The sequence below is a fragment of the Acinetobacter sp. ABJ_C5_2 genome (assembly GCF_044538485.1).
Taxonomy (GTDB): Bacteria; Pseudomonadota; Gammaproteobacteria; order Pseudomonadales; family Moraxellaceae; genus Acinetobacter; species Acinetobacter nosocomialis_A.
The window spans coordinates 1-57,671 of sequence record NZ_JBIUCS010000017.1 but is presented as its reverse complement, the minus strand read 5'-3'; the positions used below and the strand labels follow the sequence as shown (position 1 = coordinate 57,671).

The 57,671-nt window shown below is 39.9% G+C and carries 55 protein-coding genes and 2 tRNA genes (1 of these 57 running past the window's edge); 18 read left to right on the top strand and 39 right to left on the bottom strand.

Annotated features, from left to right (window positions below; all coding sequences use genetic code 11):
- On the bottom strand, positions 1 to 388 hold the 5' portion of the coding sequence (def, locus tag ACH8JV_RS13635) for a peptide deformylase (protein WP_004705924.1). The gene continues 143 nt to the left of window position 1, outside the view; the window shows 388 of its 531 coding nt (coding positions 1–388); it begins with the start codon at positions 386 to 388; its stop codon lies off the left edge, out of view.
- A gap of 122 nt (positions 389 to 510) precedes the next feature.
- On the opposite strand from def, the gene ACH8JV_RS13630 reads away from it, so the two are divergent.
- The 3 genes from ACH8JV_RS13630 to ACH8JV_RS13620 are packed head-to-tail and all read left to right on the top strand — an operon-like array spanning position 511 to position 3,437.
- Positions 511 to 1,665, top strand: coding sequence for a LysM peptidoglycan-binding domain-containing protein (locus tag ACH8JV_RS13630; RefSeq protein ID WP_311087049.1), 1,155 nt, complete (start codon positions 511 to 513; stop codon positions 1,663 to 1,665).
- Positions 1,666 to 1,686: 21 nt separating this feature from the next.
- Positions 1,687 to 2,817, top strand: a complete 1,131-nt coding sequence (dprA, locus tag ACH8JV_RS13625; RefSeq protein WP_311087048.1) for a DNA-processing protein DprA — start codon at positions 1,687 to 1,689, stop codon at positions 2,815 to 2,817.
- 50 nt (positions 2,818 to 2,867) lie between these two features.
- Positions 2,868 to 3,437, top strand: coding sequence for an L-threonylcarbamoyladenylate synthase (locus ACH8JV_RS13620; protein ID WP_019458003.1), 570 nt, complete (start codon positions 2,868 to 2,870; stop codon positions 3,435 to 3,437).
- A gap of 390 nt (positions 3,438 to 3,827) precedes the next feature.
- Here ACH8JV_RS13620 and ACH8JV_RS13615 read toward each other — a convergent pair whose 3' ends face one another.
- Entirely contained in the window at positions 3,828 to 4,748 is a 921-nt protein-coding gene (locus ACH8JV_RS13615) for a DMT family transporter (RefSeq protein WP_396521799.1), read from the bottom strand.
- 105 nt (positions 4,749 to 4,853) lie between these two features.
- Positions 4,854 to 5,507, bottom strand: a complete 654-nt coding sequence (locus tag ACH8JV_RS13610; protein ID WP_079744781.1) for a TetR/AcrR family transcriptional regulator — start codon at positions 5,505 to 5,507, stop codon at positions 4,854 to 4,856.
- Positions 5,508 to 5,642: 135 nt separating this feature from the next.
- On the opposite strand from ACH8JV_RS13610, the gene ACH8JV_RS13605 reads away from it, so the two are divergent.
- From ACH8JV_RS13605 to ACH8JV_RS13590, 4 genes are all read left to right on the top strand, one after another.
- The gene (locus tag ACH8JV_RS13605) at positions 5,643 to 6,857 is read left to right on the top strand and encodes an MFS transporter (protein ID WP_396521797.1); all 1,215 of its coding nucleotides are present in this window, start codon (positions 5,643 to 5,645) and stop codon (positions 6,855 to 6,857) included.
- A 21-nt stretch (positions 6,858 to 6,878) separates the two neighbouring features.
- Positions 6,879 to 7,643: an AraC family transcriptional regulator gene (locus ACH8JV_RS13600; protein ID WP_311070393.1), complete on the top strand. Its 765-nt coding sequence runs from the start codon at positions 6,879 to 6,881 to the stop codon at positions 7,641 to 7,643.
- 121 nt (positions 7,644 to 7,764) lie between these two features.
- The gene (locus tag ACH8JV_RS13595) at positions 7,765 to 8,310 is read left to right on the top strand and encodes a glutathione peroxidase (RefSeq protein WP_263612703.1); all 546 of its coding nucleotides are present in this window, start codon (positions 7,765 to 7,767) and stop codon (positions 8,308 to 8,310) included.
- Between the two features lie 145 nt (positions 8,311 to 8,455).
- On the top strand, positions 8,456 to 9,055 hold the full coding sequence (locus tag ACH8JV_RS13590; RefSeq protein WP_396521795.1) for a hypothetical protein: 600 nt from the start codon (positions 8,456 to 8,458) through the stop codon (positions 9,053 to 9,055).
- Between the two features lie 62 nt (positions 9,056 to 9,117).
- On the opposite strand, the gene ACH8JV_RS13585 is transcribed toward ACH8JV_RS13590, so the two are convergent.
- The 10 genes from ACH8JV_RS13585 to ACH8JV_RS13540 form a co-directional block, all read right to left on the bottom strand.
- Positions 9,118 to 9,537, bottom strand: a complete 420-nt coding sequence (locus tag ACH8JV_RS13585) for a F0F1 ATP synthase subunit epsilon (RefSeq protein WP_002054176.1) — start codon at positions 9,535 to 9,537, stop codon at positions 9,118 to 9,120.
- Between the two features lie 17 nt (positions 9,538 to 9,554).
- Positions 9,555 to 10,949 (bottom strand): F0F1 ATP synthase subunit beta, encoded by a 1,395-nt coding sequence (atpD, locus tag ACH8JV_RS13580; RefSeq protein WP_004705936.1) that lies wholly within the window; start codon positions 10,947 to 10,949, stop codon positions 9,555 to 9,557.
- Between the two features lie 30 nt (positions 10,950 to 10,979).
- Complete coding sequence (gene atpG, locus ACH8JV_RS13575; protein ID WP_002114131.1) at positions 10,980 to 11,849, bottom strand: F0F1 ATP synthase subunit gamma; 870 nt, start codon at positions 11,847 to 11,849, stop codon at positions 10,980 to 10,982.
- A gap of 77 nt (positions 11,850 to 11,926) precedes the next feature.
- Positions 11,927 to 13,471 carry a F0F1 ATP synthase subunit alpha gene (atpA, locus tag ACH8JV_RS13570; RefSeq protein WP_004705937.1) on the bottom strand — a complete coding sequence of 515 codons (1,545 nt, stop codon included), beginning with the start codon at positions 13,469 to 13,471 and terminating at the stop codon, positions 11,927 to 11,929.
- A 46-nt stretch (positions 13,472 to 13,517) separates the two neighbouring features.
- Positions 13,518 to 14,054, bottom strand: coding sequence for a F0F1 ATP synthase subunit delta (locus tag ACH8JV_RS13565; RefSeq protein WP_311070385.1), 537 nt, complete (start codon positions 14,052 to 14,054; stop codon positions 13,518 to 13,520).
- A gap of 12 nt (positions 14,055 to 14,066) precedes the next feature.
- Positions 14,067 to 14,537: a F0F1 ATP synthase subunit B gene (locus ACH8JV_RS13560; protein WP_002054137.1), complete on the bottom strand. Its 471-nt coding sequence runs from the start codon at positions 14,535 to 14,537 to the stop codon at positions 14,067 to 14,069.
- 38 nt (positions 14,538 to 14,575) lie between these two features.
- Positions 14,576 to 14,821: a F0F1 ATP synthase subunit C gene (gene atpE, locus ACH8JV_RS13555; protein ID WP_000424060.1), complete on the bottom strand. Its 246-nt coding sequence runs from the start codon at positions 14,819 to 14,821 to the stop codon at positions 14,576 to 14,578.
- 84 nt (positions 14,822 to 14,905) lie between these two features.
- On the bottom strand, positions 14,906 to 15,781 hold the full coding sequence (gene atpB / locus ACH8JV_RS13550; RefSeq protein WP_031982558.1) for a F0F1 ATP synthase subunit A: 876 nt from the start codon (positions 15,779 to 15,781) through the stop codon (positions 14,906 to 14,908).
- A gap of 104 nt (positions 15,782 to 15,885) precedes the next feature.
- Positions 15,886 to 16,284, bottom strand: a complete 399-nt coding sequence (locus ACH8JV_RS13545) for an ATP synthase subunit I (RefSeq protein ID WP_004705940.1) — start codon at positions 16,282 to 16,284, stop codon at positions 15,886 to 15,888.
- A gap of 170 nt (positions 16,285 to 16,454) precedes the next feature.
- Positions 16,455 to 17,294: a metal ABC transporter solute-binding protein, Zn/Mn family gene (locus ACH8JV_RS13540; RefSeq protein ID WP_396521793.1), complete on the bottom strand. Its 840-nt coding sequence runs from the start codon at positions 17,292 to 17,294 to the stop codon at positions 16,455 to 16,457.
- A gap of 127 nt (positions 17,295 to 17,421) precedes the next feature.
- On the opposite strand from ACH8JV_RS13540, the gene ACH8JV_RS13535 reads away from it, so the two are divergent.
- The 3 genes from ACH8JV_RS13535 to znuB are packed head-to-tail and all read left to right on the top strand — an operon-like array spanning position 17,422 to position 19,493.
- Positions 17,422 to 17,919 (top strand): transcriptional repressor, encoded by a 498-nt coding sequence (locus ACH8JV_RS13535; RefSeq protein ID WP_002054239.1) that lies wholly within the window; start codon positions 17,422 to 17,424, stop codon positions 17,917 to 17,919.
- A complete protein-coding gene (gene znuC, locus ACH8JV_RS13530; protein WP_396521791.1) occupies positions 17,892 to 18,680 on the top strand; it encodes a zinc ABC transporter ATP-binding protein ZnuC in 789 nt (262 codons plus the stop codon). The genes ACH8JV_RS13535 and znuC overlap by 28 nt, the downstream gene beginning before the upstream one ends.
- Positions 18,681 to 18,683: 3 nt before the next feature.
- Entirely contained in the window at positions 18,684 to 19,493 is an 810-nt protein-coding gene (gene znuB, locus ACH8JV_RS13525; protein ID WP_000970834.1) for a zinc ABC transporter permease subunit ZnuB, read from the top strand.
- A 1-nt stretch (position 19,494) separates the two neighbouring features.
- On the opposite strand, the gene ACH8JV_RS13520 is transcribed toward znuB, so the two are convergent.
- Positions 19,495 to 20,121, bottom strand: a complete 627-nt coding sequence (locus tag ACH8JV_RS13520; RefSeq protein WP_000058354.1) for a LysE family transporter — start codon at positions 20,119 to 20,121, stop codon at positions 19,495 to 19,497.
- Positions 20,122 to 20,279: 158 nt separating this feature from the next.
- On the opposite strand from ACH8JV_RS13520, the gene ACH8JV_RS13515 reads away from it, so the two are divergent.
- The gene (locus tag ACH8JV_RS13515; protein WP_032039262.1) at positions 20,280 to 21,200 is read left to right on the top strand and encodes a Dyp-type peroxidase; all 921 of its coding nucleotides are present in this window, start codon (positions 20,280 to 20,282) and stop codon (positions 21,198 to 21,200) included.
- A 45-nt stretch (positions 21,201 to 21,245) separates the two neighbouring features.
- On the opposite strand, the gene ACH8JV_RS13510 is transcribed toward ACH8JV_RS13515, so the two are convergent.
- The gene (locus tag ACH8JV_RS13510) at positions 21,246 to 22,943 is read right to left on the bottom strand and encodes an NAD-dependent malic enzyme (RefSeq protein WP_396521787.1); all 1,698 of its coding nucleotides are present in this window, start codon (positions 22,941 to 22,943) and stop codon (positions 21,246 to 21,248) included.
- Between the two features lie 496 nt (positions 22,944 to 23,439).
- Here ACH8JV_RS13510 and argS point away from each other — a divergent pair, with 496 nt between their 5' ends.
- On the top strand, positions 23,440 to 25,230 hold the full coding sequence (gene argS / locus ACH8JV_RS13505; protein ID WP_017394268.1) for an arginine--tRNA ligase: 1,791 nt from the start codon (positions 23,440 to 23,442) through the stop codon (positions 25,228 to 25,230).
- Positions 25,231 to 25,382: 152 nt separating this feature from the next.
- Positions 25,383 to 26,006 (top strand): SPOR domain-containing protein, encoded by a 624-nt coding sequence (locus tag ACH8JV_RS13500; protein WP_006582308.1) that lies wholly within the window; start codon positions 25,383 to 25,385, stop codon positions 26,004 to 26,006.
- A 44-nt stretch (positions 26,007 to 26,050) separates the two neighbouring features.
- Here ACH8JV_RS13500 and ACH8JV_RS13495 read toward each other — a convergent pair whose 3' ends face one another.
- The 7 genes from ACH8JV_RS13495 to ACH8JV_RS13465 form a co-directional block, all read right to left on the bottom strand.
- Positions 26,051 to 26,719: a glutathione S-transferase gene (locus ACH8JV_RS13495; RefSeq protein WP_022574377.1), complete on the bottom strand. Its 669-nt coding sequence runs from the start codon at positions 26,717 to 26,719 to the stop codon at positions 26,051 to 26,053.
- A 113-nt stretch (positions 26,720 to 26,832) separates the two neighbouring features.
- Positions 26,833 to 27,240, bottom strand: coding sequence for an OsmC family protein (locus tag ACH8JV_RS13490; protein ID WP_022574376.1), 408 nt, complete (start codon positions 27,238 to 27,240; stop codon positions 26,833 to 26,835).
- Entirely contained in the window at positions 27,237 to 28,184 is a 948-nt protein-coding gene (locus ACH8JV_RS13485) for a pirin family protein (protein WP_022574375.1), read from the bottom strand. Before ACH8JV_RS13485 ends, ACH8JV_RS13490 begins: the two co-directional genes overlap by 4 nt.
- Before the next feature lie 163 nt (positions 28,185 to 28,347).
- Positions 28,348 to 28,653 carry a DUF3861 domain-containing protein gene (locus ACH8JV_RS13480; protein ID WP_215902374.1) on the bottom strand — a complete coding sequence of 102 codons (306 nt, stop codon included), beginning with the start codon at positions 28,651 to 28,653 and terminating at the stop codon, positions 28,348 to 28,350.
- 39 nt (positions 28,654 to 28,692) lie between these two features.
- Positions 28,693 to 29,064, bottom strand: a complete 372-nt coding sequence (locus ACH8JV_RS13475; RefSeq protein WP_396521784.1) for a Fur family transcriptional regulator — start codon at positions 29,062 to 29,064, stop codon at positions 28,693 to 28,695.
- Between the two features lie 13 nt (positions 29,065 to 29,077).
- Positions 29,078 to 29,593 carry a PadR family transcriptional regulator gene (locus ACH8JV_RS13470; RefSeq protein ID WP_396521782.1) on the bottom strand — a complete coding sequence of 172 codons (516 nt, stop codon included), beginning with the start codon at positions 29,591 to 29,593 and terminating at the stop codon, positions 29,078 to 29,080.
- A 205-nt stretch (positions 29,594 to 29,798) separates the two neighbouring features.
- A complete protein-coding gene (locus ACH8JV_RS13465) occupies positions 29,799 to 30,143 on the bottom strand; it encodes an SMI1/KNR4 family protein (RefSeq protein WP_343569998.1) in 345 nt (114 codons plus the stop codon).
- Positions 30,144 to 30,618: 475 nt separating this feature from the next.
- On the opposite strand from ACH8JV_RS13465, the gene ACH8JV_RS13460 reads away from it, so the two are divergent.
- A complete protein-coding gene (locus tag ACH8JV_RS13460) occupies positions 30,619 to 31,299 on the top strand; it encodes a DUF4431 domain-containing protein (RefSeq protein ID WP_396521780.1) in 681 nt (226 codons plus the stop codon).
- A 159-nt stretch (positions 31,300 to 31,458) separates the two neighbouring features.
- On the opposite strand, the gene hemG is transcribed toward ACH8JV_RS13460, so the two are convergent.
- Together hemG and guaA are read right to left on the bottom strand one after the other, a co-directional pair.
- Positions 31,459 to 31,992 carry a menaquinone-dependent protoporphyrinogen IX dehydrogenase gene (hemG, locus tag ACH8JV_RS13455; protein WP_343569996.1) on the bottom strand — a complete coding sequence of 178 codons (534 nt, stop codon included), beginning with the start codon at positions 31,990 to 31,992 and terminating at the stop codon, positions 31,459 to 31,461.
- A gap of 330 nt (positions 31,993 to 32,322) precedes the next feature.
- A complete protein-coding gene (gene guaA / locus ACH8JV_RS13450; RefSeq protein WP_002054280.1) occupies positions 32,323 to 33,891 on the bottom strand; it encodes a glutamine-hydrolyzing GMP synthase in 1,569 nt (522 codons plus the stop codon).
- A gap of 385 nt (positions 33,892 to 34,276) precedes the next feature.
- Here guaA and ACH8JV_RS13445 point away from each other — a divergent pair, with 385 nt between their 5' ends.
- Positions 34,277 to 35,494 (top strand): DUF445 domain-containing protein, encoded by a 1,218-nt coding sequence (locus tag ACH8JV_RS13445; protein WP_171057494.1) that lies wholly within the window; start codon positions 34,277 to 34,279, stop codon positions 35,492 to 35,494.
- A gap of 59 nt (positions 35,495 to 35,553) precedes the next feature.
- On the opposite strand, the gene ACH8JV_RS13440 is transcribed toward ACH8JV_RS13445, so the two are convergent.
- Positions 35,554 to 35,991: a DoxX family protein gene (locus tag ACH8JV_RS13440; RefSeq protein ID WP_263612690.1), complete on the bottom strand. Its 438-nt coding sequence runs from the start codon at positions 35,989 to 35,991 to the stop codon at positions 35,554 to 35,556.
- A gap of 194 nt (positions 35,992 to 36,185) precedes the next feature.
- Here ACH8JV_RS13440 and ACH8JV_RS13435 point away from each other — a divergent pair, with 194 nt between their 5' ends.
- On the top strand, positions 36,186 to 36,827 hold the full coding sequence (locus tag ACH8JV_RS13435) for a DedA family protein (protein WP_396521777.1): 642 nt from the start codon (positions 36,186 to 36,188) through the stop codon (positions 36,825 to 36,827).
- Between the two features lie 8 nt (positions 36,828 to 36,835).
- On the opposite strand, the gene ACH8JV_RS13430 is transcribed toward ACH8JV_RS13435, so the two are convergent.
- The 5 genes from ACH8JV_RS13430 to ACH8JV_RS13410 all read right to left on the bottom strand — a co-directional run bounded on the left by ACH8JV_RS13430 (position 36,836) and on the right by ACH8JV_RS13410 (position 39,668).
- Positions 36,836 to 37,426, bottom strand: coding sequence for a LysE family translocator (locus tag ACH8JV_RS13430; protein WP_004883927.1), 591 nt, complete (start codon positions 37,424 to 37,426; stop codon positions 36,836 to 36,838).
- Positions 37,427 to 37,640: 214 nt separating this feature from the next.
- Positions 37,641 to 38,027 (bottom strand): hypothetical protein, encoded by a 387-nt coding sequence (locus tag ACH8JV_RS13425; RefSeq protein WP_193329928.1) that lies wholly within the window; start codon positions 38,025 to 38,027, stop codon positions 37,641 to 37,643.
- 10 nt (positions 38,028 to 38,037) lie between these two features.
- On the bottom strand, positions 38,038 to 38,880 hold the full coding sequence (locus ACH8JV_RS13420; protein WP_308965596.1) for a ParA family protein: 843 nt from the start codon (positions 38,878 to 38,880) through the stop codon (positions 38,038 to 38,040).
- A 76-nt stretch (positions 38,881 to 38,956) separates the two neighbouring features.
- On the bottom strand, positions 38,957 to 39,349 hold the full coding sequence (locus ACH8JV_RS13415; RefSeq protein WP_396521775.1) for a SirB2 family protein: 393 nt from the start codon (positions 39,347 to 39,349) through the stop codon (positions 38,957 to 38,959).
- Between the two features lie 10 nt (positions 39,350 to 39,359).
- The gene (locus ACH8JV_RS13410; protein ID WP_004640501.1) at positions 39,360 to 39,668 is read right to left on the bottom strand and encodes a BolA family transcriptional regulator; all 309 of its coding nucleotides are present in this window, start codon (positions 39,666 to 39,668) and stop codon (positions 39,360 to 39,362) included.
- 230 nt (positions 39,669 to 39,898) lie between these two features.
- Between ACH8JV_RS13410 and ACH8JV_RS13405 the strand changes: the two genes are divergently transcribed.
- Together ACH8JV_RS13405 and ACH8JV_RS13400 are read left to right on the top strand one after the other, a co-directional pair.
- Positions 39,899 to 39,974 (top strand) — tRNA-Gly (locus ACH8JV_RS13405).
- Between the two features lie 45 nt (positions 39,975 to 40,019).
- A tRNA-Gly gene (locus tag ACH8JV_RS13400) sits at positions 40,020 to 40,095 on the top strand.
- A 72-nt stretch (positions 40,096 to 40,167) separates the two neighbouring features.
- On the opposite strand, the gene ACH8JV_RS13395 is transcribed toward ACH8JV_RS13400, so the two are convergent.
- The 9 genes from ACH8JV_RS13395 to abaR all read right to left on the bottom strand — a co-directional run bounded on the left by ACH8JV_RS13395 (position 40,168) and on the right by abaR (position 57,282).
- Positions 40,168 to 40,953, bottom strand: a complete 786-nt coding sequence (locus ACH8JV_RS13395) for a 4'-phosphopantetheinyl transferase family protein (RefSeq protein WP_396521773.1) — start codon at positions 40,951 to 40,953, stop codon at positions 40,168 to 40,170.
- The gene (locus ACH8JV_RS13390) at positions 40,946 to 42,811 is read right to left on the bottom strand and encodes an alpha/beta fold hydrolase (protein ID WP_396521771.1); all 1,866 of its coding nucleotides are present in this window, start codon (positions 42,809 to 42,811) and stop codon (positions 40,946 to 40,948) included. Before ACH8JV_RS13390 ends, ACH8JV_RS13395 begins: the two co-directional genes overlap by 8 nt.
- A gap of 53 nt (positions 42,812 to 42,864) precedes the next feature.
- On the bottom strand, positions 42,865 to 44,136 hold the full coding sequence (locus tag ACH8JV_RS13385; protein WP_396521769.1) for a porin: 1,272 nt from the start codon (positions 44,134 to 44,136) through the stop codon (positions 42,865 to 42,867).
- Positions 44,133 to 47,783 (bottom strand): outer membrane lipoprotein-sorting protein, encoded by a 3,651-nt coding sequence (locus tag ACH8JV_RS13380; protein ID WP_396521767.1) that lies wholly within the window; start codon positions 47,781 to 47,783, stop codon positions 44,133 to 44,135. The genes ACH8JV_RS13385 and ACH8JV_RS13380 overlap by 4 nt, the downstream gene beginning before the upstream one ends.
- A gap of 24 nt (positions 47,784 to 47,807) precedes the next feature.
- Positions 47,808 to 51,767, bottom strand: a complete 3,960-nt coding sequence (locus ACH8JV_RS13375; RefSeq protein ID WP_396521765.1) for an amino acid adenylation domain-containing protein — start codon at positions 51,765 to 51,767, stop codon at positions 47,808 to 47,810.
- Positions 51,764 to 52,024, bottom strand: coding sequence for an acyl carrier protein (locus ACH8JV_RS13370; RefSeq protein ID WP_001030690.1), 261 nt, complete (start codon positions 52,022 to 52,024; stop codon positions 51,764 to 51,766). Before ACH8JV_RS13370 ends, ACH8JV_RS13375 begins: the two co-directional genes overlap by 4 nt.
- Positions 52,021 to 53,796 (bottom strand): acyl-CoA dehydrogenase, encoded by a 1,776-nt coding sequence (locus ACH8JV_RS13365; RefSeq protein WP_396521804.1) that lies wholly within the window; start codon positions 53,794 to 53,796, stop codon positions 52,021 to 52,023. Before ACH8JV_RS13365 ends, ACH8JV_RS13370 begins: the two co-directional genes overlap by 4 nt.
- A 51-nt stretch (positions 53,797 to 53,847) precedes the next feature.
- Positions 53,848 to 55,737 (bottom strand): fatty acyl-AMP ligase, encoded by a 1,890-nt coding sequence (locus tag ACH8JV_RS13360; RefSeq protein WP_396521763.1) that lies wholly within the window; start codon positions 55,735 to 55,737, stop codon positions 53,848 to 53,850.
- Between the two features lie 828 nt (positions 55,738 to 56,565).
- The gene (gene abaR, locus ACH8JV_RS13355; RefSeq protein WP_396480878.1) at positions 56,566 to 57,282 is read right to left on the bottom strand and encodes a LuxR family transcriptional regulator AbaR; all 717 of its coding nucleotides are present in this window, start codon (positions 57,280 to 57,282) and stop codon (positions 56,566 to 56,568) included.
- Positions 57,283 to 57,671: the final 389 nt, after the last annotated feature.

The following is a 57,671-nucleotide window of genomic DNA, read 5'->3' as shown; positions in this document are numbered from 1 at the left end:
CAGCGAGAAGTCCGTCAGCTTCTATCTCAAATGCTTGACCTTCAAGGTTAATTGCCTCGATTTTCACACGTGACGGGCGGTCAACTTTGTCGTATATTTGTGGCACTGATAGACAGCCTTCTTCGTACGGCTGCGTCTCTTCAGTCAGTGGAGTTATTTTGGGGTTAATGAAAACCAAAGGTTCATCTTTAGATTCAGACAAATCTATGACGATAAGCTGAATATGACGATCGACCTGAGAAGCTGCTAAACCAATACCTGGTGCCGCATACATGGTTTCAAGCATATCTGCTGCAAGTTGACGAATTTCATCAGTAACTTCTTCAACAGGCTTAGCAATGGTACGAAGACGGGGATCAGGAAAACTTAAAATAGGTAATAAGGCCATACTGACGTCCTCACTTATGCCATTGATTGAAAAACCAAATGAAGGAAATACTTCATCGAAAAATTGTGTGTTAGCCGCCTATTATAACGCATCTGCACGCATAATTTTTAGGAATTATCATAATGAAAAAGGTTTTTGACGGCATGGTTCAATTTCATGCTTTGGGGATAAAAAAGCATTTACTTGCTTTAGCACTCTGTACAGGAGTTGCACTTGGTACGGTAGCGGAGGTTCATGCTGCCAGCCCAAACCATAATCCACCTTCTCTTAAAAGCAATGCACCCAATGTGTACATTGTAAAACGCGGGGATACACTATGGGATATTTCGGGACATTTTCTAAATAAACCATGGCGCTGGCCTGAAATCTGGGCAAGTAATCAACATGTAAAAAATCCGCACTGGATCTATCCGGGTGACCGATTACTATTATGTAGCCTAGATGGACGCCCCCTAGTCGGGAAAGACGAAGGCGACGGCTGTGTCGGTATTATCCGCCGCTACACAGGTCAAACCACAAACCTGCAGCCACAAGTTCGCGTCGAAGCATTAAATAATAGTGTTCCTGTTATTCCACTTGAACATATTAAGCAGTGGTTAGAGAACAGTACTATTCTACCAGCTGACTCAATTAGCAACACACCTTATGTTGTTGGTACAGCTGATCAACGTGTACTTGCAGGAAAAGGTCAAACTATTTATGCACGAGGACAAGGCTTAGTTCATGGTCAACGCTATGCAGTTTATCGCGAAGGTGAACCTTACTATTTCACGGACAGTAAAGGTAAAAAGCATAGTTTAGGCATAGAGCTGTCACAGGTTGCTTCGGGTGTTGCAATGTCTACTGAAAAAGACATCACTACATTAGAACTTACAGATAGCTATGATGGTGAAGTACGTCGTGGCGATCGTGTTATGCCTGAAGAACAAGCTAATTTACCAACATTGTTTTACCCCGTAGATGCAAAACAAGTGACTGACGGCGGCAAAATCATTCGTGTCATGGGTTCAATTGGTAGAGCTGCAAAAAATAGTGTCGTGACGTTGGACCGTGGTACAGCGCAAGGTGTTCAGGTAGGTCAAGTTTTTGACATTGACCAACAAGGCGAGACGATTCGCGATCCTAAAACCAAAGAGGCGATTCAACTTCCTGGTCAACAGATTGGTAGTCTGATGGTTTTTAGAACTTTTGATCAGCTTAGCTATGCTTATGTCCTAGAAAGCGATTTGCCTATTAAAGTCGGTTCAAGCATTCAGCCACCTCGCTTTAACGATTAATGCTGGATGTAACCTTTTACAATGCTCACCCAACTTACTTCACACCATTACCACACGCTTAAAGTGTGGTATTTGGTGCAGCACTCATTAGTCAGTTTTAAAAAAATTATTGATTATTTTGGAAACTGTGAAAAAGCAACTCAACCTCATGGATTAGCAGAATGGCCCTCTCTTGGGCTACATGCTAATCATTTAAAACGCGTAGCTGAGTTTCAAACCGCTCAAGGTCAAGCTCAGTTCGAACAGCTTGTACAACAAGTTCATCAGCATACTGATTTTATTTTGACGCCAGATGATTCTGGCTACCCTACTCAATTACTTCCTTATACAGATCATCCACCTATTATTTTCGGGAAAGGCCAAGCTCAAGCTTTATTGCAACCGCAAATCGCGATTGTCGGTAGCAGAAAACCAAGCCCACATGGTCGTCAGGTAGCTTATGATTTTGCCTATTACTTAAGTGAAAAGGGCTTTTTTATTAGTAGTGGTCTGGCTTATGGCATTGATGAAGCAGCCCACCAAGGTGCATCCGCCCATCAACGTACAATCGCAGTCACTGGTACGGGCTTAGATAGTACTTATCCAGCTCAAAATAAAAAACTGGCAGAACATATTTTGGCTCAGAACGGCGCCATTATTACTGAGTTTTTACCGGGGACACCGCCCTTACAGCAACATTTCCCACGTAGAAACCGAATTGTTAGCGGTCTGAGTTTAGGCGTATTAGTTGTGGAAGCGACTTTAAAAAGTGGCTCACTCATCACGGCCAATAAAGCTGCTGAACAAGGCAAAACCGTATTTGCCATTCCGGGCCATATTTATAGTGAGTTTCATCAAGGATGCCATCAACTTATTCGTGAAGGTGCAATTTTAGTCGACCATCCTGAACAAATTATTGAAGATCTTGCATTGCCAACTCAATGGCAAAGTCAGCAACAAAGTCAAACTGAAGAAGTTAATGTAAATACCCCAGAAATTCCTGAGCATTTAATTGACCTTTATCAGTCTTTAGACTGGGTAGGCCAGAATATTGACCAACTTGTTATTCATCATAATGTTGCAGTTTCTGAACTGACCTCTTCACTGATGGAACTAGAACTACTCGGTTTATGTATGCAACAATCAGGGCTGTATTTACGTTGTCGTTCTTAGTATTAGGGCGCACAATAACGATTCTGTTTGATTGAAAGGAAAGTATTACCATGATTACGACCTCAGTGACCGAAGCAGCCGAATGTTTACAACAAGGTCAAGTTTTGGCATATCCAACTGAGGCAGTCTGGGGATTAGGCTGTGATCCATTTAATGAACAAGCTTTTCAAAAAATTCTTGAATTGAAGCAGCGCCCTATTGAAAAGGGCGTCATTTTATTAGCTGGACACATTAGTCAAGTCGAGCATTTACTGACTTCATTACCGCAAACGACTCAACAAGAAATTATTGATTGCTGGTCTAACCATCAACCATCAGAAAGAGCCACGACCTGGCTATTGCCAGCCGATCAACATATTCCTTCATGGATTAAGGGCGAACACCCGCTTGTTGCTGTACGAGTAACAACACATCCGTTATGTGTGGCATTGTGCAACGCTTTTCATGGTTTTATTGTGTCGACGAGTGCCAATCCTAGTGGACAAGAGCCTGCTCATTCATTACAAGATGCCTGCCAATACTTTGGTTCACAATTAAACTATCTTAATGGTGACTTAGGGCAAAGTCAGCAACCAAGTCGAATCATTAATGCCTTAACGGGTGAAGTCATTCGTCCGTAATTTTAGACAAAAAAAAGCTCAGTTATATAGGGATAACTGAGCATAAAAAAGGATGGGTATATACCACATCCAGAGGGTTTGGATATCTCTGGAACGAAAGAAAAGTTGCTTAAAATAGCGTCTTTCGTAGTGGTCGCTATTATGTGGTAAGAGGCTAGATGAGAGAAATATATTATTTCTCTAAAAAAAGCATGAAAAGTGTAGGGAATTTAGCTTTTTTCGCTTATAAGTTAAAATTATATTAATATTTTTACTCGTCTTTTTTAATATTTATATTTCAACTTGTTTTTATAATCTATTTATAAATCATATAGAAAAACTTTAACTAAGAAAAATATGGCATATTTTCATCAGTTTTTTTCAAAATATGCCATAGTTTTTTCAACGACTTTAGTTTTGCTCTGACAATAGATCCGATTTTTTAGAATTAACCTTCTTTTGAGCCATAATAATACCTACCAGAATCATAATTCCGCCGAAGGTATGATAGATCGTCCATTGCTCAGATAACCAAACGCTTGCTATAACTGCTGTAAAGACAGGGACCAAGTTCATAAATATACTTGTTCTATTTGGCCCAAGTTGTTGTACTGCTAACATCCAAACTAACGGCGCAATTAAAGACGCAAATACACCTGCATAAATTGCACTTGGCGCATTTTGTGCATTTAAGCCATCAAGACCAAACCAGAAAATCAAAGGAAGATGGAACAATACAGAAAGACCAATCTGAACGTATAAGCTTGTCATGATTGGAAGTGGAAGCTGCCATTTTTTAAGGAAAACCCCATAAAATGCATAGAAGAACACAGCAATAATCATGAGTGCATCACCAAGATGACCGCCAGCACTTAACAACTGGTTAATGTCGCCCTGACACATGACATAGAGCAAACCTGCAAAAGACAAAATACTGCCAAAGACTGCAAATCGATTAGGCACATCTTTTAAAATGGCAAGCGAAACAAAAATAGTGAAGATCGGAATAAAGGCATTAACAATACCCATATTGGTCGCACTGGTATAATGAGCCGCTGTATAAGCAAGACCTTGATAAAGTACCATCCCAAATGCACTCAATACTGCAAGCTTAGGCAAATACATTTTTACCAGCTGTCGTTGTCTCCAAACTGGTAAAAGCATAAATGGAGTCAAAATAATAAAGGCGATTAACCACCGATAAAAACTAATGCTGACTGGAGAAATATAATCCGAGACATAGCGGGTGACTACAATATTTAAAGACCAAATCAGTACTGCCAGAATGGGAAAAATAAATGCCCATTTGTGATATTTCATGACCTGACTCATAGTAATACACCATCTACAAAAGAGATTTTATTCTGAAGAATGTCTTAATAAATTGAAATATCGTATTTCCGACATTGATATTGAACTTAGGACATCATTAATTTTTTAAAATAATGCCCAAGCTTTCATGGCATGTTCTACCACTTTATGTAGTTGCTCAGTACTCGCGCCATCTCTCGCCTGAATAGTCAACCCTTGAATAACGGTGGCATAAAAATCAGTCATTTCTTGTAGAGGCGCATTAGCAGATAAGTCGCCCTGCTCTACGCCCTGTTCTAGACGTTTTAATAATTTTTCTTTGGTCTTTATACGTTTATCTAATAAATTTTGCTGTACATCTTGAGTTGCATCAGAGCAATTCATAGCAGCAACGACCAACATGCAACCAGCTGGTTTATTGGGTTGAACCAGTCGTTTCACATTGTCATAAAGATATAACTCAAAAGCAATTTTTGCAGTTTTTGCTTCTAAAAAGATTGTTTCAATAGGACATGCTTCATGAGCTAAGTAGTAATCAATACTTTTATAAAACAAGCCTGCCTTATCACCAAAAGTACTGTATAAACTTGGTGCTGTAATTTCTAAAGCCTGCGTCAAGTCACTAATAGACGTTGCTTCATAGCCATGTTCCCAAAAAAGTAACATTGCTTTTTCTAACACTTGTTGCTCATCAAAGCATTTAGGGCGTCCACGCTTCTTTTTTAGCGTGTCTTCGTTAACAGCAAGATCTGTTTCATGCCTATTTGTCATAAAGATCACATCTATTTTTATAACAATCGTTATTAAATTAATTGACGTTCGATTTTTTATCAACTATTTTATTTTCATAATGATCGTTAGTTAATTAAAAAATTGCCTTTCTTCACTCCAAATTTAGCCAAGTAAGGATTTATTATGGACCAATCTACTACCTCTAAACCGCGACCCACGACCTCCACTCAAGGGAGCTGGTTTGCCATTTTGGCCGTTGCCATTGCAGCATTTGCATTAGTAACAAGTGAATTTTTACCTGTTGGTGTTTTAAATAGCGTTGCAGCTGATTTACATATTTCTGTGGGTACAGCTGGTCTTATTATTACCGTACCCGGCATTATGGCAGCGATTGCGGCCCCACTATTACCTGTTTCAGTAAAACAACTTGACCGTCGTTATGTTCTTATTTTACTGACCGCAATTATGGTGATTGCCAATACCATTACTGCTTTTGCAGAAAATTTCCATGTTTTATTACTGAGCCGCTTAATTTTAGGCATCTCAATTGGCGGTTTCTGGGCTACAGCTATTGCTTTAAGTGGCAAGCTCGCACCTGCACATTTACCTATTGCTAAAGCAACTGCCGTAGTCATGGCTGGTGTAACTTTTGCGACTGTATTAGGTGTCCCAATTGGAACTTGGCTAAGTGAGTTTTATGGGTGGCGTAGTGCATTTGGAATTACAGCTACGATCGGTCTTGTTGTACTCGTACTTCAGCTGATTTTCTTACCTAAACTTATACCAGACTCAGCAATTCACATAAGAGATTTGCCAGCACTATTACGCACTCCTAAGGCACGCAGTGGCATGCTGATTGTCTTATTAATTGGTCTTGCTCACTTCTGTGCTTATAGTTATTTAGCACCTTTCTTTAAGAATATTGCAGGATTCAACGGTACCACTATTAGTTCATTATTATTGCTTTACGGAATTGCTGGTATTTTTGGAAACGCATTTGCAGGATATAGCGGCAACTTAAATGTCCGTTACACTCTAGCCTTCGTTGGAACATGTTTTGCAATCGTGTTTTTCGGCTTTCCTATCTTTGCTATTCATGAATTTGGTGCCATCGTTTTGACTGCACTATGGGGCTTTGCATTCGGTGCCTTTCCTACCTCTGCCAATATATGGATGTTTGTACACGCACCTCATGCAGTGGAAAAAGGCATGCCGCTCTTTGTTGGTATGTTCCAAGTCATGATTGCTACAGGCTCATTATTAGGTGGTTATGTAGTTGATCATTTCAATGAAAATACTTTAATTTATGGTGTATTAAGCTTCGTTGCTTTAGCATTAATTAGTACATTTACCTTTGCCAAAGGTTTAAATAACCCTAAAGCGACTTGTGAAAATTAAAATATTATTCAGAGTAAATAGATGAAAAATGAGGACCAACAATTTTCCTTATTGAACAATATAGAAGTTCATGAATTTCTATATGAAAAAGAAGATATTGTTCGTCCTCATGCTTCACTTTGGGGAGATTTTAATTTCAGTTTGAATGGCATTTTGGAAATGCAAGTAGAAGAACAAATCTACTTATCTCCTCCAAGCTATGGACTTTGGATTCCACCTCAAACAGTCCATCAATCTACTCATATCGATCATGAAATTCATTATATCTGTATTCGACTACACCCTAGCCTCTGTTCTATTTTAGGTGATGCCTGTAAATGCTTTAGTATTCAGCCTTTCTTTCGAACTCTGGTTTTACAAATTTTGGAGCAGCAAAAACAAAATGGAAAACCTGAATATTTAGAACATCTTTTGCAAGTTCTATTTGATCAGTTACAACAAGCCACAGCATATTCTCATTACTTACCCCAAACACGTCATCCAGTTTTACTACCAATTTTAGAAAAACTTTCAGACCCATTATTTTTTAATCACTCTTTACAGCAATTACTTCAGAATTTTTCAGTCAGTGATCGTCATTTATTGCGTTTAAGCCAACAAGAGTTACAACTTTCTTTATCCGAATGGCGTAATAGAGCCAAAATTGTTTATGCCATTCATCAAATTCGACAAGGCATGCCTATTAAACGTTTAGCATATGATTTAGGTTATCAACACAGTTCCAGTTTTATTGAATTTTTTAAGAGATATACAGGCCAGACCCCTGTTCAAATCAGAAACAATTAGCTCATAGATTGCTTTTTCTTCTCTTTTTATTTTTTGAACACGAATATTATTGCACTCCTCAAGAATAGCAGTTAAAACAAATGCGTTACTTGATATCAATTACAATCTTCAGGAAAGACTCATGACTCAATCTGTATATCACATTCCAGTAAAAGCCATTTCAGGTGAAGCGGTTGACCTTGACCAATATAAAGGTAAGGTTTTATTAATCGTAAACACAGCATCTAAATGTGGTTTAACTCCACAATACGAAGGCTTAGAGAAACTTTATCAAGCAAAGAAAGATCAAGGTCTTGAAATTTTAGGATTCCCTGCAAACAACTTTAAAGAACAAGAACCTGGTTCGGATGAAGAAATTCAACAATTCTGTTCATTAAACTACGATGTTCATTTCCCACTTTTCTCAAAAATCTCTGTAGTAGGCGAAGATAAGCACCCACTTTATCAAGCACTGACAGCAGCTCAACCAGAACGCATTGGTGAAGGTCCTTTCCGCGAGCGTTTAGAAGGCTTAGGTATTCCAACGAACCCTGCTCCAGAAGTGTTATGGAACTTTGAGAAATTCTTAGTAAATAAAAATGGTGAAGTTGTTGCTCGTTTTGCCCCAAACTTAACAGCAGATGATGAACAAATTGTAAAAGCAGTTGAAGCAGAGTTAGCTAAATAATTTTTATAGCAATTTCATAAAAAAAGAGTGCTACAGCGCTCTTTTTTATTGTCTGGTCAAAATGTTGTTCATTTGCAACAATACCTTATTTCTACATATTTTATGCATATAGTACGCACTTGCTTTACTTGGTATGTGTATAGTTATGAAAAAAGTTTTACAAGGCGCATTTTTTCCATTTGTGATTTTTGCTTCAGGTATGTTGTTACTTGGATGCGATCAGGCACAAGACCATGCTAAGGAACAAGAGTCTGCTCAAACCAATGACCAAGTATCAGAACAAGCAGATGATTCTTCACAAGAAATCACACCTACAAAAAATAAAACTGAGTTAAAAAGCGGTAATGTTTTTTATATCGTTCGTGATGCGGCTAACTTACAGTTAAAAGCTGGCGACTATATTGAAAAGCTTAAAGACACTCAACTTGATGTTGAACAAGCCATTCAAGATGAAGATAAGCAAGAGCTCAAAACAACTGTAACGACATTAAAACAGCAGCTAAAAGGCTTAAATCAAGCATTATTGACTTTAGATATAAAAAGTCAGGAAGTTGAAAATATCCGTCAAAACCTACTACAAGCAAACCAACAAGCTTTAAGTATGCCATTATTAAATGGAAAATTAGAACAAATTGATTTCGACCAAATTGAGAAGCAGCTCAATACTATCCAAATGGATATGGTCAAACTCGCTGCACTGATTATGGCAGGAGATGAAAAATCAGATTCAAAAACTGATTCTTAATTTTCTTTTCAAGAATAAAAAAAGCCACCTTTACGGTGGCTTTTTCAATCTCGAACCGCGTCTTATTGAGCGCGGTTTTTGATTTTACGGATTGTTTCAAGCTGGCCTGAGATCTCTGAAAGAGATGCCAAAGCAGCAGCTGAGTCCAAATCACTCTTTTGGTTTGCAAGCAATTGTTCAGCATTTTTACGTGCTTCTAAAATTGCAGCTTCATCCAAATTGTCAGCACGGATTGCAGTATCTGCAAGAACCGTTACAACATGAGGTTGAACTTCTAAAACACCGCCAGATACATAGACGATTTCTTCTGTACCATTTTCCAACAGAACACGAATCGGGCCCGGTTGAAGCAAAGTTACAAGTGGAGCGTGTCCTGGCAAAATACCAAGTTCACCACCTGCACCTTTCGCGATTAACATCGTCACTGCGCCAGAGTAAATAGACTCTTTAACACTTACGACATCACATTGCATAGTCGCCATGAGATGATCTCCTTAAATTAGAGTTTCTCAGCTTTAGCAATCACTTCGTCAATACCACCAACCATATAGAACGCTTGTTCTGGGATGTGATCGTATTCACCAGCTAATAGACCTTTAAAGCCACGAATCGTTTCTTTAAGTGGTACTAATTTACCAGGAGCACCAGTAAATACTTCAGCTACGTGGAATGGTTGAGAGAAGAAACGTTGGATTTTACGCGCACGGTAAACAACCAATTTATCTTCTTCTGCCAATTCATCCATACCCAAGATTGCGATGATGTCTTTAAGCTCTTTATAGCGTTGCAATACGTTTTGTACTGCGCGCGCAATTTCATAGTGCTCTTGACCAACAACTAATGGGTCTAACTGACGTGAAGTTGAGTCAAGTGGATCGATCGCTGGATAAATACCAGAAGATGCGATGTCACGGCTCAATACTACTGTTGCATCTAAGTGAGCAAATGTAGTTGCAGGCGATGGGTCTGTTAAGTCATCGGCAGGTACGTATACTGCTTGGATCGATGTGATCGAACCAGATTTAGTAGACGTAATACGCTCTTGAAGAACACCCATTTCTTCTGCAAGTGTAGGTTGGTAACCTACCGCAGATGGCATACGACCTAACAATGCTGATACTTCAGTACCCGCAAGTGTATAACGGTAGATGTTGTCGACGAATAATAATACGTCACGACCTTTACCATTTTCGTCTTTTTGATCACGGAAGTATTCAGCCATAGTCAAACCAGTTAACGCAACGCGTAAACGGTTACCTGGTGGCTCGTTCATCTGACCGTAGACCATTGCTACTTTGTCAAGAACGTTAGAATCTTTCATTTCGTGATAGAAGTCGTTACCTTCACGAGTACGCTCACCAACACCAGCAAACACAGATAAACCTGAGTGTGCTTTTGCGATGTTGTTGATCAATTCCATCATGTTAACGGTTTTACCAACACCCGCACCACCGAATAAACCAACTTTACCACCTTTTGCGAACGGGCAAAGTAAGTCAATTACTTTAATACCAGTTTCTAAAAGGTCAGTAGAAGCTGCTTGTTCAGCATAAGAAGGCGCTTGACGGTGAATCGGCAAACGTTCTTCAGTCGCAACAGGACCTGCTTCATCGATAGGACGACCTAAAACGTCCATGATACGGCCAAGCGTAGCTGGGCCCACTGGAACAGAGATCGGTGCGTTTGTGCTAGTTACATTAAGGCCACGTTTAAGACCTTCTGTAGAACCCATTGCGATGGTACGAACAACACCATCACCAAGTTGTTGCTGAACTTCTAAAGTAGTTTCAGTACCGTCAACTTGGAGAGCGTCATAGATCTTAGGAACGCTTGTGCGCTCAAACTCGACGTCGATAACCGCGCCGATGATCTGAATGATACGACCGCTACTCATTGCTGTCTCCTCAATTCAAACTTAATAATGTTAAACGGCAGCGGCACCGCCAACGATCTCGGAAATTTCCTGAGTAATCGCGGCTTGACGCAGCTTGTTGTAAATGAGTTGTAGGTCTTTAATCAATTGTCCTGCGTTGTCTGTCGCTGCTTTCATCGCGACCATACGAGCTGACTGCTCACATGCAACGTTCTCAATCACACCTTGATAAACCATAGACTCGATATAGCGAACCAACAAACCATTTAACAATTCTTCTGCTTCTGGTTCGTAGATATAGTCCCAACCATAAGTACGGTTGAGATCATCGCCTTCTTCTGCCGGTGCTAAAGGAACAAGTTGTTCTACTTTAGGCTGCTGAGTCATTGCATTAACGAAACCATTTGATACGAGGTAGATACGATCTAATTCGCCTTTATCAAATGCATCAAGCATAACTTGCACTGAGCCAGTTAACTGTTCCAAACTCGGCGCATCGCCAAGTTGGGTAGTTGCACCAAGCACTTTACCGCCGTAATTCTTAAAAAACGAAACCGCTTTTTGACCAATTAAAGCAAATTCAACTTCAATTGACTGCTGTTGTTGTGCTTTGACATGCTGCACAACTTTCTTGAACAAGTTAATGTTCAAGCCACCTGCCAAACCACGATCTGAAGACACTACGATATAGCCAACACGCTTAACTGGGCGATCAACCATATAACGGTGTTTATATTCAGGGTTTGCTTGTACCAAGTGAGCAATTACACGGCGCATATTATCGGCATACGGACGGCCTTGAGCCATGCGCTCTTGCGCACGACGCATTTTAGAAGCAGCTACCATTTGCATCGCGCGAGTAATCTTTTGCGTGCTCTTGATACTAGCTACTTTGGCGCGAATTTCTTTTAAATTTGCCATACGCTTAACCTAGTATTCGAAAGCCCTTTCGAGCTTCCGAAGGTTGATCCGTGAACCAAACTTAACTAAAACTGAACTTAGTAAGTTTGAGTCGCTTTAAAGCTTTCAATACCTGCTTTGATTGCTGCTTCGATGTCTTTGTTGTAATCACCAGTTTCATCGATTTGTTTCATCAACGGAGCATATTCAGAACGGAAGTAAGCAATTAACGCAGCATCAAAGTCTACGATTTTCTTAACTTCTACGTCAGCCATATAGCCTTCGTTAGATGCATAAACAGAAACAGCTTGGTCAGCAATTGAGTAAGGAGCATATTGTTTTTGCTTCATTAACTCAGTTACACGTTGACCATGTTCAAGTTGCTTACGAGTTGCTTCGTCAAGGTCAGAAGCGAACTGAGCAAACGCAGCCAATTCACGGTATTGTGCTAAAGCGGTACGGATACCACCAGACAATTTTTTGATGATCTTAGTTTGAGCAGAACCACCAACACGAGATACAGAGATACCCGCGTTCACAGCAGGACGGATACCTGCGTTGAATAATGATGTTTCTAAGAAGATCTGACCGTCAGTAATCGAAATTACGTTCGTTGGTACGAATGCAGATACGTCACCTGCTTGAGTTTCAATAATTGGCAATGCAGTTAAAGAACCAGTTTGACCAGTTACTGCGCCATTAGTGAATTTCTCAACGTAGTCAGCAGATACACGAGAAGCACGTTCAAGAAGACGTGAGTGAAGATAGAATACGTCACCCGGATACGCTTCACGACCTGGTGGACGACGTAAAAGCAATGAAATTTGACGGTAAGCAACAGCTTGCTTAGACAAATCATCATAAATGATAAGAGCGTCTTCACCGCGGTCACGGAAGTATTCACCCATTGTACAGCCAGAGTACGGAGCTAAATACTGCATTGCAGCAGGATCAGCAGCCGCAGCAGCGACAACAGTTGTATACGCCATAGCGCCAGTTTCTTCTAGCTTACGTACAACGTTTGCAATTGTTGATTGTTTTTGACCAATCGCAACGTATACACATTTAATGCCAGAGTTTTTCTGAGCGATGATCGCATCGATCGCCATTGCTGTTTTACCAGTTTGACGGTCACCAATAATCAACTCACGCTGACCACGACCCACAGGAATCATGGTATCAACTGATTTATAACCAGTTTGAACAGGCTCGTCTACTGATTGACGCCAAATTACGCCTGGTGCTACTTTTTCAACAGCATCAGTTAATTTTGCATCAATTGGGCCTTTACCATCAATTGGGTTACCCAAAGCATCTACTACACGGCCAAGAAGTTCAGGACCAACTGGAACTTCTAAAACACGACCTGTACAACGAGCTTTTTGACCTTCTTGAAGGCTTAGGTAGTTACCTAAAACAACGGCACCCACTGAATCCTGTTCTAGGTTCAGTGCCATACCAAATAAGCCGCCGTCGAATTCGATCATTTCACCGTACATTGCATCAGCAAGACCGTGAATACGCACGATACCGTCGGATACCATAACAATGGTACCTTCGTTTTTAGCGGTCGCGCTGGTGTCCAGATCTCCGATACGCTGTTTAATGAGCGCACTGATCTCGGATGGATTCAGTTGTTGCATTGCGCTATTCCTCAATCTTTTATTAGTTCAGTCTTCATCATTTGCATTATGCAAGAAGACGAGTACGCATTTTTTCAAGCTTGTTAAGCGCAGAATCATCTATCACTTGATCGCCTGCACGAATAACCACACCTGCAATCAAAGCAGGATTAACTTCTACAGAAACATTAACTGCTGCCTTGAAGCGTTTTTCTAACGCATGTGCAAGCAATTGTTCCTGAACAGAAGTTAACGGAAACGCCGATTCAATCACGACATCAACCGTATTGTTATTCTGTGATTTAAGCTGTTCATATTCTGCTGCAATTTCAGGTAACAACATTAAACGATCGTTATCTGCAAGAAGTGTCAAAAAGTTAGACACTGCTTGAGATTGATCTTCACCTAAAACTTTAGCAAAAAGCTTCACTTGCTCCGCAGGAGTAAGTTCAGGGCGATTTAAATAAGCGGAAAATGCTTCGTCTTGCACCGCAGCACTGAGCACTTGTAACGCATTCGACCAATTGTCTGTTGCACCTTGCTCAGAAGCATAAGCAAATGCTGCTTTGGCATACGGACGTGCCAACGTCAAGAGTTCAGCCATAATTCGCCTCGCTTAAAGTTTAGCAGCCAGCTGAGACAGCATGGCGTTATGAGCTTCTGCATCAACTTGTTGGTTCAGGATCTTTTCTGCACCAGTCACTGCCAAGGCAGCTACTTGTTGACGTAATTCTTCGCGAGCAGAATTGATCTCTTGATCAACAACTTCTTTAGCTTGTTGACGAATACGCTCACCTTCAGCCGCAGCTTGAGTACGAGCTTCTTCGATCAATTGCGCTGCACGACGGTTCGCTTGTTCGATCAATTGAGCCGCTTGTGCTTTAGCTGCATCAAGTTCTTGCTTCACTTGCGCTTGTGCATCGGCAAGGTCAGCTTTCGCTTTTTCTGCTGCATTTAAGCCATCAGCGATTTTACGCTGACGCTCACTAATCGCATTGATTAGTGGTGGCCAAACAAACTTCATGCAGAATGCGACAAAAAACGCAAACGCAATCGCTTGACCAATCAATGTGAGGTTGATATTCATTGCAATTCCTCAAATAGTGGATTTAGGAATTAAGCTGATTAACCTACAAATGGATTAGCGAAGATGAAGAACAAGCCAATACCAACACCGATCATAGGCACAGCATCAAGAAGACCCGCGATTAAGAACATACGAGTTTGAAGTTGTGGAGCTAATTCTGGTTGACGAGCTACAGCTTCTAAAAAGCGACCACCCAAAAGACCAAAACCAATCGCAGTACCCAAAGCACCGAAAGCGATCAAGATAGCAGATGCAATTGCAACTAGACCTAAAGTGAGTTCCATGAAAAATTCCTCAGAGGTTAGGTTATTACCAAATTAAATTAAAAAAATTCAGCCCAACCATCATTTGATAGTTAGGCAATACCATTAATGTTTTTCGCTTGCCATGCTCAAGTAAACGATGGTAAGCATCATAAAGATGAATGCCTGCAACGTGATTACAAGAATGTGGAAGATCGCCCAAGGCACAGATAACGCCCATTGAATCCAGAACGGCAATAATGCGATCAGGATAAAGATTAACTCACCGGCATACATGTTACCGAATAGTCGGAGAGCCAATGAAATAGGACGAGCAAGGAATGTTACCAATTCCAAAATCAAGTTCACTGGAATAAGCAACGCTTTTGCAACTGGATTACTTGGGTTAAATGGGTTAAGTGCCAACTCGCCTACGAAACCGCCAACACCCTTCTCGCGGATGCTGTAGAACAAGATAAGAACAAATACAGATAAAGACATACCAAGGGTAATGTTTGGATCTGTAGATGGAACGATCTTGAAGTAAACGTGGTGAGGGTCCATACCAAATACGTTAGCACCAACAAATGCAGCAACTTGAGGAATCCAGTCAACTGGAATCAAGTCCATTAGGTTCATGAGGAAAATCCACACGAAAATAGTGAGTGCAAGTGGAGCGATTAAACGTGATTTGCCATGAAAAGTATCACGGACACTTGAGTCAACAAACTCAATGATCATTTCAATTGCAGATTGGAATTTTGTTGGAACACCAGCTTTCGCAGTTTTCGCAACCATCCAAAATAACAAACAGAAAATCACACCAAGGCCAATTGACCAACCCATTGAATCCAAGTGAATTGCAGTGAACCCCATCGAATGAGCTTCTTCAGCAGTCTCAGCCAATTTCCATGTACCATCTGGCATTTTGCCATAGGTCATATTGGTCAAGTGATGCTTGATATACTCTGTCGAAGTGAGGGCATGTTCTTCAGCAGCCATAAATCACACCTGGTCAATGTCAATTACTAAAAAGAAGGGAAACGAACATCGGCGTACTGTCGATATCTCGCCACCCTCCAAAAAATCTTCAATTCTTCTTGTTTCTATACTCGTTTTTGTAGACGTGAAACCCAAAAAGGAGCAACCCACGACATCATTTGAACGAGGATAAAACCAAACAGCAATGCTAACGGTGATAAAGGTTTAACATTGCTCAAAATCAAAATAAATCCAACGATCATGATTGCAAATTTGCCTAACATGCCCCTATACATGTTAGACAGCACTTGTTTTGATGCTCTCGCACCTGCTGTTCTGAAGGATTGCCACGCAAAATAACTGGTAGCAAGCCAGCAGACCAATGCACCAAGTGCCGCACTTAATGCTGCTGTCATGTCTTTTATGCTCCACGCCACAAGTGCGGAAACAGGGATCATGCATGCTTGTAAGAAGACCAAAGCTTTTGCTAATCGTCGGTCAATCAAGCGACTAGTTTGGCTCATTATTTATCCACTCACAGCATAAATGCTTGACAAGTTTAGCTGATGATCGCTTTTAATCGCAGGCATTATAGAGTTACACCCCTGAACATGCAATCTTTTCCCGACTTTAGTCGGGGTTTTTCGTGACAGGTGGTGCTGACGCTACAGTCAGCCTTTGTTTACTTTTTATCTTACTTTTGCGTATTTAATACACATTTATCAGTTTTTATAGCCAGTTTCTTCCATGCTGTTACAAAATCGTCCTCATTATTCATACTTTCATCAACGGGTTGGAAGGTAATACTGCCCAGTTTCTGATATTGACCTTTTGTTGTGAAACTTTCTGCAAGTAAACACATCTGAGGTTTTGGTCGATTATCATTAAGATACTTAATTTGAGCCGCTGTAGGCGCAACATGCGGGTCATCCGTTAAAGCACCTGCAAACTTTAAATTAAGCGAGCGTTCCAAATACTGATAAGCATCATGATAAGACCAATAAGGTTTACCATTACTTGAGCTATCGTAAGCTTGAGCTGCCTGCAACATATTCCGAGCAAATGCATTAGCATTATTCCAATATTTCGCTTTACTTTCAGGATGCTGCTGCGAACGCAAAGCTGCAATAAAAAAACCAATCCGCACTGCATTGTTTGGTTCTAACCAGACATGCGTATCTACAGTATTTGGTAAAGCAGCGCCACGCGTATTACGCTGCGGCAAAACAGAAAGAATACCACTATCTAATAAAGCAATTGCTTTCTTATTGTTACTCAGTAATTTGTTTAGCGGAGCTTCATGAGCTTTTCCTAACCAAATCACCAAAGAAGCATCATTGATTGCTTTACGATGCGCCGGGGTGAGTTGTACGTCATGCCCGCTTTGACCTTGAAGCAACAACTGAGGCTCTTCAACGCCTTTGGTAATTTCTTTTGCAATCAAATAGATTGGGTGTGTAGAGACAACCAAACCCTGACTCCAACCTAACGTACTCATTAAAGAGAACATACTGAAAACAAAAACGCGGAACATGACAGACCATCAATTAGTAATAGCTCGAAGCATGTTATAATATAACAAAGTTACAAAAATACCTAAGATTAATCGAATGAAGCATCGCTTCATGCTAATATTCCATTAAAAATTTGAGGTTATGTCTATGAGTTCTTGCACGCATGAACATCATGATTCTTTGCATGGTGTTCATGATCACCATAATGTCGCAAGTCGTTTAGCTGAAGCAGAAACTTTATGTTCTGCGGTTGGCGCACGTCTTACGCCTTTACGTAAAGAAGTTCTTGAACTCATTTTAAATGCTTCAGGCCCAATGGGTGCGTACGACTTATTAGCACGTATTAAAAGTCAAACCGATCGCCCTGCCGCTCCTCCAACTGTTTATAGAACTTTAGACTTCTTATTAGAAAAAGGTCTAATTCATCGCTTAACATCTATTAATGCTTATATTCCATGCTGTCATCCACGTGAAGGACATCAGGCCGCATTCTTAATTTGCACCGAATGTCACACTGTTAAAGAAGCATCTTCACAAGGTCTGACTCAACAACTCGACCAGCTTGCAGCTTTAGATGATTTCACAGCACAACACAGCATTATTGAAATTTCGGGGAAATGCCAGCAGTGCCGCACAGCTCGCTAGATCCTGTATTGATTCAACTGGAACAGGTTTCTGTTCACCGTGATGATCGGGATATATTAAAAAAAGTCGATTTTGATCTGCATCAAAATGAAATTGTGACCTTAATTGGTCCAAATGGTGCGGGTAAGTCGACTTTAATTAAAGTTCTACTTGGAATTTTAAAACCAAGTAGCGGACGTGTCATAAGCAATAAAAAATTAAAAATGGCTTATGTCCCTCAAAAGTTTAATCCCTCTCATAGTCTTCCTTTACGTGTTCAAGATTTATTAGATCTTGAAAAATGTAGCCCTGCCCTTCGCCAAGAAATTATTCAAGATACTGGTATTGCCAAGCTACAACAATCAAAAGTACAACAGCTTTCTGGTGGAGAGCGCCAACGTGTGCTGCTTGCACGCGCTTTACTTAGGAAGCCAGATATTCTCGTTCTTGATGAACCAATGCAGGGTCTAGATATTCAATCTGAAGCTGAGCTTTATGAATATGTACGTAGTCTGCCAGAGCGTTATGGTTGCGCCATTTTAATTGTTTCACATGACTTACAATGGGTTATGCAAGGGACGCATAGAGTTGTTTGTTTAAATAAACATATATGTTGCAGCGGTTTACCTGAGAATATTCAGCAACATCCTGAGTATCAGGCAATATTTGGCACTCAGCGAGTTTTTTACCAGCACCATCATGACCACTGTGCACATGGTGATGCAGCACACCCCTGCCCTCACAATAGTAGACCTCACATTCACCCAGAACCGGAAGCTTAAGCCATGATGGAATGGTTACAATTATTGTTGCCCGCATGGATTATGGGAACCTTATTGGTCTTTTTGACCGCACCACTTGGTTGTCTCATGCTATGGAGACGTATGTCTTTTTTTGCAGACACCATGGCACACGGAACCTTACTTGGGGTAGCAATTGCTGGTGCTTTAAGCCTTCCCCTATGGCTTGGCGTGGCAGGTACGGCTATTTTATTAGTCGCTATTTTATGGGCATTGCATGACAATCGTTTGCCAAACGATGCTCTACTTGCCTTATGCTCAGCAACATTACTATGTAGTGGCCTTCTGTTTATTCAACATGTTCCGAGTTTAAGACCAGAACTTTTGAGTTATTTGTTTGGTGACTTACTAAGTATTGATTGGCCAGACCTACCTGTTTTCACATTAATTATTGCAGTATCACTGGCAATTCTTTATCGCTTTTGGCAGCCTCAAATTCAAATTGCCATTGATCCAGACATTGCGATTAGTGAAGGGGTAAATGCGAAATGGCAGCGTCTCATTTTTATGTTACTGCTAGCCTTATTTACAGTATTAGCTTTACGAGCAGTAGGTTCACTTTTAATGGGTGCTTTACTGGTTATTCCAGCGCTGAGCGCTCGATTACTCGCTCACTCACCAAAGCAGATGGTTATTTGGGCCTTTGTTTTAGCTCAACTCGGTGTCAGTGTTGGCCTATGGTCAAGCGCAGCACTTAATATCTCGACTGGCCTCAGTATTGTTTTATGTATGGCGTTGAGTTTTGCACTTATCTTTATGGTTCAAAAAATCAAAAATCAAACTCAAGCGGCCTAAATCAGGCTGCTTGATGGACCGTACTTAGCAATAACGCTGCACAACTAAACATGACAGCAAAACCACGGTTCAAATATTTTTGTTGCTTAGGAGAACGTAGCAATCTTAAAACTTTTGAAGCTAGCCCTGTATAACCAGCCATTACAATCAAATCAATCGTAACCATAGTAGCTGCCATAATCAGGTATTGTATCCATTGAGGTTTGCTTAAATCTAAGAACTGAGGCAAAACTGCCAATAGAAATACAATCGCTTTAGGATTACTGATATTGACCACAAATCCATTTAACAGCAGAGCAGAAACAGATTTATCCTTTTTTTCGTGTTGAATTTCTATGTCTTTTACAGGTGCTGTCCACTGTAAATAAGCTAAATACAATAAATAGGCTACCCCGAACCACTTAACGGCTTGAAAAGCCAACGGGGTCGTTGCGAATAGAACACCTACACCCGCAGCTACAATCATGATTTGAATTAACAAGGCGATTTGCAAACCGATCGCATTCCAATAGCCATGTCTAAAGCCATAATTTAAGCCGCTCGACATAGAAGCAATTGCCCCTGCTCCCGGAGAAATACTAATGACCCAACAGGCCAACATATAAGCAAACCAAACTTGCAAAGACATAGCGAAAATAGACAATAAAAGTGGAATTATACTGTTTTATAAAACTATCGTGGCGATAATTCAAACAATAAAATCAATAAATAGACTACTAACGGTTCTTCGCATCAGGCACAATAATTGAAGCTCATACTAAATTATAATTGAGGAGAGATCTTCTAATGACTGCTCAATCTGTCATTTTGCCATTACCATCTGATCATGCCCGTTTTATTGTTCTTCGTTTAAAAGATTTAACAATTGCTGAATTAAAAGAACAACTCGAAGCTTTATTCGAAACACGTGACCGTCTCATTACTCAACATTCAGACGCACAAATTAAAACAGCAGTCGCTTTTGGTCCAGAACTTTGGAAGCAGCTTTACAGCCAATCTCCTGCTGGTTTTAAACAACTTGAACCAGAAAATGGCGCATTCAATATGCCAGTCGTACCAGCTGATGTGCTTATTCACATTGCCAGTATGCGTTCTGATATCTGTTTTGCTTTAAGCCAAGCATTTTTTGAAGGGATTAAAGATAAAGTTGAAGTTCTGGATGAGCGTGTATGCTTCCGTTACTTCGATGGTCGCGATATTACTGGCTTTATAGATGGTACTGAAAACCCTCAATTTCCAGACGACCGCGCAGAAACCGCTCTCCTCCCAGAAAGTGCTGGAGTATTTGCAGATGGTAGTTTCATATTTGCGCAGCGCTATGCACATGACTTGGAAAAATGGAAAAAACTTAAAGTCGATGCACAAGAAAATGTCATGGGCCGTACCAAGCTTGAATCTATTGAATTAGATGATGACGTTAAACCGGAAAATGCCCATGTCGCTCGTACTGTCGTTGAAGATGAGGAAGGCGAAGAAATGGAAATTTTACGTCACAGCTTACCTTATGGTGACGGTCGAGGTGATCAAGGTTTATTCTTCATTGCCTATACTAAAGACCTGAGCATTATTGATGCAATGTTAAAGCGCATGTTTGGTACAAGTGGGGATGGCATCCATGACCGCTTATTGCACTTCGTGACACCACTTGACGGGGCATATTACTTTGCACCAAGTGAAGAACTATTAGAAGAAATTTTAGTGGCTTAAAAGAAAAAAAGAGGAGCTTAAGCTCCTCTTTTCACATTCTCATTCTTAGAAAGGAATACGTTTATATTTACGGTATTCTGGTTTCCAGAACGATTGATCAATCTTCTGCTTAAGCAAATCATCACTAATGGTTACAGCCACACCATCTGCCATTGCAGCTTTTGCCACTTCAAATGCAATCACTTTAGACACTTGTTGAATTTCACCTAAAGGTGGCAATAAATCAGCTTGTGGATCTTTCAGCAACGGTGAACAGTCTGCTAAAGCACTACTTGAAGCCATGAGCATGTTTTCTGTAACGCGTTTAGCACCTGATGCTACCACACCTAAACCAATACCAGGGAAGATGTATGAGTTGTTGCACTGCGAAATATTATAAAGCTTGCCGTGATGATTTACAGGTGCAAATGGGCTACCCGTTGCAATTAATGCTTTACCTTCAGTCCATTCCACAATATCTGCCGGTACAGCTTCTACACGCGAAGTCGGGTTAGATAACGGCATCACAATTGGTCGTTCACAATTGGCAGCCATGGTCTTAATGATTTCTTCAGTGAATAGGCCCGGCTGACCAGAAACACCGATTAATACTGTAAGCTTGGCATTTTTAACAACATCAAGAAGTGAAATCACTTCTTCAATATTGCCCCATTGGTCTACTACTTCAGCTTTTTGAGCTAACTTACGTTGGAAGTCTAATAGGTTTGGCTGATTTTCAGTGATCAAACCAAAACGATCTACCATGTAAACACGAGCACGTGCTTCAGCATCGGTTAAACCTTCTGAAACCATTTGTGCAACGATTTGCTCTGCAATACCACAGCCAGCCGAACCTGCACCTAAGAAAGCAATTTTCTGGTCTTTTAACTGTTTACCTGCTGCACGACTTGCAGCAATCAAACTACCGACAGATACCGCTGCTGTTCCTTGAATATCATCATTAAAACAACAAATTTTATCGCGATATTTTTCTAATAATGGCATCGCATTTTTTTGTGCGAAATCTTCAAACTGGATGAGTGCTTTTGGCCAACGACGTTTTACAGCTTCAATCACCATATCTACAAATTCATAATACTCATCACCACTAATACGTGGTTGACGCCATCCCATGTAGATCGGGTCATTTAATAATTGAGGATTATTCGTCCCTACATCGATTGTGATTGGCAATGTGTAAGCAGGACTAATACCACCACACGCGGTGTAAAGTGAAAGTTTCCCAATTGGAATACCCATACCGCCAATACCTTGGTCACCAAGGCCTAAAATACGTTCACCATCTGTAATCACGATGACTTTGACATTATTTTTATTTACGTTTTGCAAAATATCATCAATCACATCACGATCTGGATATGAAATGAAAACACCACGATGACGGCGATAGATATCAGAGAAACGTTGACATGCTTCACCCACGGTTGGCGTGTAAATAATTGGCATCATCTCTTCAAGATGATTTTCAATTAAGTGGTAGAACAACGTTTCGTTGGTATCTTGGATATTACGCAAATAGATGTGCTTATTAATATCATCATTGAAAGCACAATATTGCTGATAAGAGCGTTGGCTTTGCTCTTCAATAGTCTCAATAATATGTGGAAGTAACCCGTGTAAGTTAAAGTTACTTCTTTCTTCTTGAGTGAAAGCGGACCCTTTATTTAAAAGGGGTAACTCTAAAAGTGTATAGCCTGCATAAGGGATATAAAGTGGGTGTTTACTTGGGTGTCCTGATATCATTGCCTATCTCATTTTCCAGCTTAGAACTCCGAAAAGTACAGTTTCAGCACTCTCTAAAGCTCGTTGTATGCGTAAGCTTAAGACTATTTAATACAAAATAGGTATTTTAAACCGTGATATTAAAATTGAATACTATTTAGAAAAAACATACAACAAAATTAATATTAAAAATTAATTACTTACATTTTTCATCTTTTTTAAAATTATTCCTTCTCAACTGTATATCTGACTTAGAATCTTATATTTTTTCCCTGTCTTACATTTCCATAAAAAATACCAAGTGTTTTACTATCTTATAACTTCAAAAATATTACCTAAAAAGCCTGTATTTACGTATTTTTAGAATTGAATCATAGTCATTTTTCAATATTTACAAAAAAAATAGTTGCAGAGAATGAAAAGAAAGAAATTCAGTGAAAGCGTTAAATGCACTCCCCCAACTCATAGGAAATTTGCTATATTTGACGTTTTTCTGCGACATCTATTTTCGATTGATATGAATACGGCAATACAAGCAGCTCTCGACCATGCAGTGCAAACCCTTCAGCAAGAAGGTGTGCTTCCTTCGGATTGGAATAATTCAAGCAATTTAACGCGCACCAAAGACCGAAGCCATGGCGACTTTGCTTCTAATATTGCCATGATCGGCTCTAAAGCTGCTGGTATGAAACCACGCGATTTAGCTGAGAAAATTCTCGCAGCGCTACCAGAAGTTGCAGACATCAGCAAAGCTGAAATCGCAGGTCCTGGTTTTATCAATTTCTTCTTAAATGCAGACCAACGTTTTGCGATTCTTGACCAAATTCAAGCTCAAAAAGAAGACTTTGGTCGCAGCCAATCAAATGCAGCTAAAAAGATTCAAGTTGAATTCGTTTCTGCGAACCCGACGTCTAGCCTACACGTAGGTCATGGTCGTGGTGCTGCGTATGGTATGACCGTTGCAAACTTACTTGAAGCAACGGGTGCTAAAGTTGATCGCGAATATTATGTAAATGATGCTGGCCGTCAAATGGATATTTTGGCGACTTCTACCTATTTACGTTATTTAGAATTATTGGGTCAAAATCTTGTATTCCCAAAAAATGCTTATCAAGGCGACTACGTTAAAGAGATTGCTCAAAGCATTATCGACAAAGATAACAATGCATATGTTCGTGATGTAGCAGACGTCTATAAAGATGTACCAGAAGACGTGCAATATGCTGAAGAGCTAGATAGCGAAGGCAACAAAGTCGTATTATCTGGCGACAAAGAAAAACACATTGATGGTCTTATTGCCAACTCACAACAATTATTAGGTGAAGGCTACCGTGTTTTCCATCAAGCAGCTCTTCATGCCATTTTAGATGACATTAAAGATGACCTTGCTGACTTCGGCGTAACCTTTAACCAATGGTTTAGCGAAGCGTCTCTTAGCGCAAAAATTGACGAAGCGTTGGAAACACTGGACCAGCGTGGTTTCCTTTATGAAAAAGATGGCAACATCTGGTTTAAATCGACTGAATTTGGTGATGAAAAAGACCGTGTTGTTAAGCGCCGTAATGGTCAAACGACTTACTTTGCATCTGATATTGCTTATCACTTAAACAAACTACAACGTGGTTATACTGACCTTGTTGATATTTGGGGTTCTGACCACCACGGTTATATCTCTCGCGTAAAAGCCGCGATTGATGCGATGGGTTATGACTCGAAAAAATTGACTGTTCTTTTAGTTCAGTTCGTAAGTTTATGGCGTGGTGGCGAGATGGTTCAAATGTCATCTCGTTCGGGCCAGTTCGTGACTTTACGCGACTTACGCAAAGAAGTTGGGAATGACGCAGCTCGTTTCTACTACGTGATGCGTAAGAGCGAACAACACATTGACTTTGACCTTGACCTTGCTGTGTCACAAAGCAAAGACAATGCGGTGTATTATATTCAATATGCTCATGCACGTATCTGCCGTATGTTAGAAAAAGCAGCAAGCACTGGCTTACAATTTGAAGTAAGTGCAGCTCGTTCACATGCTGCACGTTTATCACTTGATGCAGAAACTGAAATTCTTGCTAAACTGGCTGCATATCCAGATGTTGTGTTACGTGCTGCTAATGCGTATGAACCGCACCAAGTAGGTAACTACTTAAAAGAATTAGCTGCGCTATTCCACGGTTGGTACAATGAGCATAAAGTTTTAAGTGATGATGCTGAACTTACACAAGCACGCTTATTACTTTCAATCAATGTACAACAAGTACTGCGCAATGGCTTAGAATTACTCGGTGTTTCTGCACCTGAAGCCATGTAAGTTACTGTTGGGGTATTTGGCAAAGTCATATACCCCTTCGTGTTGTAAGGAATAACGCTTTGTAAGGAAATCCACCCATGCAAAGCGATGTTTTAAAGTAAACGAGAACTAAACTCGAAATAAAACAATCAAAAGACAGAGGAATAATCCACGTGTTTGGCAAAACGCAACGCGGTGTATCTGAAAGACCTAATAAGCCTAAAAAGCCTTTAATTCCTAAATGGTTAGGGACACTTGTCGCTATTTTAGCGGTCTTATGTATCGCAGTAGTGCTCATGCTTTGGAAACCGTGGCAACCAGTTTCTTCAAAAAATCAGATTACTTCTGATCACTACAAAGAAGAAGAAACCAATAAAGATTACCGTTTTTACGATTTATTGCCTCAACAGCAAGTTACCCCTATTCCAGAACAGGCAGTTCCAGAGAGCAAAAACCAAGGTACCGCTATGATTGTAGAGGCACCTAGCACAGCTCAACCTGCTGCCTCAGAAGCTGTTGCTAGTACTGATGATAATACGGACTCTACAGCTGCTGCACCTCAACAACCAAATTACATTTTACAAGTCCGTAGCTATGCCGATCCGGATCAAGCAGATGCTCGACGCGCAGAAATCATTTTAAATGGCTTATCGGCTGATGTAATTAGAAGCTCAGAAAATGGTAAGACGTGGTACCGTGTTATTTCTGGTCCATATGATACCCAAGAAGCTGCTCTTGCTGCTCAGCAAACATTACAGCATAGCGGCATTGACTCTATCGTAATTAAACGCAAATAAAGCATAAGTAATAAAAAAAGGAACAAATATTTGTTCCTTTTCTTTTAAATATCAGCACAATTTCTTTCGTTTGACCCCAAACCTTTCTGTCTTGCTTTCTGAAAAGCTGGTCTTTGCTGAATCCGATGTAAAAATGCTTGAATATGCGGATATTTGCCTTGAAGACGTGACTGTAGAGCCTCTAATGGAAAACTCATTTGAATATCGGCAAATGAAAAATCCCCTGCAAAATATTCATGTTCAGACAAGTAGTTTTCTAAAAAACTAATATGATCTTTCATACGCGGGCGAACAAAATTTGCCTTCACCCCTTCTGTAATTTTCTTTGCTACAGGTTGAATTAACCAAGGTACATGTTTGTTCACGTTATTCATGACCAAAGTCATCACTAATAACGGCATAAGTGAACCTTCAGCATAGTGCATCCAGTAAATATACTGCTGTAAATCCTGAGCTTGCTTAGGTTTAAATTGCTGTTTTTGATCATAGCGCTGCTGCAAATACTCTAAAATGACAGCGGATTCTGCAATGACTTGCTCATCATCTGTCAAAATCGGCGCCTTACCGAGCGGATGGATACATTTCAGCGTTTCCGGTGCTGAGTAGTTGGGTAAGCGTTGATAATAATGAATATCATAATCTAAGCCTAACTCTTCTAAAGCCCATAAAATCCGAAACGATCGCGAACATTCCAGGTGGTGTACACTAATCATGTTATTGCCTACTTTTATTTTTCTTTTTTACATAAAAAACAGCATGTGAACATGCTGTTTTATTCCATTTGTGGGATGGATATAAAGTCATCCACCTCAACAAAATAGCATTTTTATGCTGTAACAAGCACAGTATGAATGTCTAAACTACGTAACAAAGTTTTAGTTACTGGCGTTTTACTACATACCGTTAAGATTTTTTGTTGAAGCTCTTCATTTGGCAGCTCTTTAAAAACAATACGACGCTCGATATGTTCTTCATGCTCACGATTGGTATGAAAATCAATTTCAACCGAGAACTCACCAAAATCATATTCTTTATGTTTTGCATACATTCTTAATGTAATGAGTGTGCAAGCTGCCAGACTTCCAGTCAGTAAATCATAGGGTGCCGGCCCCTGATCATGACCTTCTAACTTTTCCGGTTCATCACAAAAATATTGATGACGGCCACTGGTAATTTCACCTTTCCACTGTTCGGCAAGAGGTTTTGCCTTACTACTCGCGATTACTACTGTCATTTTGATGCTCTCATTTGATCTGGAAGAACTGGGGCCTCTAAACGTGCACCAACATAATCTGGAATTTCACCAAAACGTACATCATGATTAATCCACTGTTCACGTGCTTCTTTTAAATCATCCATAGTACGTGCAACAAAGTTCCACCATAGCAAAATTGGAGTTTCAAACGGTTCACCTCCAATTAACAGCACACGGTTACCTTTTTTGATTTCAATCTCAATTTCACTCAATCCAGTATCCAATACAACCATATTGTCAGCAGTGAGTTCATGACCATTCACATGAGCAACGCCATCTAATGCCATGAAACCATATTCAAACTCAGGATTTAATGGAATACGTGTTTTAGTATCTTGAGTAGCAATAAGGTCCACACCTACTAACGGTGTATGCACCACAACTGGAGAAGTCGTTGCCAAGTATTCACCCACGAGCACGGTAAATTCTAAACCGTCTTTTTCAACAACAGGCAACTCAGGATAATGTTCAAATTTCGGATCCATATTGCGCTTATGGTCAGGTAAAGCAATCCAGAGCTGTGCAGCGTGCATTTGGGTTTCTGTATCAGGCGCAACTTCGGTATGAGAAATACCATGCCCTGCTGTCATCAAGTTCACCTGTTTAGGGCGAATTAACTGCTTTGAACCTAAACTATCAGTATGCATCATGGTACCTTCAATCATCCACGTGAAGGTTTGCAAACCAATATGCGGGTGTGGGCCTACATCTAAACCATTACCTGCAGGAAACGTTACTGGGCCTGCATGGTCTAGAAAGCACCATGCCCCGATCATACGCTTTTGACGGCTAGGTAAAGCCCGCTTAATGACTGTCCCCTGTCCAATTTCAGCAGAGCGAATTGGAAATTCCTGAATAAATTGATTGGCAAATTTCTCGCAATCCTTTGAATCAGAAATATCGTAATCATTATTATTGCTCATGATATTACTCTCTTTTACCTATGCTTTTGCAATGAGTCGTTATACTGATCTTAACAATACACTCATTATTCAATATAGTCTTTTAGTAATACACAGGGTGCTATCAATGAGACAATCCGCTTTTTAGTTATAGAAAATGATTAAAGGTATATAACATAACTTCTTAAGAAGATTGAGTTTTAACAAGTTGTTTTAAGTTTTTCATAAATTGTCCAAATTGTGGCAAGAACTCTTCAAATAGTGGATGGTCCCGATTTTCCAGCATGACTTCACTAAATAACTTTAGACCAACGGCAAAAGATTTTGTGGTTTGATCATCGAAAAATTCTGCATTCTTTAACTTTTCAACAATCTCAAAAATATCGTCATGATTACCAGTATAGAACTCAAGTCTTTCCGTATAGGTAGAAACTTCGCCTTTGGCATTTTTTAAATGTTGTACCGTAACGTGATATTGATGTTGTTTCATATATAAATTCTCTATTAAAAATTAATGATTTTGGATAATTTAAACCTGCTTCAAGTCAACTTGAAATTGAGTAAATACCGATTGCAAACAGGCTAAAAATTGTTCTTGTTTGGCGTCTGTCAGTTCTGCACAATGAATTTGCAAAAGTTGATTGTTGGATAAGCCAGATAAATTAAATTTGGCTTCACCCCGTTGGAATTGAGTATTTGAGATTAGGCCTGCTCCTACCAAATCACTGACCACCCGATAAACCGTCGCCAAACTCAACTTCTGTTTTTGGGTATATAGCTTTTGATAAATCTGTTTGACCGTTAGATCTTCCGCTTGGCGCTGAATTAAAGACAAAACAGCAAGTCTTGGATGAGTAACTTTTAGGCCCGCCTCTTTGATTTTTTGCTGTAGCTCTAACATGTTGTATCTCAACTTATAGGCGCCCGATTGCAACCGCAGCCTGATCAATTTTTTCAGCAATTTGATAGATCTGGTCTTGCTGCAAATCAGTTGTATTGAGTTTCAAACGTAATGCCGTCTTTAAATTTTCCATGGCGCGATGAATTTCAATTAATTGATCATTACTGTGAATTTCACGTCTTAAGCGCAATTTCTCTAACAGCCCACTTAGTTTGTCCTGTTGTTCAGTTAAGTAAGCTTTCCCAAATTCTGTAATTTGATATTGTTTACGCTCTACATCTAGTAAGTTAATTAGGTTCATTTCTTCCAGACTGGTTAAAGTCGGATAGATTGTTCCCGCACTTGGTGTATAGCCATCACCGACCAAATCACTGATTTCTTTTATAATTTCATAACCATGCTTAGGGCTTTGCTGAATAAGGTGAAGTACCAGAAGTTTCATACGTCCCGCTTCAAAAAGTCTTCCACGGCGTCCAGAACGGTGATGTTCATTATGCTCAGTATGATGATGTTCTGATTGTTGTTTCATCTTTAAAGATTCTCTAATATGTTTAATTTATGCATATTAAGATATATCTTAATATATCTTTTATCAAGTATAAGTAATAATATACGACCTATTGTATTGATAGTTATAAATATTAATTTTTAACTTTAAAAGTTAAGCAATAAAAAAGAGTGCTTAAGCACTCTTAAAACTATTTATGTCTCATTTAAAATGCATTCTCGAACAGTTAAATTTGGCAACCAGCCTTGAACCAGTTCATCAAGGAATCACTAATTTTGCTCATATCATTAGGATCCATACTGCCCTGATCTACTACAAAAACACCCTCTCCTCGAAATGGTATAAGAATTGACATTCCACCACTGTCATCACCTATAGCCAAATAATCTCCTGCATATTTCTGCACTTCAAAAGTTTGATTTCTTTCAAAAACTTCATTAGAAGAATAAATAACTACACCACTTTCAAATAAAATGCCGTCCGAAAATTCTAATAATTGAAAATATATGTCCAGTAGTGGCCTATGGAAATCACTTTCAATTTTGATTTTTATTTCATTTAGTAGTGGCATAACCTTATTTCCCTCTATACTTCCTATAGAATTTTAGTTTTATACTATAATGTTATTTATTAAGAGTTAAGTAATGCGGGAGAAATTAAGTATTTCCCGTTAATAAGCATTTTAATTCATAGAAATAATTACTCAAATTTCTAAAAAATTGATTCGATTGGTACTTAAATAAAGACAGATTAAGCTGAAAAAATTTTATACTATTCATAAGATATAAGTTCTATTTCATTTTACTTAATCTTAATTACAGCAGATTATTACTTAGACCTCATAGATAACAAAGCTATTCCATATAATTATTTTAAAATCCTATTAACCAATATAAAATTTATTATATGATTTAATAAATAATATAAATTTTTAAGGTTTTTTGTGTACTACTTAACACATTCAATAAAAAATAAAATTGATTAATATTAAATACTTATAAGATAATAACACTTATAATATTTTTTTATTTACTTAAGAATTAATTATGAAGAATCTCTCAATTAGTTTAAGAACCATCCAATTATTATTGTTTTTTTCATTATTTAGTATTAGTGCTCTCAACAATAAAGTTAATGCAGCATCATTTAATTGTAATAAAGCATATGATTACGCTGAAAAAATGATATGTTCACATGCTGATCTGTCTGTTAAAGATGAAGCTTTAGCCAAAGTCTATACTCAAGCAAAATCTATTACAGGAAATTCCCAAGAATTTAGGAGTCTTATTAAACAGAATTGGTATCTACGTAAGAATTGCAGAACAAAACAGTGTATTTCTAATTGGTATTCTAATTCTACTGAGCTCTATAATAAAATTATTCATCAATCTAAAACATGTGTAAGCGAAGGTCAGAAAATCACTTTATCTGGAACTTTATTAAGAATTACATATCCAGGGCCACCTAATTATGAAAGTGTGGCGGATGGTGATAAACCAGAAACTTATTGGGTTTTACAACCTAATAAGAAAATCAACTGCGCAATAGATGCTCCAAACTTTGACAATCATACAAAAATGCAATTAGTAATGATGGGAAATGAATATCGAGATTATGCAAGCTTAGTTGGAAAAAATGTTACTATAAATGGAGAATTAATGTACTCAATTTCAGGGCATCACCATACATCTTTATTAATTATTGTTAAAAGGATAGCAGCAAAATAATTTAAATTATAGAGGTTAAATATAGTTGATACTTCTTAATCACTCTAAAAAATGTATAATTTTATTATCAAATCTATATAAATAAAAAGAGCGTCTAAACGCTCTTTTTATTAGCAATAACTATGGAATATTTTTAATTTAGATAATGCCAAATTATATTTAAATTTTTAATTTATTAGATATTTCCAAACCAAATAGTCTTACTTTATGCCAATTAGTAAATTCAAAGCTCTTTGAAGTATCTATAGGACCATTAGTTATTAGCATAATCATTTGAATCATAAAACGATCAAATAGCTTATATTTTGGGTAATCAATTGCTCCTGCTATAATTTTAACAAGACAAGGAGTCCAACCTGATCTTTTCTTAATTTTTTGAATGTATATATCTACTAAAGGATCATCTCGACCAACTTTTCTAGCAGTTGCACTCACTGAAAGAAAACCATTAGCTGTTTGCTCTATTGTACATAAATTATCTTCAATGAATTTATAAACAGATTTATGATAATTTCCATATCGAATACTGGCAGCAATAAGAATAAATGAATAGTCTTCTTTAATTTTAGAACCCTCATTAATAGAGACAACGTCAACTTGATGCCCATCATTAACCAATATATGTCTAATTTCATTACAAATTTTAAATGTTTGTCCATCTATACTTGAGAAGGCTATTAATATTCTTTTCATAAAGTTATTTCTTCAGCTTAAAGCTACTTATTAATAATAAATGAATTTTTCACTTAAAAAATTGTATGTATAAGAGCATTTTGATAGGCCCGTCTGTACCCCTATTCCTTAGTTTTTAATTATCTCTTAAATTAACAATATAGTGACGCTTATAAGAAAAAATTTGAGTCTTTAATAGAAATTAATTAAACGCTTCAACTTCATTAATCAAGATAGAAAAAGCCGACTTTTCCAAGTCGGCTTTTCTTAATCTATTCTAAAATTTCACTGCCGTGAGCACAGCTCTTGGCGTAAAATTGGCAAAATGCGTTGCATTTTGAAACCCCAATTTTACTCCCACTCAATCGTTGCTGGTGGTTTAGATGACACGTCGTATACCACACGTGATACATCTTTAATTTCATTCATAATACGCGTTGAGATTTTATCAACTAGTTCATATGGCAAATGTGCAAAACGAGCTGTCATAAAGTCAACCGTTTCAACTGCACGAAGTGCGATTACCCATGCATAACGACGGCCATCACCTACTACACCAACTGACTTAACAGGTTGGAATACGGCAAATGCTTGAGCTGTTTTGTCATACCAGCCGCTGTCGCGAAGCTCTTGCATGAAGATGTCATCAGCAAGACGAAGAATATCTGCATATTCTTTTTTCACTTCACCCAAAATACGAACACCTAAACCTGGGCCTGGGAATGGATGGCGGTAAATCATGCTATGCGGTAAACCAAGTGTAGTACCTAATTTACGTACTTCATCTTTAAACAAGTCACGTAAAGGTTCAACCAATTCAAATGCTAAATCGTCTGGTAAACCACCCACATTGTGGTGAGATTTAATAACGTGTGCTTTACCTTGTTTGCTTGCAGCAGATTCAATTACGTCTGGGTAAATCGTACCTTGCGCCAAGAATTTTACGCCATCAAGTTTACGTGCTTCTTCAGCAAATACTTCGATAAATTCACGGCCAATGATCTTACGTTTTTTCTCTGGATCAACTTCACCAGCCAATGCATTTAAGAAACGTTGTTCAGCATCTGCACGAATTACTCGGATACCCATGTTTTCGGCAAACATTTGCATCACTTGGTCACCTTCGTTTAAACGAAGTAAACCGTTATCAACAAATACACATGTTAACTGATCGCCAATTGCTTTGTGCAAAAGTGCAGCAACAACAGATGAGTCAACACCACCAGAAAGCCCCAAAAGAACCTTTTCATTACCGATTTGTTCACGTAATTGTTCTACACGTAAATCGATAATGTGTTCAGGTGTCCAAAGGCCACCACATCCACAAATTTTATGAACGAAGTTTGCAAGTAACTCTTCACCTTTTGCCGTGTGCGTTACTTCTGGATGGAATTGCACGCCATAGAAACGACGTGCTTCATCACTTACAGCAGCAACTGGACAGCTTGGTGTGCTTGCAGTAATTGTAAAGCCTTCTGGAATTTTGCTCACTTTGTCGCCGTGGCTCATCCAAACGTGTAACTGGTTTTCGCGGTCTTGTAAGTTGCCAATAAGTTGGTCACGTTTAACGATATCAACTTCGGCATAACCAAACTCATGTACAGTACCCGGCTCAACTTTACCGCCTAACTGTTCAGACATGGTTTGTAAACCATAGCAAATACCCAATACTGGAACGCCTAATTCAAACACCACTTGCGGTGCTCGTGGGCTGCCCTCTTCATGCACACTCTCAGGTCCACCTGATAAAATGATACCGTTTGGCTTAAAAGCACGGATGTCTTCTTCAGACATATCAAAGGCATACATTTCAGAGTAAACACCAGCTTCACGTACACGACGTGCAATGAGCTGACTATATTGAGAGCCGAAATCCAGGATCAGGATACGATCTTCAGTAATTTGAGTATTGGTAGTCATGACAAACCACTAAATGGCAAAAGAATTAAGCGCGCCATTTTAACATTTTTCACGCTTCGGCGCACCGCAAATCATCATATATCTTATTTTTTTCATATCAGAATCATTTCTATATTAGGATTGATCAATATAAATTAAAATTTATTGATATTTATCAACATACTGCATACCTCTTAAAAACTTCATACACATTGATAAATTCATCACATTCTATGCAACATCGTTGTGAATTTGATGTTAAGATGACCCGATAAAACAGGCATTACCATGGAAAGGTAAATACCATTAGCGATATTTGTCTGTCCTTAAACAGTTATCCGTTTTTATGGCTTGTTGCCCCATATCAAAATCAATAGAAATCTAAGGAACAACAATGCTTCAAAGTATGATTGCAGATTTCCAGCAACATTTTTGGTTGTATGTCTCTATTCCTTTCATGAGTGGTTTAATTGGCTATGTCACTAAAGTGATTGCCATTCAAATGATGTTCTCACCACTTGAATTTAAAGGTATTAAACCGTTTTTTGGCTGGCAAGGTATCGTGCCTCGTAAAGCTGAAAAAATGGCAACCATTGCTGTTGAACTCATGACAGCCAAGCTGATTAAGCCCGAAGAAATTTTTGCTCGTCTTGACCCAAAGCGTATTGCCAAAGAAATTGAAAAACCATTAATGGCAGCAGCAGAAGATATTACGCGTGAAGTGGCGCAAGAGTATCAACCCGGTTTATGGGAAGGTATGCCTGAGTTTGCCCGTCAAAGACTGATCCGTAGAGTGCAATCAAAAGCACCGGAAATAGTCGAGCACATCATGAGCGAAGTGCAACGTGACGTAAATCGATATTTTGATATTAAGCATTTGGTGATTAGCAACTTGCTTAAAGACAAACGTCTCCTCAACAATATTTTTAAGCGTGTAGGCAAACAAGAATTTAAATTTTTCAGTAATGTTGGCTTTGTATTCGGTTTTGGTATTGGTGTAATCCAAATGTTGTGCTGGATTATCACACAAGGCAAATACCCTTGGATGCTGCCGATGTTTGGCGGATTTGTAGGATTCTTTAGTGACTGGATTGCGCTACAAATGATGTTTAGACCGCTCTATCCGAAAAAGATATTGGGCTACACATGGCAAGGTCTGTTTATTAAACGTCAAAATGAAGTAGCAGCTGACTATGCAGCTTTAATTTCCAAACAGCTTTTAACTTCACGTCATATGATGGAAGAGTTGTTTTCCGGTACTCACTCTGCGCGTGTGATTGAGCTAGTTAACCGCCATGTTAAACAGGAAATTGATATGCAAGCAGGTGTGATTCGCCCACTTGTTGTTTATGCAATTGGTGGAGAAAAATACCAGAATATGAAAACGCAGGTTGCTGAACGTATTATGCAACAACTGCCAGAGACCATGAAATATGTTGAGTCGTATGCAGAAGATGCTATGAACATTCGCAGTACATTAATTGAACGTATGCAAAAATTAACACCATCTGAATTTGAAGGCATGTTACGTCCTGCGTTCAAAGAAGATGAGTGGGCACTCATTGCAGTAGGCGCAGTACTTGGTTTTGTTGTTGGGGAATTACAAATCCAGTTTATGCTCTAATTTCTAAATATAAAAAAACCGGATGAATTAATCATCCGGTTTTTATTTTGTCTTGAATATTATTTTTCAATTGCATGGTCTAAGCTAATTCGTCCAGCACCGTGAAGCATCAAGAAGAATAAACCGCCTGCCATTGCAAAGTTTTTCATAAAGTGGATGCCATTGTTATATTGCGCTGCTGCATCAGCACCACCTTGGTGGAACAAGAACGCAGTTAAAATACTAAAGATTCCAAGACCAAAAGCTGCAAAACGTGCTTGGAAACCAAATAACAAGGCTAAACCACCACCGAACTCAACCAAAATGACTAATGGTAGAATTCCACCTGGAACACCCATCGCTTCCATATAACCTACAGTTGCTGCATAACCAGTAATTTTCCCCCAGCCAGCAACAAGGAAGATATACGCAATAAGTACACGAGCAACAAGGCTAATAAAACTGTCCGCGCCTGGTTGCGTTACGATATTTTTGACCACCACATTTGGATTAAACATACAGCCACCTTTATTTAAATGCTTATTTGTTGATGAACTTATTCTAGGTTTGGGACATTGATAATTAAATATACAAAATCCATATATATCGTTGCACAAATAGAATGATCAATTTGTATATTTTTGATGTTTTATACTGACTTTCGATAGGCTCACTGCTACGATTTGAGCACGGTTTACCACTTAGTTATCTCATGGAACTTCTTGATTTTATTCTACACGTTGACCAGCATCTGGCCGAATTTATTACAAATTACGGGACCTGGATTTATGGCATTTTATTTTTAATTATTTTTGTCGAAACTGGTCTAGTGGTTATGCCGTTCTTGCCGGGCGATAGTTTATTATTTGCAGCAGGTGCTTTAGCCGCATCTACAGGTAAGATGGATCCATGGTTGTTGGGTACTCTACTCTTCCTTGCAGCAGTTCTAGGCGACACAGTGAACTATCATATTGGACGTTTTATCGGTCCACGTGTGTTTGAAATGAATTCCCGCCTCATTAACAAACAGCATTTAACGAAAACTCAAGAATTCTTTACCCGCCATGGTGGCAAAACAATTATTTTTGCTCGATTCATTCCATTTGCCCGTACCTTTGCTCCTTTTGTTGCTGGCGCCGGTAGTATGAATTATAAGTTTTTCCTAACATATAACTTAATTGGAGCATTCTGCTGGGTGGCTTCTTTTGTAACTTTGGGCTATTTATTTGGAAATATGCCAGTTGTAAAAGACAACTTTACCCATCTTATTTTCGGCATCATTATTATTAGTGTTCTACCGGGTATTATCGGATTTATCCGCGAGAAGTTAAAAAACCGTAAGGCTAACGTTTAAGACTGCATTTAGAAGAAACGAAATACCACGGGAAGCATACATAAAATGAGTAACATGGCCGATCCTTTATATAAATGATCGGCTTTTATTTTTTGCATTGAACCCGTCAATAAAGCACGTCCAAAAATCATCCAGAAACTCGCCGCAGGAATAAGCGTCAAAGTAAAAGCGGCAAAAACCATAAGAAAATTTTCAGGTGAATTCCATGTTTCGGCTGGAAAAATACCAGCTGCAAACAGTAAGGACTTAGGATTTTTTAAAGTAGAGAAGAATAGCTGACGTGGACGAATATTACGGTGATTCTGGCTAAACTGCTGTAAATGCGTAGTTTTCCATAAACGAAATGCCATCCAGAACACATATAACACACTCGTAATATGCAAAATGAGCAGTAGCGCAGGCCAAACTGGGGCCGCTAAATGAATAAACACAGCCCAAAAGCTAATCCCATAAGCATAACCCAACCATTGCATTGGAATAAGCCAGAATGTTTTAGATAAACCTTGTGAGTGAGCAGCGGTTGCAAGTAGTGCATTTGTCGGACCCGGGATAAGCAACACAGCCAACATTGCTAATACAAAAAACCAGCTTTCAATCATAAAGTTTCCACATTGGTAAAGATGCGGCCACCTTAAACGAAATAGGCAAAATATAGCAAGTTTAGAGAGTATTTTGACTAGAAAAAACACAGCTAATTTAGAGTGTTATTTTTAAAAAGTGATTGATTTATATTTATTTTATTATGAAACATTTTGCTAAACTTTAATCATCACAATATGCTTTGACTAGCATATTGTGATGCAAAATTGATTATTAATTCGCCTTTTTACGAACAATAATTGGACAATTTTTAAACTGAGCAGCCTGAACAATGGCTTCTTGTTGCCCCATTACACGTGAAAGTTCAGTGTTCTTGGTTGAAGAAGATTGCCCCATGTTGACAGAAATGGATGGACCGAAACCCCAACCGCCGCGTCCCCAGCCACCACCAAGTCCAACGCCAACACCCATACCTGTACTTTTTGGAGTCTGTACACCATTGTCGATATATTGTTGAATGCGGTTATATTCACTTTGCAGTTGTTGGCAACTCAAAGATTGATACTGTGTCGGAGACACATAAGTCGGTTTTACCGTCGTGGCACAAGCGCCCAATAGTAAAGTGGCTGCTGCCAAAGGCACAATATATAAGCCTTTCATCATTTTTCTCTTATCTTTTTGGTTCAATTTCGCTGAACAATGCCTCATACGACTGAGTCAATTTATGTTCTGGCGCCAAGTGAGCCAAAGGTAAATTTTTCTGATGTGATTCTTTCATTAAAATCGAAGGCGGTAACATGCTATTAAGCACAGGTAAGCCCTCATCTTTTAACTGTTGAACCACTTCCCGCGGTAATTTTGCTTGGGATTGGAACTGATTCACCACAATTCCTTCAATTTCCAAGCGATCATTATGATCATCTTGCGTTTCGAGAACATTTTCAATCAATGTTTGTAACGCACGCTTTGAAAACACATCACAGTCGAAAGGAATCAGGACTTTATCTGCTGCAATTAAGGCAGACAACGTGAAAAAGTTAAAGGCTGGTGGTGTATCGATATAAATACGGTCATAGCGCCCAATTAAGCTTTGAATAGAATCACGCAACTTATAAATTTTATGCTTGCTTTCAAGTGCGTGCTCAAGTGCGCCAAGCGTAGGGCTTGCTGGAAGCACATCTAATTTTGCAAAAGATGTAGAGTGCACAAAACTGTCGAGATCTTTGTTACGAGGGGCTTTTAAAATTGAGCCTAGTGCATTACCAATTAAGCCTTTTTGTTGATTATTCCCCAGCACATCTTCAAAGAAGTTTTCAATATTTGGTTCTAAAACGGCTTTATCAGCAGCGTAAGTTGCTTCTTCGCCTAAAAGGTATTGGCTAGAGTTGGCTTGAGGATCAAGATCGATAACCAAGGTCCTAAAGCCATGTTTGGCACTAATCGCAGCCAAATTTACAGTAATACTTGATTTCCCTACACCGCCTTTTTGGTTAAACACCACACGAGTTAGCATGCTTCCCTCTACATATTTTTTTATTGTATGCAGTTTAACCTAGAGCTTAAGCAAAAAGGCAAAGAATGTAGAACAATTAAGCAAAAACTGGTTTCACGATCACCAAAATAATAATGGCAATAAATGCGACTGCACTAATAGCTAAACCTGCACGGCGCTGGGCAAGTAAAATAGTGTCATCCTTTTTAAAGGCTTTCATTAGTGATGATAACAGCACTAAAAATAAAATAATTTTAGCGTAAAACCATGGCTGGACCTGAAAGTTCTTCATTACCAGTAAAATTGCACCCGTAATAAAAACCACAGTAAATGACAAATGCTGCAAAGCAACTAATACTTTACGCCCTGCTGGGTTAGGTTGTTGACCTTGTACACCAATGAACAGTGTAGAAGCGCGTAAAACAAATACCATAAGTGCGGCAGCCACCGCAGTCATATGAATAATTTTAGTGAGTAAATGTGCGTCCATAAATCAGCCCTTAGCTTTTAGGTGCATGTGCACATTCTGGGCTCGCTGGCGCTTGTCCTTGCCACTCACTTGGCAAATAGGCATGGATTGCTAAGGCATGGATTTGTCCTGGATTCATTAAATCAGAAGCCAAGGCATAAACTTTTTGATGACGTTGAACCAAACGCAACCCGTTAAACTCATCACTTACCACAATCACTTTAAAATGTGATTCTTTACCAGGAAAATAACCACCGTGGCCGGCAGACTCATTAATGACTTCTAAATGGCTAGGTGCAAGGGTCTGTAACCGTTCAATCAACTGTTGCTCAAGGCTCATAGCTTTTCCTTTTACGATTATTCGTATATTTAGACCTAGTATACCCTGTCTACACATAAACAAAAGTTGCTCTTGTACGCTTTGACTTCAAACAAAATGTCTATTTATTCGGCAACTTATCAATAAAAATAACTCTAAATACTCAATTCTGTTTTTATTTTATGCAATCAGCATAATTATTTGCATAAAGTTATTGACCCTTGTTTTGCTTAATGTATTATAAGCGGCACGCGGGAATAGCTCAGTTGGTAGAGCATAACCTTGCCAAGGTTGGGGTCGCGAGTTCGAGTCTCGTTTCCCGCTCCAGATTGGTTTTTTTTGAGAAAGTTTTAGTAAAAACTGCTCATATATGCGGGAATAGCTCAGTTGGTAGAGCATAACCTTGCCAAGGTTGGGGTCGCGAGTTCGAGTCTCGTTTCCCGCTCCAAATTCAAAAGGCACTTATCGAAAGGTAAGTGCCTTTTTCTTTTGACCTGTTTATATATTTAGAATTTCAAAATCACTCATTGCATTGATTTAAGTTAGTTATGTCGCAAGGTTCTAGAGTTATTCGACGTGTAGATATATAAGGTAATAATTGAAAACAATCTATATTAAAGCTTTCTAGGCAATGACTCTGCTGTAAACATAGGGAAAAGATAAAACTATAATTGTAGATATAACTTTTAAAATGATACTGCTCGGTTCTTTGAACATCATTCTTGGTTAAATCGCAAAATTGTATATGTTCAGGTGATACATGAAAGTTGAGCTTCTTTAAATGACGGCTCATTCCTTCACCAGTACATTTAATATAGGATTCTTTTAAGGTCCATATTTGAAAAAAACGTTGATATACACTAGTTGGATTAGTCCATTCATTTTGCTGAATCCACTCAATTTCGCTTAAGTCTAATACACTGTCGACACGCCTCCATTCGAACTCTCGATTCACTCGTTCAACATCAACACCTATTTCTCCTTCTTCAGTCACAGCAAGGACAATAACGTCCGCTGAGTGACTAAGATTAAAATAAATAGCCTTACTGCCTTGTACAAAAGGTTTGCCATTCGGTTGTAATTGAATATTAACTTCATGGGGTGAGATACCCAGCTTATCTGCTAAAACAGACTTCGTTAACACACGAGAAATTAAGAAAAGACGTGCAGCATGAGGAAGATATTGATCATATCTCAACTTTTCAACCTCGTTGAGAAAGCTGAGATAATGACTCAATATCACATGATCTTGTGGTACCCGTGAAACTGGGCAAACAAAAACCTGTACTTGGGCTATATCAGACATCACTAAGCTGTTCTGTAGTGTTGATGTACTTCGTCAGTACCGGTGTAAGGTAATCATAAACCGCTTCTACATGGGTAACATGCGGATTATGACCTGCACCAGCGATGATATGTACAGGAATCTCAGGACTGATTGTGGTAACAATTGGATCGTTTTCCCCAACAATAATCTCGATTTTAGAGCGAAGTTCAGTGAGTAAAGCTGTCTGTGTAGCGCGCTGCTGCGGCAAATTAATGTGGTGCATGTACTCACTAATATGCTTAGACACTGACAAGCGGCGTAGTGAGTCCATCGCATATCTTACTGACAGATTTTGTTGTCCATCTGGATGCAGATCTTTAGCAATTACATCTTTTGGCACAAAACGGAAAATGAGTTTCGATATGGCTTGTATCTGAAACATTTTAGCAGCCTGTGCCTGAACAAAATAAGGCGATATGAGAATAAGGCGTGCAACTTTTTCTGGATATTTCTTTGCAAGGTTTAATGCAAAGAGGCACCCTAACGAGTGGGCAATCACAACACTATTTGGCGCTAACAGCTCTGCAGCAGTGTCAATAAAATGATGATTGTTATCCTCCATCACCTCATAACTACCCGAACGCCCAAGTCCGGGTAAGTCCATCATAGCGACCTGATCATATGTGATTTTATTGATGATTGGAGACCAACATGCGCTATCGAATGGAATGCCGTGTAAAAATAGTGCGGAAGATTTTTCTGAACCAACTGACTGTTTAGTATAGATTTCTGTCCAATATCGGTTCTGATAGCTAAAAGAATTAGGTGTGGATACTTGCATACGACCAAAGCGTGTAAGCACCAAACGATCAATCCAGCGAGAAAAATAAGGCATGATATTGATCAGGTCCGCAATACCCATCTTCGCCGCCATCGCCTCTGCCTCAGCAACATGATAGTGCTCGGTAGAAATGAAAGAGAGTTGTTCTTTAGAACCATCAAGTAATACCTCAGGTAATTTCTCTAATAGACCTTTGGGTACTTGTAAATGTGGAGTGCTCACTCCTAGGTGCTCAGCAGCGAGGTGAACTAAGCGATGAAATTTCGGTGTCGCAGGATCAAGCAGCATATACTCCTGAGCAATGGTCTCAGGATAAGACATCGTTCGGATCAAAAAGCTCACGATATACTGCATATTACATAGTGGCAGGAATGTATCACGGCCACCTGGCAATGCCAGTAGACGTCCCTGATAGAGCTTATCAATCATGTCAGCAATACCGATATACTGCATATCGCCATAGTTATAAAAACCATCAATGACTGTTGCTGGATTTATTGCAGTCCATGGCACATTTAAACGCTTACAGGCCTCAATGAAAGCTTGATAACCCAAAATTTTTGAAGCTTCATAGCCACCATGTTTGCAATACAACTCATCAGCCGATTCTTGCGGCGGTGCAGCCACACGATACCCGCCAATCCAGATAAATCGCTCAAGCTGCTTCAATGTTGCAGCCCATTCAATTAAGGCAAGTCCTGACTTAATATTGGTACGCTCAGCTTCAGCTTTGCTAATGCCCCAATTAAATGATGCTGCGAGATGATAAATTACATGGATCTTTGTCTGAGCATCTGCTAGTAAAGAGTCCAGCTTAAAATCACGGCTTAAATCATATTCAACAAACGAAATAGACGGATCGGCTAGTCCTTCTGTTGCGATAAAACCTAACAGCTTATCTTTCTTGGTTGCGGCATTACGCAGCGCAGCAATTACCTGATGACCTTCCCGTAGAAGATCAACAATCAGCCTGCTGCCAATAAAACCTGCTGCACCTGTTACTAATATGGTCTTCCGTGAAAAATTATCTTTTTTTGCGTTATTTAAATTATCCATAAATCACCTTATTAGGGACTGGGCACTCCAGCATTGTTTTGGAGCGAATTATCTTAAAAGTTATATCGAATCTGGGCATATACCAGACTGTTATCTCTAAATTGTCCTAACACTGTATCATTTCTGCCCCAGAAGCGATCTCCGCCTGCATTCAACTGCCAGTGATCATTGAGGTTGTAGTTAATACGTACTCTCAACAATTCATTAGGCTCTGGTGCAAAATAGAATCCTGTAAATTCTAACTTTAGGTTGTCATTCATTAGGTTAAGTGCATAACGCAGCATAGCCCCATACTGATTCTGTTGATACTGGTCACTGATCGTTTGCTGATAACGGTAAACTTCTCTCAATAATGGATCTGTTAAGCTATCGGCAGACCTTACATCCTCCGTATGTTTGTACACACCCATTAAACTCAGCGTGGAATTTTTTAATGACAATTCTGGTCCCATGACCACAGTTAAATTATTTTTCTTATGAGTAATATCTTCACTGCCATCCGAGTCAGTTTTTGTATAGGCAGCTTCACCTCTCCATACGATATCGTTATGGTTATAACTGAAATCTACTCCATACACAGACATAGGTTTATTTTTCAGTTGTAATGTTGCTCCTGTTGGAGATAACGATTGTAGTGATAGATCCGGCATATGATCTAAACCTGAAAAATACGATGCCCCGATATCTAGACCATCTACAGAATAATCCCATCGTACTGCAAACATAGGACGGCTCTTACGGTCTATGTCGTACTGAACACCAGCAATCTGACGCAATGGAATTACATCTGAACGACTACGCGGATACCACAATGCAGTCCACTTATTGGTTCCAGATTCAGGGATATACGTCAATTTGAGTGCATCATTTCCAAGACGCTGATCTGTCTCATCTGGCACTAAACGCGTATAGTCACGAGGTGATAGATTATCCGTTGGGTTAATCCCATCAGCCCTTCCCCAGATGACAATCTGACGACCAACATCGACATAGACGGTCTGATCCCAGTTATAAGAGGCATACAACTCACGTAAGTTGCGGTTTACCTTACTCACTTGATCTGGGTTCACAGTATGGTCCGTTTCGTCTCCAACCACTATGTCGTAATGCAGTTTAAATGCAGGGTTAAACTTGAGCGTACCATTCGACCAGAAACTTGCCTGTCCAATGTTTTTTAACGAACTTAAATCACGATCTGATGACCACACATCGAGTCTGGCTGAGTTCTGGCTCACAAAACTAATTTCGCTGTCATCTGCATAAGCATGCTGCAGTAGCATAAAGCTACTGCAGCATGCAAATACCCAATAGGCACCTTGCGTCATTTTTCAAGACTCTGTGGTGAGAAAAGCTTATCGGATAAGGTTTTTTCTGCCGCAAAATCATTGACGATTACTTGTGTCATATGTTGAGTTTGCAGATTTTTCGCCATAGATTTCATGGCTTGCCATCTTGGTTTCACTTTGCCGTAAGGACGGATATCGGTGAATTCAATGTGTTTTAAAGGCTTACCTGCAGTATCCCAAATGTCGATGGTTGCTGTAACAAAGTTATCTTTGAGGATGCACATACGACGTTTGCTATAACCAAAGTCACTCTTCACCGTATTATTAATTGGTGTTGCTTCAATCATGTAGCAATCTTTGCCATTAAATTTGCCATCTGCAAGTTTCGTGTACTTCCAGTCACTGAGCTTATAGCCAAGAACATCACCATAACTAAAGTCCGTACCAATAAAAGCATCGCCCTTATTCGCTGATGCAAGACGGCGTACTTTTTTCAATGCAGGCAAATAGACAAACATACTATCGCTGCCTTTCGCATTTTCAATTAACAGCGTCGTAGTTCCTTGGACATCTGCTGGCGAGATGAACTCAGTCAAACGCATGTTGTTCTGAGTATTTCCAGCAAGCTTGGTCATGTTTTTAGTTAAACGTACACGTTGCTCGCCATTTTTAGAGGTCAAAATAAATTTGGCGCTAGCAGTTGAAGACAAGAACTTAGAGGCATCATCACTACGATTAACAATGTCTTGAACTTCATCTGCATGAGATGTTTTAGGCATTGACATTGTAAGCGCCGTACCTAACAAAAGGCTTGTCACAACAGTTTGTGCAACAGGAACGCTCTTCTTATTTGAAGAAAAGATAAAACGAGGTTTCAACATCAGAATCATTGTAGGTACCATAATTAAGGTTGCAAATACACTGAACAGCATCGCAATCACAATAAACATTGCGAGCCATTGATGGACGTGGAAGCCTTGTGATAAGGACAATACGCCATACCCACCGGCAACCGCAGTCGCGACAAAAAGAGAAGCCTTACCAGCAGTACTTAAAGTTTTACGAATAGCGTCTTTGATATCGCCGCCTTCTTCGCGCAAGATTTCACGCAAGCGGTAGAGGAAGTAGATGGCATAATCCGCACCAATACCTACAGCCATGGCCGAGATGAGAGAGTTCGGAATATTGAGCGGAATGTCGAGCCAGCCCATCACGCCAAAGATGGCAAGAATAGAGAACAGAAGTGGAGTCAGAACAATGAGTCCCCCTGAAATCGAACGGAAAACCAATGCTGAAATAAAGAATACGGCAAATGAAATTTGTAGAATGTTCATGAGCTTGCCGTGAACCATCGTTTCAGTCAAAGCAATGGTTTGCGTCACATCACCACCAAAACTCACGACTGCTTTATCGCCCAATTGACCTGCCATATAGGTTTTTAGCGACTCAAGGATTTCTTTAATGCGATGATTACTGCCAGTTTTCAGAAGAATCGTGATCTTGGCATAGCGCTGAGTGGTATCAATGTATGAATCAAAATCAGTCGGCTCACCAGACATTGAATACAACAGCAGATACTGAGCAACAACGTCTTTGGTTGCAGGAACCTGAAATGCCTGTGGTTGATCAGCATTCATTGCCTGATTCATTCGTTTGATATAGTCCACGATAGAGATGGTTTTACCGACCTCTGGAATTGAGTTCGCGAACTTTTCAGTATTATCAATCGCTTTTAAGATTTCAGGGTTTTCAATACCATCACGAACTTTGGTATCAACCATAATGTAAAGGCTGTTTGTGCCACCAAGAGACTGATTTAAAAATCTGTCGTCTTGTTGCATTGGTAAGTCGCGGGAGAAGAAATTACGGCTATCGTTATCCACCACAATACGGCTCGTGCCGATAGCAAGTAAGACGCCCATTGCCGCAATCGCAGTCATTAACATCATTCGTGGACGAACTGACAAAATGACATCACCAATACGGTTTGGAATCCAATCCCAAATTGGCAAGCCTTTGCGTTTAACCTTCACAACCGAAGGTGGTGGCAACATTGAGCGGAGTGCCGGAATAAAAGTCATCTCAATCACCAGCGTACTGATGATCCCGATCCCTGTAAAAATACCGAATGAACGAATAGTTGGAATGTTGAAAGTCAACAGAGAGAAGAATCCAGCTGCTGCAATACCACCAGCCAGCACCATAACTGGACCAACACGAACCAAAGACTGCACTACAGCTTCGCTATTTGCAGCTTTAGGCTCCATTCCTTGAGCAATCAGACGATCAAAATCTTCATAGTAGCGCTTGAGCAACTGCACAGCGTGCCCTGCTGCAATGGCCAGAATCAGAATTGGTGTAGGCGAGTTAAAGATATCCATTGGCTGTTTGAACAAGCCCATCATGCCCATACCCCATGCCACAGCCAACAAAGCTGTAACGAGTGGCAGAATCAAACCTTGCTTGCTGCGGAATGCTTCAAAGTGCAATAAACCAATCACCAGTACGGCAATCGGGAACAAGATATTGATACGCTTAGAGTAGTCTTCAGCTTTATCCAGATACACAGGATTACCACCGACACTGATGGTCATATCTTTAGATTGTTCACTCTCTACGATTTTGTTGATTGGGCCCATCATTTTCTGGAAGCCCTCTGGACTTTCCTCAAGCTCAAGCAAAATCGCAGCAGTTCGTTGATCTTTAGATACCACTGAATTCATATAGGTTGGATTCAGTGCCAGTAGTTTTTTCAGGTGATCAATATCCTCCTGAGTGACTGAACTACTCGGCAATAGTTTCTTGGCATCGAACCCTTCTGCATTCGCCTCGATACCTTTCGCCTGACGTGCAGCCAGACTCATCATAGTGGAACGGACTACGCCCGGTGCATTATCAACTTCTTCGGTAATGCGTTTGACTTTCTCCAACACCTGCGGCTGATAAATATCACCCTGCTTCGGTGTAATACCGATCACAACCATATATTTGGAGCCGAATTTCTTTTCAATCAGCTTGGTCGAGGTGATATAAGGATGCCCTTTAGGCGCAAGTGCATCTGGGTCAATAATAATTTTTACACCAGATGCCAGATACGCTAGAGCAAGTGTTAAGAGCATCACCACAGTCAAGACAATACGACGATGGCTAAGAATCCAACGCGCGTATTTCTCCATCATTTGTTGAGTCTTACGAGGTGGTTTATTGGTCTCGATAGTTGGTTTATTTTCATTGCCAACCGACTCATAGGCTTCACCCTTCTGAGCCAATGCTTGAAGATTATCAACATCTTTCTTGAACTGAGCGAGCACCATCTTTTTTAGCAGCGCTGGCGGCAATACACCAAAAAAGCTACCTGGTTCTGCCTCAAACACCCATTCAATCCACGTACCTTCCGGATGTGGCTTGAAACGGTAAGTACCGGTGTAGTGAAAGGGTCCTTCCACTACTTTAAACGCATACAATTCGTTCGGTACTAGATGTGTAATTTCACCTTTAAAGGACATTTCACGTCCAATAAAGCTAAAACCAATTTCGTACTTACTACCCACACGCGGAGTACTGTCTAGCAGCTCAGAATGCTTACACGACAATTGCCAACCTGCATCATTGGCCGGGTTTGCAAGGTAGTTGAAAACCTTGTCAATCTCGGCCGGTATGAGGAAAGCATGTTCTATGGTCACCATAGTGGTTCTACCTTCTTGTATTTCTTATGCAGGAATTGGGTACATCTGATCAATTGTCTGGGCTACAGCCACGACATTCTCAGCGTACATAATTGATGAATGGTCACCAGGCAAATCCACTTGTGTAAACGTTTCTTTGACCAGTTGATCCCAACCTAGACTTTCTCCAAAGTCTTCCTGCTCATCTTTGGCCTTAACCAAAAGAATTGGAAAATCTTCAGGGTCTGGGAAATAGGTTTGGAGTGCGATGCCATTCGCCAAATAGGTATCAAAGTAAAGTCGGAAATCTGATGGATCAGCATCGAGAGGCAGAACATTAATGGCTTTAGCTTCTTTAAGTACATGATCAAACATTTGATCTGGACTCAATTCACGCAAATATTGCGCTGGGATCGTTAACTTTTTGCCATAAGGTGCAGCCAAATCACGGGCGAACCAAGACAAAAGCATGGCATCGTCGGCATCTTCAGGCACATTTTCTGGAATTGGAGCACGAGTATCGATCATGACAATACCTGTGACCTGTTGCCCCATTTGACGCAACTGATGACTGATCTCATATGCAATCGCACCACCAAAACACCAGCCACCGAGGAAATAAGGTCCTTGAGGCTGCATCTTTTGCATTTCAGCAATATAGAGCGTCGCCATTTCTTCAATCGCCACTTCCGCAGCATCGGCTTCAATCAGTCCAGGAGACTGAATAGCACGTAAGGTACGGTTCGGATTGAGATGACGCGAAAGCTCCATATAACAGAAGGTACTGCCACCAATTGGATGGAACAGCCACAGCGGTTGTTCATAGGTTCCACGGCGTAGTTCAATTACGATGGATGGCTTAATTTCTTTATTTTCGCGAATGATCTCACCCAGACGCTCCACAGTGGAGTACTGTGCCAACAAAGCAACTGACAGTTCGGTACCGAAAGCCTTTTTAAGATGGTTAACAAGCTTCACAGCTAATAGTGAATGCCCACCTAGTTCGAAGAAATCATCATGTATACCAACTCGCTTGACCGACAAGATCTGTTCAAAGGTAGTACACAGCTCGATTTCGATCGGATCACGCGGTGCAACATAATCATTGCTCTGCTCAAACACTGGCTCAGGAAATGCCTTACGATCCAACTTATTGTTGGCCGTCATTGGAAATTCATCCAATCGGATAAACGCACTTGGCACCATATAAGCTGGAAGATGGATTTGCATGGTCTTTTTCAAACCGGCAATATCAAGCTCTTGTCCAGTTACATATGCCACCAATTTCTGGTCATTGCCAGCTGTAGTCTTAACCAGCACTACTGCATCTGTGATACCGTCGATCTGTTTGAGAACATTCTCGATTTCACCTAATTCGATACGGAATCCACGGATTTTGACTTGAAAGTCTAGACGTCCATGATGAGTCAAGCGTCCATCTGTACGCAGACAGACTTTGTCCCCTGTTCGGTAGAGTCGACCAGCATTTGGTAGAGATGGCAAAGTTGTAAATTGTGCATCTGTCAATTCAGGTCGATGCCAGTAATCAACTGCCAGACCATCACCGCCAATCCAAAGCTCACCCATAACGCCTGGTGGAACTAAACGCTGCTGCTCATCAAGGACATAAAGCTGGGTGTTCGCCAGTGGTTCACCTAAATCAATACACTTTGCATCGGTGATACGAGCTGCACTAGACCACACTGTAGTTTCGGTCGGACCATAGACATTCCATAGGCAACCGACTTTACCCAGCAGTTTTTCTGCCAGAATAGTATCTAACGCTTCGCCTCCACAGAGTGCAGTCAACCCTGCATTGCCGCCCCACTCGCTGTCTAGGAGCATTTTCCAAGAAGCCGGTGTAGCCTGTAACACATTGATAGACTTAGCATTTAGATAATCTACGAGTTGATTACCATCTTGTGATACTTCACGTGGGCAAACATGCACCACACCGCCGTACATCAGCGGAATGAGTAATTCAAGAATTGAAATATCAAATGCATACGTGGTGATTGCTAACAACTGAGTTTCAGTCGTTACTTGCAATCTATCATTCATAGATAGCAAGAAATTGATAATTGAAGGATGCCCAATACGAACACCTTTAGGCTTACCTGTCGAACCTGATGTGTACATCACATAAGCTATGTCACCAAAGGCAAGCGTCTCGCGCACTTTCTCAAGTGCCACAACACCAGCTTGATTGATATCTAAGCGAGGCACAGAACTGTTAAGAGCATCCATTAACTCGGTTTGAGTCAAGATGACTTTAGGTTCGGCATCTTCAATGATGTTTTGTAGACGTTCAGTTGGGAAGTTAGGATCCAGTGGCACATAAGCTGCCCCTGCCGCCCAGATTCCAAGTATTGCTGCTGGCAATAATGCTGTGCGGTCTAACATTAGACCTACACGATCGCCATGTGTAATGCCATGTGCACGCAAATATTCAGCAATACCCGCAATATGTTGACCTAACTCACGATAGCTAACCGTATGATCATTTGAGGTCAAAGCATGATTGTCACCACGCTCATCAATCTGCTTTAAAATCATTGCGAATAGATCATGCTGAGCATAATCAGTCGCCTTTCCACGGAGGGCCTCGAACTGAATGCCATCTTTATAATCAGGTGCGATATTTAACTCAACGATCTTACTTTCTGGATGAGCCACCATCTCAGATAGTACAGCTTGCAGCAGCTGTACTATATTTTCGGCAGACTGCGCAGAAAATAGCTCAGTGTTATATTTGAATACACCAACAAGTTCACCCTGATATTCACCGCCCATTTCTAGCGTAATATCCAACTGTCCTTCTTGCTGACGAACTGGAAAACTTCCTAAAGTTAAATCTTGACCAACCAAAGTAGCTGGGGTCTGGATTGGCAGTAGTAGTTCTTTAAACTCATCCATACCGCCTAGACGTTCCCAGAACATTCCTACCTGAGCCAATGGGTTAATACTGCCATCACGCTTTGGTGAAACAGCCTCAACTACTCTAGAAAAAGCAACTTTTTGATGCTTAAGGCTCTGTCTTAATTGTTCCTGAACTTGCTGGGTAAATTGACGTAAAGTCAAATCAGCATCGATGTCCATCTGGATAGCTATTGTGTTGACGAACTGCCCCAATGCATCACGCAAAGAGCGTTCAAGTCGACCAGCTACAGGTGTGGCAATAACTAGATTATTTTCATTAGATAGTTTGTGCAGCAGGATATAGAAACCAGATAGCACAAGTCCGAACAATGTGATCTCATAATCTTTCGCCAAGTTTACAAGACCAGATGACACTGATTCAGGTACACGGAAAGCCAGTGAGCTACCCTTATGCTGCTGTACAGCTGGACGAGGATAATCAAGCGGAATGCTATGCACATGTGGTGCATGCTTCAGTGCATTTTTCCAGAAAATTAAACTTTCATCAGCATCATCGATTACGCTGCTCTGCTGCTTATCGGCATACTGTGCAAACTCAATTCCGTTCACTGTATCCGACTCTGCAACGAGTCCAAAGCGTTTGCTGACGTCTCGTAGCAACAGACCAATTGACCAAAAATCCATGAGCGCATGATGAATCACAACAGCAATCACATAGTGATTTTGTCCACGCTCATAACAATGAACACGCCACAATGGTGGCTGAGTCAGATCAAATGGCTGCTTGGTGTCTTGCTCAACCAATTGCGTCAAATCAGAAGCTTCAATATGACGAGCATCAGAAAAGATAATATTTGGATACACGCGATCCCAGATGAGTTGCTCAATCCCCTGATCATTGGCAGGCATGCTGACACGCAACAGCGGATAATCATGCATTACCGCTTCCAGAATCTCCATCGGCTTATTGCCTAATGGTTGGTTAACCTTCACATCAAAGGCCACCACCATATTGTAGGCACTGCAAGTTGGCTCTAGACGTTGGATGTACCAAATACCAAGCTGTTCCGCAGAAATCGCATGACGAGACAGAACTTCCGGTTCTAGTCGTGCAAGGTTGTTCATGAAGCAACTCCCTGTTGCAACTCAGAAACAAGATATTCAGCCAACGCATTGATAGTTGGGTAATCCCATAATAGTGTCGGCTCAAGTTCCAGTTTTGTCAGATCTTCTAAATCCCCAGACACAGACAAAGCAACGATCGAATCAAGACCGTAACTGGTAAACTTTTGGTCTGGATCAATCGTCTCAGGCTCTACGCGCATTTCTTTGGCTACTAGCGTACGAATGATTGCGCTCCAGTAAGCTTTATCTTTATTCATGGGGTAATTTCCTCTTTAACCGGTTTGGCATCACGTGGTGCCAGTGCAAAATCGATGACAGATAACATATAGTTGGTTGAAATTCGGTCTAGCAAATCTGCCAATGTGCTTTCACGTAATGACGTCATTGGAGGAGCGGTCTGCCCTTCAGCGGCATTTAAGAAAATGATCAGCCATGCACCATCCTGTAAAGCAGGTCTTAAGCCATGACGGTTGAAAACCCAGAAACCCAGCACAGCAATGCGAGCAAACAACTCTGCATAACTACGCGCAAGACTAAAGCGCAAGGTTTCAAACTCTTTGCTTTGCTCAGAATTTGAGAAGTAATCCTGAATTTTTTGATCCAACGAATGCTGCTCAACCAGAAGTTGGTTTGCTTGTTCACGTAGCGTGGTGAGTGTCTCAGCAGACAACCCTGCTGTGACATCGGCATCGTTGAGCATTTCGATGATTGTCCCTAGTGATTCCATCACCAAGTCACCATCTCGGTTGAAAATTTCAAGCTCGCGGAAATCAATAGCACCTGTCTCTACCTGCAAGTCATACAACTGGCGATAGCGTGCTTTAGCTTCGGCTTGGTTGAGATGGTCAGCTTTTTTGCTACGACCTTTATTGGCAGATTTGAGCTGGAAACTCAGGCTGTCTAGACAGACGGTGCTACTACCGTCAAACACACTAACAATTAGATGGTCTCTGAATGCTTTCTGATACATACCATCCGCATATGCATTTCTTAAGAAAAAACGCGACCCAAGCACTGAAGAAGTGATCTTGGCGAGTGACTCTACATACTCAGGTACGAGTACTTTGACGATTGGTGACCATGTACTGAACTGATTGATACAAACGTGTAACCCACGCGCACCAACGAGTGATAACACCTCAGCAGCTAAAAGGTAGGCATAGGCTGTCGCGAGTTGCTCACGTACCAACGGAATGCTTATTACTTTTTTGTTATATAACTCGCGTTCAATAGCAAACTCGGTCGCGATACGTAACATGGTATCGCCGGCACCGAGAGAGAAACTACTGCAATATGCACGCGTTACCTGTAGAGTCTTGAGACCAAGCTCTAACCCTTGGCCTTCTTCACCGATCAAAGCATCTTTGTGAATTTCAGCATTGTTAAAGCCAATACCGCTGATATCTAGACCACGCATACCCACTGTTGGCAGACGGTTCAGGCTATACGTTCCTTTAGAAGCCATATGACGCTTATCGAGCCAGAATGCACTTAAACTACGTGGTCCACGATCGTTCGATGTTTTAGCAATCAGACTTAAAGAGTCACCTAAAGTGGCACGGTTGATCGACCATTTTTCGCCATTTAAGACATATTTGCTCTCGGCAGATTGTGCTGTCACTTCACTAGATAGTAGGTCGGCACCATGAGCTTTCTCGCTATAAGCCAGCGCTGGAGCAGCACCACTCAAAATTCGACTAGCAATATTTTGGCATTGGTTCTCATTACCACCGATCCATACAATCACGGACCAAGCATTCGTGCTATAGGTCGAATTGATGGTTAGATCACGTCGTGCCAACACACGATGTAGATATAACAACTCTTCACCAATTTCCATGCGACCTCCAAGCTCTGAAGGCACATAGAAACGGTTCATACCCACTGCATTTAGAAAATCAACAGCTCGCTGAGGATATTGCTCTTTCTCATCGCGCTCGATAGCTGCGGACCAAGAAAAATCATTATTAGTATCATGTACGGAGCCTAAAATTTGCTCCAGACGAGCGGCAGATTGAAACTGCCGCAAATTGGACGTAAGTGACATGGATTTTCACTCAAGATGATTAAAGGGTAAGGATTAAAACAAAGCACTTTTCAGACGATTAAAAATCAACGTGCGTACTTCACGTTCCTTGATCATTGAGTTGAGTAGATTGGAGCTATAACGAATCAGCTGCCCCCGCTGCTCACGATCACGGATGACTTCTAAGCCGTTCTTGACATAGTTTCGAGCAATCACCGTTCTACGGTTTGGATGGGTTAAACAGACCAGTTGACCGCGTTCGATCTGCTCTTTAATTTTTCTTCTTCTGATTTTGCCGCTCGTGGTCTTATTTATTCGGCCTTGATGTAATAAATAGACACTGTCTACAGGCAAGCCAATATCAGCCGCCACTTGTTCTTTGACCTGAGTTCTGATGGTTTCAAAATTAAGAGTTTTATCTAATGACTTCTTTTTGATTTCAAGTACAACTGTAACACCATCAGAGTCAGCAAAATTTACTGCTGCAACACAACCTTTACGAACAGCAGGATGTGCCGTTTCAACAGAGCACTCGATGTCTTGCGGGTAATAGTTCTTACCACGGATAATAATCACATCCTTAAGACGGCCAGTGACATACAGGTCTCCATCTTTAATAAAGCCCATATCACCCGTTCTTAAGTAATACTCTTTACTCGGCTGATCTGCCTCATCAAGGATAGTTGCTTCAAAGGTTTCCTGATTGACCTCTGGCTTCTGCCAGTAGCCTGCTGTAACACTCTCTCCTGCTAGCCAGATTTCACCGACTTCATGAGCTTCTACCTCTTTACGGGTATGAGGATTAACGATGCGGCAATCAATGTGTGCCGAGATCTTGCCACAACTCACCACTTGCACCGCGGTCTGATCCTGACTGGTCTGTACCAAGTGAGCATTTAACTTGTCACGATCAAGCGAAATTGCATTGAGTGGACCAGTTACACCACTGACTAAGAGCGTCACCTCTGCCAAGCCATAGCATGGCAAGAAAGTATCCAGTTTCAATTTCGATTGAGTATTGAACTTCTCCATGAAACGCTGCATGACATGCGCCTTGATTGGCTCTGCACCGTTAAACAGCACACGCACATGGCTTAGATCAAGCGCTGCTGCATCTTCATCCGAGATGCGATGCAAGCACAGTTCATACGCAAAATTTGGTCCACCACTGATCGTGACCCCTTTTTCACTAATGAATTGTAGCCATTTAAGAGGTTTTCGAATGAAGTCTAGTGGCGACATCACATAGCAGGTCAAACCCACATATACGGTCTGCAAAACTGAGCCAATTAACCCCATGTCGTGATAAACAGGCAGCCATGTCAGGCCAATATCATCAGGTTGTGTACAAAAAGCTTCAGCAATCATGGCTTCATTTGCCATAATATTTTTGTGGGTGACAATTACGCCTTTAGGCCAACCTGTTGATCCTGAAGTGTATTGAAGGAAGCAAACGTCATCTGCATCAATATATGGAAAATCTTTTTCCATCACGTCACGCTGAAATTCAGCGTCAACCGCATGTAGTATTAAACTTTCATTTTGAGCTTTTAATGTGATTAGACCTGATAGCTCAAGAATTTTTTTTGTTGTGAGTACTATCTTTGGTTCACAGTCATTCATAATATTCAAAATATTAGAAAAACCATTACGATTAAACGGCAAGCTAACTGGTACTGCGATAATTTTAGCTTTCAGACAAGCAAAGAACGATACGATAAAGTCTAGCCCAGGCTCGAACAGCAACACTGCACGATCACCACTATCCACAAGGTTCATTAATATCTGAGCTTGGTGTTGAACTCGCTCGTTCAGATCTGCATACGTTAGAGATTGAATACCACCAGATTGGCGTCCCAAATACTCGAAAGCAGTTTTACCTCCCTGTAAATTTGCATGGGATTCCAAAGTTGCAATGATATTATCCGTACACATTACAGCCATAACTTACTCCGATTAATTATAATTAACCCTTAAAACCTGCTCATTCAGAAATTAAATTTCTAGCTGGGTTTTTAAATAAAAAATGAATATACTTTTTGTTTAAAATATAAATTCACATTATATTTTATGTGCGAGTGTTTTTTATTACACCTGTAAGTGTTTACAGGTTGGATGTGATTTATCAAAAATTAAGAAGCCAGACCGCTTTCATAAATCATTTTTTATTCAGTTATATATTTTTAATTCTTGTATTAATTAAACTTAATACTCAATCTTTACTCTTAATCTAGATATTACAAAGCTAAAATTTTGATGTTTTTTTAATCTTAAAATGTGTGCTCAATTGTAACTCTTCTCTTACCTAACTTTTAATTTTAGATGGTTATATGTGACATAATTCATCATTTTTATGATGACAGGTTATTCAAGCATAAAGTACCTGCTCTCTCGTTCCCCTTTATTTTCAAGGGTCAAGTATTAAATTGAAATCATCTAATCAGCATTTTAGTGATTGAAAAGCATCTCATGTGCAACCAAGATACAAGTTCCGCAATTAATCTATTTAATTTATATGATTATTTATAAATCATTAGAAGCTTATAGCAGGAATCCTAATATAAATAATTTCTCTCTAAAAAATAAATTTTATTATTTCTTAATAACCAAAATTTAAAATAAAAACTTACACTTTATTTAATTTTAAAACATTTTAATTATTAATTAATCTTAAGTTTAAAAACCATTTTAAATATTTAATTAACCCAATTTAAAATAAAATATTACAACTAATTATTTTTAAATTTTAATATTAATTTTTATTATTTATCTCTATAAAAGCCCAAGCATTACAGCCCGAATAGCCGCTGAGATTTTATTGTTCACATTTAACTTTTGCATCGAATTACAGAGATGGAAATTTACCGTCCTTTCCGTCACCCCAAGAATCTGCGCGATCTCTGCTGACGTTTTACCCTCAGCCGTCCAACGTAGCGCCTCTTTTTCTCGGTTCGTTAAATAAAGATTAAACTGAGAGAACTCTACATCATTTACAATTTTAGCAATGCTGGAATGCACTGTTTGGGTCAACCAATACATATTTGTATATTGTGCTTTTTGCTCTTTTTCTGATAATTGGTCGGCAGATCTTGCGAGTGTTAACATTCCTCTGGTCCCAATAAAATCACGGCTTGATTGAGCCCAACCAACATTTAAACCATAAGAACGTGCCTCCTCCCAGAACTCTTTTTCTTCTTGTGTCTTTGCACATTGGCTGGACCATACAAGAGGTTGAAGTGAGACCATACAATGCTGCACGGTTGGGTCCACCTTCACATAGCGTTGCTCTACATAACGCTTCTGCCATGCTTGAGGGTAATTATTCAACATAATCGTTTTGGGTTCAGCAATAGATAAAGGTGACTGCATACCATAAGCACAATAATCAAATCCAAGCTTTAAAGCTGTAGATTTAACTACTTCAAACAGCTCATCTTCATCTTGTACGATCAGAAATGCTGATAATAAATCCTCTTGCCAACTTTCCATTTGCGCTCATTAGACTCCATTCACAAATCATTTTTGTCAGTTGCATCTTGTGAATTCAAGTGATCAAATTGAAGCGTAGGCCTAATTTTTTACCTTTATTTCAATAAAGTTCTGCAAGAATCTAAAAGATTTTAGGTTCCAAAAATATGTTCAATACCTAATCTTCTTTTCTTGATTTCTCAATTGCAGATTTTGAATTCATCATCCAATTAACAACACTTTCAAGCCTGATATGGTTGCAAATTATTCAGATAAACTAAATTTCTGAAAGCTTTTAAGGTTGTTATATCCGTGTGCAGATTATGCTTGAAAATTTAAATTTTACAGGATGCATTTTATTCCAAAAAACAACTATTTTTAAATTAATAAAAGCAGCTTATTATTTATTC

What these genes read in the sequence shown, in the direction of transcription:
- ACH8JV_RS13595 (WP_263612703.1), top strand. Translation starts at nt 7,765, where the DNA reads ATGACTCAATCTGTATATCACATTCCAGTAAAAGCCATTTCAGGTGAA.
- atpA (WP_004705937.1), bottom strand. Translation starts at nt 13,471, where the DNA reads ATGCAACAACTGAATCCATCCGAGATCAGTGCGCTCATTAAACAGCGT.
- atpD (WP_004705936.1), bottom strand. Translation starts at nt 10,949, where the DNA reads ATGAGTAGCGGTCGTATCATTCAGATCATCGGCGCGGTTATCGACGTC.
- ACH8JV_RS13415 (WP_396521775.1), bottom strand. Translation starts at nt 39,349, where the DNA reads ATGGACGCACATTTACTCACTAAAATTATTCATATGACTGCGGTGGCT.
- ACH8JV_RS13600 (WP_311070393.1), top strand. Translation starts at nt 6,879, where the DNA reads ATGAAAAATGAGGACCAACAATTTTCCTTATTGAACAATATAGAAGTT.
- ACH8JV_RS13390 (WP_396521771.1), bottom strand. Translation starts at nt 42,811, where the DNA reads ATGGATAATTTAAATAACGCAAAAAAAGATAATTTTTCACGGAAGACC.
- ACH8JV_RS13425 (WP_193329928.1), bottom strand. Translation starts at nt 38,027, where the DNA reads ATGAAAGGCTTATATATTGTGCCTTTGGCAGCAGCCACTTTACTATTG.
- ACH8JV_RS13445 (WP_171057494.1), top strand. Translation starts at nt 34,277, where the DNA reads ATGATTGCAGATTTCCAGCAACATTTTTGGTTGTATGTCTCTATTCCT.
- ACH8JV_RS13510 (WP_396521787.1), bottom strand. Translation starts at nt 22,943, where the DNA reads ATGATATCAGGACACCCAAGTAAACACCCACTTTATATCCCTTATGCA.
- ACH8JV_RS13470 (WP_396521782.1), bottom strand. Translation starts at nt 29,593, where the DNA reads ATGAAACAACAATCAGAACATCATCATACTGAGCATAATGAACATCAC.
- ACH8JV_RS13560 (WP_002054137.1), bottom strand. Translation starts at nt 14,537, where the DNA reads ATGAATATCAACCTCACATTGATTGGTCAAGCGATTGCGTTTGCGTTT.
- hemG (WP_343569996.1), bottom strand. Translation starts at nt 31,992, where the DNA reads ATGAAAAGAATATTAATAGCCTTCTCAAGTATAGATGGACAAACATTT.
- ACH8JV_RS13545 (WP_004705940.1), bottom strand. Translation starts at nt 16,284, where the DNA reads ATGAGCCAAACTAGTCGCTTGATTGACCGACGATTAGCAAAAGCTTTG.
- ACH8JV_RS13565 (WP_311070385.1), bottom strand. Translation starts at nt 14,054, where the DNA reads ATGGCTGAACTCTTGACGTTGGCACGTCCGTATGCCAAAGCAGCATTT.
- ACH8JV_RS13585 (WP_002054176.1), bottom strand. Translation starts at nt 9,537, where the DNA reads ATGGCGACTATGCAATGTGATGTCGTAAGTGTTAAAGAGTCTATTTAC.
- ACH8JV_RS13375 (WP_396521765.1), bottom strand. Translation starts at nt 51,767, where the DNA reads ATGAACAACCTTGCACGACTAGAACCGGAAGTTCTGTCTCGTCATGCG.
- ACH8JV_RS13430 (WP_004883927.1), bottom strand. Translation starts at nt 37,426, where the DNA reads ATGATTGAAAGCTGGTTTTTTGTATTAGCAATGTTGGCTGTGTTGCTT.
- ACH8JV_RS13385 (WP_396521769.1), bottom strand. Translation starts at nt 44,136, where the DNA reads ATGACGCAAGGTGCCTATTGGGTATTTGCATGCTGCAGTAGCTTTATG.
- atpE (WP_000424060.1), bottom strand. Translation starts at nt 14,821, where the DNA reads ATGGAACTCACTTTAGGTCTAGTTGCAATTGCATCTGCTATCTTGATC.
- ACH8JV_RS13495 (WP_022574377.1), bottom strand. Translation starts at nt 26,719, where the DNA reads ATGATTAGTGTACACCACCTGGAATGTTCGCGATCGTTTCGGATTTTA.
- guaA (WP_002054280.1), bottom strand. Translation starts at nt 33,891, where the DNA reads ATGACTACCAATACTCAAATTACTGAAGATCGTATCCTGATCCTGGAT.
- ACH8JV_RS13540 (WP_396521793.1), bottom strand. Translation starts at nt 17,294, where the DNA reads ATGTTCCGCGTTTTTGTTTTCAGTATGTTCTCTTTAATGAGTACGTTA.
- dprA (WP_311087048.1), top strand. Translation starts at nt 1,687, where the DNA reads ATGCTCACCCAACTTACTTCACACCATTACCACACGCTTAAAGTGTGG.
- ACH8JV_RS13520 (WP_000058354.1), bottom strand. Translation starts at nt 20,121, where the DNA reads ATGTCTTTGCAAGTTTGGTTTGCTTATATGTTGGCCTGTTGGGTCATT.
- ACH8JV_RS13605 (WP_396521797.1), top strand. Translation starts at nt 5,643, where the DNA reads ATGGACCAATCTACTACCTCTAAACCGCGACCCACGACCTCCACTCAA.
- ACH8JV_RS13380 (WP_396521767.1), bottom strand. Translation starts at nt 47,783, where the DNA reads ATGGTGACCATAGAACATGCTTTCCTCATACCGGCCGAGATTGACAAG.
- ACH8JV_RS13420 (WP_308965596.1), bottom strand. Translation starts at nt 38,880, where the DNA reads ATGCTAACTCGTGTGGTGTTTAACCAAAAAGGCGGTGTAGGGAAATCA.
- atpG (WP_002114131.1), bottom strand. Translation starts at nt 11,849, where the DNA reads ATGGCAAATTTAAAAGAAATTCGCGCCAAAGTAGCTAGTATCAAGAGC.
- argS (WP_017394268.1), top strand. Translation starts at nt 23,440, where the DNA reads ATGAATACGGCAATACAAGCAGCTCTCGACCATGCAGTGCAAACCCTT.
- znuB (WP_000970834.1), top strand. Translation starts at nt 18,684, where the DNA reads ATGATGGAATGGTTACAATTATTGTTGCCCGCATGGATTATGGGAACC.
- ACH8JV_RS13395 (WP_396521773.1), bottom strand. Translation starts at nt 40,953, where the DNA reads ATGTCTGATATAGCCCAAGTACAGGTTTTTGTTTGCCCAGTTTCACGG.
- ACH8JV_RS13515 (WP_032039262.1), top strand. Translation starts at nt 20,280, where the DNA reads ATGACTGCTCAATCTGTCATTTTGCCATTACCATCTGATCATGCCCGT.
- ACH8JV_RS13410 (WP_004640501.1), bottom strand. Translation starts at nt 39,668, where the DNA reads ATGAGCCTTGAGCAACAGTTGATTGAACGGTTACAGACCCTTGCACCT.
- ACH8JV_RS13590 (WP_396521795.1), top strand. Translation starts at nt 8,456, where the DNA reads ATGAAAAAAGTTTTACAAGGCGCATTTTTTCCATTTGTGATTTTTGCT.
- ACH8JV_RS13490 (WP_022574376.1), bottom strand. Translation starts at nt 27,240, where the DNA reads ATGACAGTAGTAATCGCGAGTAGTAAGGCAAAACCTCTTGCCGAACAG.
- znuC (WP_396521791.1), top strand. Translation starts at nt 17,892, where the DNA reads ATGCCAGCAGTGCCGCACAGCTCGCTAGATCCTGTATTGATTCAACTG.
- ACH8JV_RS13615 (WP_396521799.1), bottom strand. Translation starts at nt 4,748, where the DNA reads ATGAGTCAGGTCATGAAATATCACAAATGGGCATTTATTTTTCCCATT.
- ACH8JV_RS13460 (WP_396521780.1), top strand. Translation starts at nt 30,619, where the DNA reads ATGAAGAATCTCTCAATTAGTTTAAGAACCATCCAATTATTATTGTTT.
- ACH8JV_RS13370 (WP_001030690.1), bottom strand. Translation starts at nt 52,024, where the DNA reads ATGAATAAAGATAAAGCTTACTGGAGCGCAATCATTCGTACGCTAGTA.
- ACH8JV_RS13485 (WP_022574375.1), bottom strand. Translation starts at nt 28,184, where the DNA reads ATGAGCAATAATAATGATTACGATATTTCTGATTCAAAGGATTGCGAG.
- abaR (WP_396480878.1), bottom strand. Translation starts at nt 57,282, where the DNA reads ATGGAAAGTTGGCAAGAGGATTTATTATCAGCATTTCTGATCGTACAA.
- ACH8JV_RS13620 (WP_019458003.1), top strand. Translation starts at nt 2,868, where the DNA reads ATGATTACGACCTCAGTGACCGAAGCAGCCGAATGTTTACAACAAGGT.
- ACH8JV_RS13465 (WP_343569998.1), bottom strand. Translation starts at nt 30,143, where the DNA reads ATGCCACTACTAAATGAAATAAAAATCAAAATTGAAAGTGATTTCCAT.
- ACH8JV_RS13535 (WP_002054239.1), top strand. Translation starts at nt 17,422, where the DNA reads ATGAGTTCTTGCACGCATGAACATCATGATTCTTTGCATGGTGTTCAT.
- ACH8JV_RS13435 (WP_396521777.1), top strand. Translation starts at nt 36,186, where the DNA reads ATGGAACTTCTTGATTTTATTCTACACGTTGACCAGCATCTGGCCGAA.
- ACH8JV_RS13360 (WP_396521763.1), bottom strand. Translation starts at nt 55,737, where the DNA reads ATGGCTGTAATGTGTACGGATAATATCATTGCAACTTTGGAATCCCAT.
- ACH8JV_RS13440 (WP_263612690.1), bottom strand. Translation starts at nt 35,991, where the DNA reads ATGTTTAATCCAAATGTGGTGGTCAAAAATATCGTAACGCAACCAGGC.
- ACH8JV_RS13630 (WP_311087049.1), top strand. Translation starts at nt 511, where the DNA reads ATGAAAAAGGTTTTTGACGGCATGGTTCAATTTCATGCTTTGGGGATA.
- ACH8JV_RS13480 (WP_215902374.1), bottom strand. Translation starts at nt 28,653, where the DNA reads ATGAAACAACATCAATATCACGTTACGGTACAACATTTAAAAAATGCC.
- ACH8JV_RS13475 (WP_396521784.1), bottom strand. Translation starts at nt 29,064, where the DNA reads ATGTTAGAGCTACAGCAAAAAATCAAAGAGGCGGGCCTAAAAGTTACT.
- atpB (WP_031982558.1), bottom strand. Translation starts at nt 15,781, where the DNA reads ATGGCTGCTGAAGAACATGCCCTCACTTCGACAGAGTATATCAAGCAT.